This is a genomic window from Streptomyces hilarionis (assembly GCF_024539675.1).
GTDB classification, from domain to species: Bacteria; Actinomycetota; Actinomycetes; order Streptomycetales; family Streptomycetaceae; genus Streptomyces; species Streptomyces hilarionis.
On record NZ_JAHHIT010000036.1, the window covers coordinates 1 to 56,271 of the forward strand.

The 56,271-nt window shown below is 73.2% G+C and carries 55 protein-coding genes and 1 pseudogene (1 of these 56 only partly in view); 24 read left to right on the forward strand and 32 right to left on the reverse strand.

The features are described 5' to 3' along the window. Positions 1–136: 136 nt before the first annotated feature. From KMS84_RS05770 to KMS84_RS05805, 8 genes are all read right to left on the reverse strand, one after another. Positions 137–907, reverse strand: coding sequence for a transposase family protein (locus KMS84_RS05770; RefSeq protein ID WP_256914956.1), 771 nt, complete (start codon positions 905–907; stop codon positions 137–139). 40 nt (positions 908–947) lie between these two features. Continuing rightward, on the reverse strand, positions 948–1,556 hold the full coding sequence (locus KMS84_RS05775; RefSeq protein ID WP_256914957.1) for a GNAT family N-acetyltransferase: 609 nt from the start codon (positions 1,554–1,556) through the stop codon (positions 948–950). Continuing rightward, positions 1,553–2,725 (reverse strand): ThiF family adenylyltransferase, encoded by a 1,173-nt coding sequence (locus tag KMS84_RS05780; RefSeq protein WP_256914958.1) that lies wholly within the window; start codon positions 2,723–2,725, stop codon positions 1,553–1,555. The genes KMS84_RS05775 and KMS84_RS05780 overlap by 4 nt, the downstream gene beginning before the upstream one ends. Before the next feature lie 242 nt (positions 2,726–2,967). Next, positions 2,968–3,570 carry an Rv1733c family protein gene (locus KMS84_RS05785; RefSeq protein WP_256914959.1) on the reverse strand — a complete coding sequence of 201 codons (603 nt, stop codon included), beginning with the start codon at positions 3,568–3,570 and terminating at the stop codon, positions 2,968–2,970. A gap of 222 nt (positions 3,571–3,792) precedes the next feature. Continuing rightward, the gene (locus tag KMS84_RS05790) at positions 3,793–4,470 is read right to left on the reverse strand and encodes a CBS domain-containing protein (RefSeq protein ID WP_256914960.1); all 678 of its coding nucleotides are present in this window, start codon (positions 4,468–4,470) and stop codon (positions 3,793–3,795) included. A 24-nt stretch (positions 4,471–4,494) separates the two neighbouring features. After that, positions 4,495–4,950 (reverse strand): Crp/Fnr family transcriptional regulator, encoded by a 456-nt coding sequence (locus KMS84_RS05795; protein WP_256915023.1) that lies wholly within the window; start codon positions 4,948–4,950, stop codon positions 4,495–4,497. A gap of 479 nt (positions 4,951–5,429) precedes the next feature. Then, positions 5,430–6,068 (reverse strand): response regulator, encoded by a 639-nt coding sequence (locus KMS84_RS05800; protein ID WP_256914961.1) that lies wholly within the window; start codon positions 6,066–6,068, stop codon positions 5,430–5,432. Then, entirely contained in the window at positions 6,065–7,285 is a 1,221-nt protein-coding gene (locus KMS84_RS05805; RefSeq protein WP_256914962.1) for a sensor histidine kinase, read from the reverse strand. Before KMS84_RS05805 ends, KMS84_RS05800 begins: the two co-directional genes overlap by 4 nt. Positions 7,286–7,464: 179 nt before the next feature. Between KMS84_RS05805 and KMS84_RS05810 the strand changes: the two genes are divergently transcribed. Continuing rightward, on the forward strand, positions 7,465–8,553 hold the full coding sequence (locus KMS84_RS05810; RefSeq protein WP_256914963.1) for an ABC transporter permease: 1,089 nt from the start codon (positions 7,465–7,467) through the stop codon (positions 8,551–8,553). Then, positions 8,550–9,233, forward strand: coding sequence for an ABC transporter ATP-binding protein (locus KMS84_RS05815; RefSeq protein ID WP_256914964.1), 684 nt, complete (start codon positions 8,550–8,552; stop codon positions 9,231–9,233). Before KMS84_RS05810 ends, KMS84_RS05815 begins: the two co-directional genes overlap by 4 nt. Before the next feature lie 147 nt (positions 9,234–9,380). On the opposite strand, the gene KMS84_RS05820 is transcribed toward KMS84_RS05815, so the two are convergent. After that, positions 9,381–9,872: a pyridoxamine 5'-phosphate oxidase family protein gene (locus KMS84_RS05820; RefSeq protein ID WP_256914965.1), complete on the reverse strand. Its 492-nt coding sequence runs from the start codon at positions 9,870–9,872 to the stop codon at positions 9,381–9,383. A 439-nt stretch (positions 9,873–10,311) separates the two neighbouring features. Between KMS84_RS05820 and gap the strand changes: the two genes are divergently transcribed. From gap to KMS84_RS05840, 4 genes are all read left to right on the forward strand, one after another. Beyond that, the gene (gene gap / locus KMS84_RS05825) at positions 10,312–11,340 is read left to right on the forward strand and encodes a type I glyceraldehyde-3-phosphate dehydrogenase (protein ID WP_256914966.1); all 1,029 of its coding nucleotides are present in this window, start codon (positions 10,312–10,314) and stop codon (positions 11,338–11,340) included. 169 nt (positions 11,341–11,509) lie between these two features. Beyond that, on the forward strand, positions 11,510–12,430 hold the full coding sequence (locus tag KMS84_RS05830; protein ID WP_256914967.1) for a universal stress protein: 921 nt from the start codon (positions 11,510–11,512) through the stop codon (positions 12,428–12,430). Between the two features lie 460 nt (positions 12,431–12,890). Further along, a complete protein-coding gene (locus KMS84_RS05835; RefSeq protein ID WP_256914968.1) occupies positions 12,891–13,520 on the forward strand; it encodes a hypothetical protein in 630 nt (209 codons plus the stop codon). Positions 13,521–13,673: 153 nt separating this feature from the next. Continuing rightward, positions 13,674–14,579 (forward strand): universal stress protein, encoded by a 906-nt coding sequence (locus KMS84_RS05840; protein ID WP_256914969.1) that lies wholly within the window; start codon positions 13,674–13,676, stop codon positions 14,577–14,579. A gap of 734 nt (positions 14,580–15,313) precedes the next feature. On the opposite strand, the gene adhE is transcribed toward KMS84_RS05840, so the two are convergent. The 4 genes from adhE to ppdK form a co-directional block, all read right to left on the reverse strand. Further along, positions 15,314–17,968, reverse strand: coding sequence for a bifunctional acetaldehyde-CoA/alcohol dehydrogenase (gene adhE / locus KMS84_RS05845; RefSeq protein ID WP_256914970.1), 2,655 nt, complete (start codon positions 17,966–17,968; stop codon positions 15,314–15,316). Between the two features lie 201 nt (positions 17,969–18,169). Then, positions 18,170–18,829, reverse strand: coding sequence for a CBS domain-containing protein (locus tag KMS84_RS05850; protein WP_256914971.1), 660 nt, complete (start codon positions 18,827–18,829; stop codon positions 18,170–18,172). Between the two features lie 91 nt (positions 18,830–18,920). Further along, positions 18,921–19,295 carry a hypothetical protein gene (locus KMS84_RS05855; protein ID WP_256914972.1) on the reverse strand — a complete coding sequence of 125 codons (375 nt, stop codon included), beginning with the start codon at positions 19,293–19,295 and terminating at the stop codon, positions 18,921–18,923. A 142-nt stretch (positions 19,296–19,437) separates the two neighbouring features. Continuing rightward, positions 19,438–22,143, reverse strand: coding sequence for a pyruvate, phosphate dikinase (ppdK, locus tag KMS84_RS05860; protein WP_256914973.1), 2,706 nt, complete (start codon positions 22,141–22,143; stop codon positions 19,438–19,440). A gap of 486 nt (positions 22,144–22,629) precedes the next feature. Here ppdK and pflB point away from each other — a divergent pair, with 486 nt between their 5' ends. Beyond that, positions 22,630–24,888, forward strand: a complete 2,259-nt coding sequence (gene pflB / locus KMS84_RS05865) for a formate C-acetyltransferase (protein ID WP_256914974.1) — start codon at positions 22,630–22,632, stop codon at positions 24,886–24,888. After that, entirely contained in the window at positions 24,885–25,655 is a 771-nt protein-coding gene (gene pflA, locus KMS84_RS05870) for a pyruvate formate-lyase-activating protein (protein ID WP_256914975.1), read from the forward strand. The genes pflB and pflA overlap by 4 nt, the downstream gene beginning before the upstream one ends. Before the next feature lie 88 nt (positions 25,656–25,743). Here pflA and KMS84_RS05875 read toward each other — a convergent pair whose 3' ends face one another. The 3 genes from KMS84_RS05875 to KMS84_RS05885 form a co-directional block, all read right to left on the reverse strand. After that, entirely contained in the window at positions 25,744–26,574 is an 831-nt protein-coding gene (locus KMS84_RS05875; RefSeq protein WP_256914976.1) for an oxidoreductase, read from the reverse strand. 183 nt (positions 26,575–26,757) lie between these two features. Continuing rightward, positions 26,758–27,762 (reverse strand): NADP-dependent oxidoreductase, encoded by a 1,005-nt coding sequence (locus KMS84_RS05880; RefSeq protein ID WP_256915024.1) that lies wholly within the window; start codon positions 27,760–27,762, stop codon positions 26,758–26,760. A gap of 43 nt (positions 27,763–27,805) precedes the next feature. Next, on the reverse strand, positions 27,806–28,492 hold the full coding sequence (locus tag KMS84_RS05885) for an SDR family oxidoreductase (protein WP_256914977.1): 687 nt from the start codon (positions 28,490–28,492) through the stop codon (positions 27,806–27,808). 116 nt (positions 28,493–28,608) lie between these two features. Here KMS84_RS05885 and KMS84_RS05890 point away from each other — a divergent pair, with 116 nt between their 5' ends. Both KMS84_RS05890 and KMS84_RS05895 read left to right on the forward strand, forming a co-directional pair. Continuing rightward, positions 28,609–29,169, forward strand: coding sequence for a TetR/AcrR family transcriptional regulator (locus tag KMS84_RS05890; protein ID WP_256914978.1), 561 nt, complete (start codon positions 28,609–28,611; stop codon positions 29,167–29,169). 198 nt (positions 29,170–29,367) lie between these two features. Continuing rightward, positions 29,368–30,240, forward strand: coding sequence for a ribosome-inactivating family protein (locus tag KMS84_RS05895; RefSeq protein WP_256914979.1), 873 nt, complete (start codon positions 29,368–29,370; stop codon positions 30,238–30,240). A gap of 200 nt (positions 30,241–30,440) precedes the next feature. Here the strand turns inward: KMS84_RS05895 and KMS84_RS05900 are convergent, their stop codons facing one another. Next, a complete protein-coding gene (locus KMS84_RS05900) occupies positions 30,441–31,319 on the reverse strand; it encodes a helix-turn-helix transcriptional regulator (protein ID WP_256914980.1) in 879 nt (292 codons plus the stop codon). A 103-nt stretch (positions 31,320–31,422) separates the two neighbouring features. On the opposite strand from KMS84_RS05900, the gene KMS84_RS05905 reads away from it, so the two are divergent. Together KMS84_RS05905 and KMS84_RS05910 are read left to right on the forward strand one after the other, a co-directional pair. Beyond that, positions 31,423–32,118, forward strand: coding sequence for an SDR family NAD(P)-dependent oxidoreductase (locus KMS84_RS05905; RefSeq protein WP_256914981.1), 696 nt, complete (start codon positions 31,423–31,425; stop codon positions 32,116–32,118). Between the two features lie 134 nt (positions 32,119–32,252). Beyond that, the gene (locus KMS84_RS05910) at positions 32,253–32,729 is read left to right on the forward strand and encodes a tautomerase enzyme (RefSeq protein WP_256914982.1); all 477 of its coding nucleotides are present in this window, start codon (positions 32,253–32,255) and stop codon (positions 32,727–32,729) included. A gap of 69 nt (positions 32,730–32,798) precedes the next feature. On the opposite strand, the gene KMS84_RS05915 is transcribed toward KMS84_RS05910, so the two are convergent. After that, positions 32,799–33,386 carry a TetR/AcrR family transcriptional regulator gene (locus KMS84_RS05915; protein ID WP_256914983.1) on the reverse strand — a complete coding sequence of 196 codons (588 nt, stop codon included), beginning with the start codon at positions 33,384–33,386 and terminating at the stop codon, positions 32,799–32,801. Between the two features lie 81 nt (positions 33,387–33,467). Here KMS84_RS05915 and KMS84_RS05920 point away from each other — a divergent pair, with 81 nt between their 5' ends. Together KMS84_RS05920 and KMS84_RS05925 are read left to right on the forward strand one after the other, a co-directional pair. After that, positions 33,468–33,905: a tautomerase family protein gene (locus tag KMS84_RS05920; protein WP_256914984.1), complete on the forward strand. Its 438-nt coding sequence runs from the start codon at positions 33,468–33,470 to the stop codon at positions 33,903–33,905. Then, positions 33,898–34,929 (forward strand): zinc-dependent alcohol dehydrogenase, encoded by a 1,032-nt coding sequence (locus KMS84_RS05925; protein WP_256914985.1) that lies wholly within the window; start codon positions 33,898–33,900, stop codon positions 34,927–34,929. The genes KMS84_RS05920 and KMS84_RS05925 overlap by 8 nt, the downstream gene beginning before the upstream one ends. A gap of 133 nt (positions 34,930–35,062) precedes the next feature. On the opposite strand, the gene KMS84_RS05930 is transcribed toward KMS84_RS05925, so the two are convergent. Continuing rightward, positions 35,063–36,082 (reverse strand): terpene synthase family protein, encoded by a 1,020-nt coding sequence (locus KMS84_RS05930; RefSeq protein WP_256914986.1) that lies wholly within the window; start codon positions 36,080–36,082, stop codon positions 35,063–35,065. Positions 36,083–36,388: 306 nt separating this feature from the next. Continuing rightward, positions 36,389–37,357, reverse strand: coding sequence for an SDR family NAD(P)-dependent oxidoreductase (locus tag KMS84_RS05935; protein WP_256914987.1), 969 nt, complete (start codon positions 37,355–37,357; stop codon positions 36,389–36,391). 260 nt (positions 37,358–37,617) lie between these two features. On the opposite strand from KMS84_RS05935, the gene KMS84_RS05940 reads away from it, so the two are divergent. Both KMS84_RS05940 and KMS84_RS05945 read left to right on the forward strand, forming a co-directional pair. Then, on the forward strand, positions 37,618–38,142 hold the full coding sequence (locus tag KMS84_RS05940) for a hypothetical protein (RefSeq protein WP_256914988.1): 525 nt from the start codon (positions 37,618–37,620) through the stop codon (positions 38,140–38,142). A gap of 35 nt (positions 38,143–38,177) precedes the next feature. Further along, the gene (locus KMS84_RS05945) at positions 38,178–38,654 is read left to right on the forward strand and encodes a hypothetical protein (RefSeq protein WP_256914989.1); all 477 of its coding nucleotides are present in this window, start codon (positions 38,178–38,180) and stop codon (positions 38,652–38,654) included. Positions 38,655–38,855: 201 nt separating this feature from the next. Here the strand turns inward: KMS84_RS05945 and KMS84_RS05950 are convergent, their stop codons facing one another. From KMS84_RS05950 to KMS84_RS05960, 3 genes are read right to left on the reverse strand one after another with little or no spacing between them, the layout of a single operon-like run. Next, positions 38,856–39,521 carry an SDR family NAD(P)-dependent oxidoreductase gene (locus KMS84_RS05950; protein ID WP_256914990.1) on the reverse strand — a complete coding sequence of 222 codons (666 nt, stop codon included), beginning with the start codon at positions 39,519–39,521 and terminating at the stop codon, positions 38,856–38,858. 60 nt (positions 39,522–39,581) lie between these two features. Continuing rightward, positions 39,582–39,992, reverse strand: coding sequence for a (R)-mandelonitrile lyase (locus KMS84_RS05955; protein ID WP_256914991.1), 411 nt, complete (start codon positions 39,990–39,992; stop codon positions 39,582–39,584). A gap of 55 nt (positions 39,993–40,047) precedes the next feature. After that, positions 40,048–41,064 (reverse strand): zinc-dependent alcohol dehydrogenase family protein, encoded by a 1,017-nt coding sequence (locus tag KMS84_RS05960; protein WP_256914992.1) that lies wholly within the window; start codon positions 41,062–41,064, stop codon positions 40,048–40,050. Between the two features lie 213 nt (positions 41,065–41,277). On the opposite strand from KMS84_RS05960, the gene KMS84_RS05965 reads away from it, so the two are divergent. After that, entirely contained in the window at positions 41,278–42,159 is an 882-nt protein-coding gene (locus KMS84_RS05965) for a helix-turn-helix domain-containing protein (RefSeq protein ID WP_256914993.1), read from the forward strand. Positions 42,160–42,335: 176 nt separating this feature from the next. Here KMS84_RS05965 and KMS84_RS05970 read toward each other — a convergent pair. The 5 genes and pseudogenes from KMS84_RS05970 to KMS84_RS05990 form a co-directional block, all read right to left on the reverse strand. Next, positions 42,336–42,410 (reverse strand): annotated as a pseudogene (locus KMS84_RS05970) (VOC family protein); the annotation flags it as partial. A 337-nt stretch (positions 42,411–42,747) separates the two neighbouring features. After that, positions 42,748–43,317, reverse strand: a complete 570-nt coding sequence (locus KMS84_RS05975) for a rhodanese-like domain-containing protein (protein ID WP_256914994.1) — start codon at positions 43,315–43,317, stop codon at positions 42,748–42,750. Between the two features lie 27 nt (positions 43,318–43,344). Further along, complete coding sequence (locus KMS84_RS05980) at positions 43,345–44,085, reverse strand: sulfite exporter TauE/SafE family protein (protein ID WP_256914995.1); 741 nt, start codon at positions 44,083–44,085, stop codon at positions 43,345–43,347. Then, positions 44,082–44,531, reverse strand: a complete 450-nt coding sequence (locus KMS84_RS05985) for a rhodanese-like domain-containing protein (RefSeq protein WP_256914996.1) — start codon at positions 44,529–44,531, stop codon at positions 44,082–44,084. Before KMS84_RS05985 ends, KMS84_RS05980 begins: the two co-directional genes overlap by 4 nt. A 61-nt stretch (positions 44,532–44,592) precedes the next feature. Continuing rightward, on the reverse strand, positions 44,593–45,963 hold the full coding sequence (locus KMS84_RS05990; protein WP_256915026.1) for a rhodanese-like domain-containing protein: 1,371 nt from the start codon (positions 45,961–45,963) through the stop codon (positions 44,593–44,595). A 271-nt stretch (positions 45,964–46,234) separates the two neighbouring features. Between KMS84_RS05990 and KMS84_RS05995 the strand changes: the two genes are divergently transcribed. Next, positions 46,235–46,465 carry a metal-sensitive transcriptional regulator gene (locus KMS84_RS05995; RefSeq protein ID WP_256915027.1) on the forward strand — a complete coding sequence of 77 codons (231 nt, stop codon included), beginning with the start codon at positions 46,235–46,237 and terminating at the stop codon, positions 46,463–46,465. A gap of 305 nt (positions 46,466–46,770) precedes the next feature. Here the strand turns inward: KMS84_RS05995 and KMS84_RS06000 are convergent, their stop codons facing one another. Continuing rightward, positions 46,771–47,442, reverse strand: a complete 672-nt coding sequence (locus KMS84_RS06000) for a TetR/AcrR family transcriptional regulator (protein WP_256914997.1) — start codon at positions 47,440–47,442, stop codon at positions 46,771–46,773. 234 nt (positions 47,443–47,676) lie between these two features. Between KMS84_RS06000 and KMS84_RS06005 the strand changes: the two genes are divergently transcribed. Next, on the forward strand, positions 47,677–48,729 hold the full coding sequence (locus KMS84_RS06005; RefSeq protein WP_256914998.1) for a threonine/serine dehydratase: 1,053 nt from the start codon (positions 47,677–47,679) through the stop codon (positions 48,727–48,729). Between the two features lie 63 nt (positions 48,730–48,792). Here KMS84_RS06005 and KMS84_RS06010 read toward each other — a convergent pair whose 3' ends face one another. Next, positions 48,793–49,344, reverse strand: a complete 552-nt coding sequence (locus tag KMS84_RS06010; protein WP_256914999.1) for a snapalysin family zinc-dependent metalloprotease — start codon at positions 49,342–49,344, stop codon at positions 48,793–48,795. A gap of 229 nt (positions 49,345–49,573) precedes the next feature. Further along, complete coding sequence (locus KMS84_RS06015; RefSeq protein WP_256915000.1) at positions 49,574–50,452, reverse strand: alpha/beta fold hydrolase; 879 nt, start codon at positions 50,450–50,452, stop codon at positions 49,574–49,576. A gap of 122 nt (positions 50,453–50,574) precedes the next feature. Here KMS84_RS06015 and KMS84_RS06020 point away from each other — a divergent pair, with 122 nt between their 5' ends. The 5 genes from KMS84_RS06020 (at position 50,575) to KMS84_RS06040 (ending at position 56,222) form a co-directional block, all read left to right on the forward strand. Next, a complete protein-coding gene (locus KMS84_RS06020; protein WP_256915001.1) occupies positions 50,575–52,581 on the forward strand; it encodes an AfsR/SARP family transcriptional regulator in 2,007 nt (668 codons plus the stop codon). A 470-nt stretch (positions 52,582–53,051) separates the two neighbouring features. Further along, positions 53,052–53,963: an alpha/beta hydrolase gene (locus tag KMS84_RS06025; protein ID WP_256915002.1), complete on the forward strand. Its 912-nt coding sequence runs from the start codon at positions 53,052–53,054 to the stop codon at positions 53,961–53,963. 86 nt (positions 53,964–54,049) lie between these two features. Next, complete coding sequence (locus KMS84_RS06030) at positions 54,050–54,442, forward strand: nuclear transport factor 2 family protein (protein WP_256915003.1); 393 nt, start codon at positions 54,050–54,052, stop codon at positions 54,440–54,442. Between the two features lie 25 nt (positions 54,443–54,467). After that, positions 54,468–55,166, forward strand: a complete 699-nt coding sequence (locus KMS84_RS06035) for a type 1 glutamine amidotransferase domain-containing protein (protein WP_256915004.1) — start codon at positions 54,468–54,470, stop codon at positions 55,164–55,166. A gap of 186 nt (positions 55,167–55,352) precedes the next feature. Further along, on the forward strand, positions 55,353–56,222 hold the full coding sequence (locus tag KMS84_RS06040; protein ID WP_256915005.1) for a helix-turn-helix domain-containing protein: 870 nt from the start codon (positions 55,353–55,355) through the stop codon (positions 56,220–56,222). Positions 56,223–56,268: 46 nt separating this feature from the next. Here the strand turns inward: KMS84_RS06040 and KMS84_RS06045 are convergent, their stop codons facing one another. Then, positions 56,269–56,271, reverse strand: the 3' end of a protein-coding gene (locus KMS84_RS06045; RefSeq protein ID WP_256915006.1) for a helix-turn-helix domain-containing protein. Its footprint extends 864 nt past the window's final position; the window shows 3 of its 867 coding nt (coding positions 865–867); the start codon falls outside the window, past its right edge; its stop codon occupies positions 56,269–56,271.

Genomic DNA, 56,271 nt, shown 5'->3' on the forward strand with positions numbered 1-56,271 from the left:
TCGGGGTGATCCCGACAACGCGGCGAGCGTGCGTGCCAGGCGTCGCCGGGCAGACGGGACTTTCGAAACACGCCCTAAAGGGTGTTGCATAAGGCCGTGTTGGGGCAGGTCAGGGCCCGTGTTGGCAGTCCTCTGGTCATGATGCGAGCGCGAGGTTGTGTAGGTGGGCGACGGCCTGGACCGCGTGGTGGAGGCCGTCGCCGCGTTGCCGGCAGTCGCGGAGGATCTTGTAGTTCTTCATCCGGCCGATCACATGCTCCACCCGTGCACGCACCTTGCGGTGCGCCGCATTGTCGGCTTCCTCGCCCGGCAGCAAAGGCCGGTGCGGGCGTTTGCGGTGCGGCACGACCATTCCGCAGTTGAGGTAGGCGCCGTCGCCCAGGACGGTCACGCCCTGACAGCGGTCCTTCAGCCCTGAGGCCCGCCAGGCGTGCGCGTCCGCGGTGGTGCCCGGCACCGGGCGGGCGGCGGCGACCACCAGGCGGGTGTCGGCATCGACGATGACCTGCACGTTCGCGGAGAACCGATAGTTGCGTGACGAGGAGCCGACGTGCCGGTCGCGGACCGGGATCAGGGTGCCGTCCACGATCCACAACCGGTCTGCCACATCGCACTGGCGGGAGACGGGCTCGAGCGCCAGCAGCGGACCGAGCCGCTGGATCACACGGCACACCGTCGAGGAAGAGACACCGAACAGCGGGCCCAGTTGCCGCATGGTCAGGTTCGTGCGGTAGTAGACCGCCACCATCAGCACCCGATCGGCCAGCGGCAGCGACCACGGCCGGCCCCGCAGCGTGCCGTTGCCGCCCCGTTCCCGCACCACCTTCAACAGTCCCGAGAACTGCGTCATCCGCAGCCCCGTGAACGTCTCCACCCACACCCGCTCAGCACGTAAGACCCCAGCCATACAGAAGAGATGCCCAGCTCAGAGCCTTGTGCAACACCCTTTAGCGGACGCGGTCGAGTCCGTCCGCGCCGTCGAGGATGGCGAGTTCCCGGGGAGTGGCCTGGCGTTTCCAGTCGGGGGCCACGGTGGCGTAGGTGATGACGTCGTGCCAGCAGCCCTGCGTGCGGAAGAGCTGGCGGAGGGTGGCCTCCGGGCGGAGTCCGGCGGCGCGCATCACCGGGGGCATGAAGTGGTGGTCGCTGCGGTGGCCGGCCCAGATGCGGTGCAGGCCCAGGCGTCCGAAACCGTAGGCCATCAACAGGCGGCCCGCTTCGTGCCCGTGACCGCGCACCGCGGACCCGGGCAGCAGCACCAGGCTGGTGAGCATGGCGTTGCTGCCGTAGTCCTCGACGAGCAGCCCCATGGTGCCGACGAGGGCGTCGTCGTCCGGGGCGCACACGGCGAGGGTGTACCTGCGGCGCGGATGCGTGTGGGGCTGGGCCAGGGACCGGGCGAACGCGTCGTGGGCCTGGCCGGCGTCCATGCGGTCGATGCCGAGGAAGCGGGTGAGCACCCGGTGGGTCAGGATGCGCGTGAAAGGTTCATGGTCGTCGGCTCGCAGCTCCCGCAACCGCAGATGCTCGCCGCGCAGTTCGGGCACCCGGTTCACCGGTCGGCTCCCAGGGGTGATCGCCCGGCGCATTCGGCGGCCACCAGGGCCTGGAGGTCGACGGAGTGCCGGCCCGAGGACAGAGGTTCGCCGAGCAGGATGCGGCGCGCGGTGTCGGCGACCAGGGCCGCGCCCAGCATCACGCCGCTGGCCAGCTGGGGCCAGCCGGCCAGGGAGCGTCCCACACGGGTGAGGGCGTCGGTCATGGCGGGGCTCAGACGTCGCTCGTCGACGATGTCGAGCAGAAAGCGGATGGTCTGTTCCCGGTCCAGGCCGCGCACGTCGTCGGCGTCGACCGGGGCGGTGGTCCCGTGGAAGAGCGGGCGGTCCGGTTCCAGGTCGAAGCGCTCGATGTCGAGCAGGCCGCGGTCGTTGGTCTCCATCAGGACGGGAACCCGCCGCCGACGGGCGTGCTCGCGGGCGGCGACCTTCACCCACGGCGTGTCGCACTCCTCGATCAGGAGGTCCAGGCCGTCACCGTGCCCAGGGTCTCCGAAGAAGTCCTCGACGGTGTCCTCGGTGACGCCGTCCCGGAAGACCTCGACGTCCAGATAGGGGTCGAGCTCGTACATGCGGCGGGCGCACAGGATGCTCTTCTCCACCCCGAGCTCGTGAACGCCCGCTTCCAGGCGGTTCAGGTTCGACAGGCCGAGCCGGTCGAAGTCCGCCAGCCTGAAGGCGCCGCCCACCCCCTCCATGGCGCAGGCCAGCGCGGCGCTGCCGCCCACCGACAGCCCGATGACGCCCACCCGACGCCGGGACAACGCCCGCTGCTGGTCGCGGGTGATCTTGTCGCGGTTGCGGTCGGTGCGGACCAGACGGAACTCGTCCCGCGCCAGCACATGCACCAGGCGTCCCGACCACGGGTACCAGACCCATCGGCCGTAGTCGTGCGGCCGGCCGCCCATGGCCTCGGCGACGGCACGGAACCGGGAGCGGGCGCGGAAGGGATCCGCCGGCGCCAGACAGTGCAGGAGCTCCTCGACCTGGTCCTCGATGCGGTCGTGGACCTCGCGCACACAGGCCGATTCCCGCAACGCGGCCAGCGCAGCGGCGCCGGCGGGCCGTGCCGGGTCCAGGACCAGCGGGCGAAACGATTCCTTCGCCTCTCGCACGGAGGGCAGCACGCATTGGTCCGGCTCCAGGCCGGACTCCGTCAACTGAGTCACAGCGAGAAGCCAACCAGTCGCCGATCTTGTGAATCCGCACGTCACCCGCAGGGCGCACACTCGAATTGATCTTCTACTGCGCGCGCCCCCAGTGCCTCCGGGCCCCTCGAACGGCGTATCCGCGCCACCGGCTCGACCGCACGGCGGGCCGCCGCCCGGACCATGTGCGGCCCGGATCGCGACCACGACGGATCGGCGGTCGTCGCGTCAGCACTCGTGACGCCTCCCGAGGCTCGCGTCCGTCAGGGGCGGAAGCGCGCGGACCACCGGGGTTCCACCCGGACCCACTCGGCGTCCCACTGCGCGTACCTTCTGCGGTCCAGGACCCGACGCACACCGGCCCAGGCCGCGTAGGATCCGCCGGCCACGCCGAACGCCGCCATACCGCCCATGAGCCAGCCGTCGGCCGTCGCGTTCAGCGTGGTCGTGGGGGGACCGGTGACCGTTCCCTCGCGGTTCACCCACAGGCGCACCGCGGCGCCCCGGGCGGTTCCCGGGCTCACCAGGGCCGTGCCCGTGCGCACGACCCCGTCGGGGCCGGTCCAGCGAACCGGCGCCGGCCGCTTCGCCCAGTCGCCGCCGTCGGCCTTCCTCGTCAGGTGGGCGGTGACCTGGTGCCGGTCGGCTGCCTGGATCCGCACGGTGCGCAGCGACGCGTGATACGCCGTCAGTCCCGCGCCGACCGCGGCCGCGGGCATGCCGACGACGAGCACGAGCAGCAGAACACGGCGCAGCCAGCACTCGAACGTGTCGGACGCACGTCGCAGGCAGGCCGTGTCCGGGGGCGCGTCGTCGCCGCGCCCCGGCGGCGGCCCCGATGAAGAGGGCGAACCCTGTGCGCTCATGACCCGCCTCCCGCCATTCGCCGGTCGTCCCCCCCTGCTCCCACCGTCGAACGGCCGCGGGACCGGGGCCCAGGGCCGAACGTCCCTCTCGCGCCGGCTTTCGGCCCCTGTGGGGGGCGAGGCGGCGGAGGTCGGCCGGCCGTGACGCCACGCCCACGGCTCGCGCCCCGGCCGCGAGCTGACCCGGCTCCGGCCAGACGCGCAGAAGACCGGGCCCGGCCTTCAGCGGGCGTCGCCCGCGTCGGTCCCGGGGGCGGCGTCGCCGGTGAGCCGGGGTTCGACGTCCACGACTCCCTCCACGGCGCGCACGAGACGCACCGCGACCGGGATGAGCGAGGTGTCGCGGAGGTGTCCGCGGAGGGTGACGACCCCCTCGTGCACGTCCACGTGGACGGCGTGACTGACGGACGGGAAGAGGTAGGACACCACCGTGCGGCGCACCTCCTCCTCGATGTCGTCGTCCGACCGGAGGAAGACCTTCAGCAGGTCGGCGCGGCTCACGAGGCCCTGGAGCATGCCGAGGTCGTCGACCACCGGCAGGCGCTTGACGCGCCGCACGGCCATGATCCGTGCTGCCTGGGCCAGGGTGACGTCCGGGTGGACGGTGACCGCGGGGGTGCTCATGAGCTCGCCCGCCGTGGCAGCCCCGGCCTTGGCGACGTCCGACAGGCGCCGGCTCTGCTCCACGAGGCTCGGATCCTCGTCGCGGAACTCCTCCTTGGGCAGCAGGTCGGCCTCGGAGACGACCCCGATGACGCGGCCCTCGCCCTCCAGGACGGGCATGGCGCTGACCTTCCACTGCTCCATGGTCCGCACGATCTCCTTGAAGAGCGCGTCGCGTCCCACGGCCACGACCGTCTGCGTCATCACGTCACTCACGATGTGCGGGGTCTGCGGCACTTCCAAGCACCTCGTCTCGCCGGGTCAGGGAACCTCGCCCGCACCGTGGGGCGCGTACAGGTCGAGCAGCCGCACGCGTGCCGACCGGAGCCGGCGTGCGAGGACGCCGCAGACGTAGGTGCACATCTCGTGATCCAGCGCCGGATCCGCCGCGCACAGCTCACGGACCGCCGCGGCGTCGAACTCGTAGGCGCGCACCGGGCTGTCGGCCTGGGCCCCCAGATGCCATTGGTGGGGAGGGACGAGCCAGGACCAGCCCAGCATCCTTCCGGCGCCGAGGGTCTCGACGGTCGCCGCCTGCCGCCCGGGCACGCGCAGGTCGAGTGCGACCGTGCCCGTGTGGATGATCCAGAAGCGGTCGGCGCCGCCGCCCTCGTCGAAGATGCGCTCACCGGCCGCGAACGACACCTCGCGTGCGAGCGACATGAGCCGCTCGCGATGTTCCTTGGTCATCGCGCCGAGAACGCCGGGCCTCGTCACCACGCTGGCCGCCCCTTCCCCGCGACCCGAACCGGAGGAGGGCTTCCGTCCGGTCACGGACGTCTGCGCACGCGGACCGAGCGCAGGCCGCGGCGGTGGTCGGACCCGGAAGGCGTACCTCCCAAGCCGTCATGACTCTACGATCGCTCGAAACCGGCCCGGCGCAACCGGGCACGGACGGGCGGGAGCCGACGCGCGTGTCGCGCGTTCCTCGCGCAGTGCCCCCGACTGACCGGGAGCAGCAGGCAGTTGCGCACCGCGGCCACCGGCTGGACGCCGAGGCCGGCGGCTGTGGACCCGGGTCGCGGCTCTCGTCGCGGCGGCGGGCGCATCCGGTGACGCGGAGCACCTCGTGCAGGCGGGCTCGATCCTCCACGACCTCGCGCGGATCGAACACGAGGCGATGCAGACCCTCAGCAGGCTCCGGGCCCGGCGACGCCGGCGGCAGCGGCGCGCGTGCCCGCACGCCACCGTGCCGGTCAGCGGCGGATGAGGCCCAGGTCGGTCGCGGCGGCGACGGCGGCGGTCCGGGAGTCCACGCCGAGTTTGGCGTAGACGCGGGCCAGGTGGGACTTCACGGTGCCTTCGGTGAGGTGGAGGCGGCCGCCGACGGCCTGGTTGGAGAGGCCGGCGGCGACGAGGGTGAGCACCTCGGTCTCGCGCCGGGTCAGTGCCGTGCCGGGGGCGCGGAGCCGGTTCATCAACCGGTCGGCCACCGAGGGCGCCAGCGTGGTGCGCCCCGCGGCGGCGGTGCGTACGGCGGCGGCGAGGTCCTCGGGCGGGGCGTCCTTGAGGAGGTAGCCGGTGGCGCCGGCCTCGATGGCGGGCAGGGTGTCGGCGTCGGAGTCGTAGGTGGTGACGACCAGCACGCGGGGGGCTCCCGGCCGCGCGGTGATCCGGGCGGTGGCCTCCGCGCCGCCCATGCCCCTGCCGAACTGGAGGTCCATGAGGACGACGTCGATGTCGCCCTCGGCGGCGCGGCGGACGGCGTCCTCGGCCGTGGCGGCTTCGGCCGCGATGACGAGGCCGGGTTCGGTCTCCAGCACGGCGCGCAGTCCGGCCCGTACGACGGGGTGGTCGTCGGCCAGCAGCAGGCGGATGGGAGCTTCGTCGGTCACGGGCGGGCCTCGGGCTGGGAAGCGGACGGCGGGGTGCGGGGGAGCCGGGCGGTCAGGGCGGTGCCGTGGCCGGGGGCGGACGCGATGGTGAGGGCGCCGCCGAGGGCGTGGGCGCGGGCGCGCATGGCCGCCAGCCCGAAGCCGCCTGCCTCGGGGTCGGGGGCCGGCAGGCCGGCCGGGTCGAAGCCGCGTCCGTCGTCGGTGACGTCGAGGGTGACGTGGTCACCGAGGCAGGTGAGGGTGACGTCGGCGGTGGTGGCCTCGGCATGGCGCACGGTGTTGGACAGGGCGGACTGAGCGATGCGCAACAGCGCGACCTCGTGCGCGGTGCCGAGCGGGGCGACGTCGCCCGCGATGTGGAAGCGCGCGGCGAGCGGGTGCCGGGCGGAGGCGGTGGCGCACAGGCGTTCCAGGGCGTCGGTCAGGGTGGCGCCCTCCAGCGCGGGCGGGGTGAGGGCGGCGACGAAGCGGCGGGCCTCGGCGAGGTTGTCGACGGCGGCCTGCCGTGCCTGGCCCACATGGCGGGCCGCGTTCTGCGGCGCCCCGGGCAGTGCGCGTTCGGCGGCGCGCAGCAGGAGCTGGATGCTGGACAGGCCCTGGGCGAGGGTGTCGTGGATCTCCCGGGCCAGGCGGTCGCGTTCGGCGAGCACGCCGGCGGTGTGCTGGGCCGCGGCCAGGTCGGCGCGGGTGGCGGTGAGCTCCTCGATCAGAGCGCGGCGCTGTTCGCTCTCGCGGTACAGGGCCTGGTACCCCCACACCACGGCGACCGCCACGGCGGCGCCGAGCGCGGGGCCGATGACCATGGCGGGACTGAAGGAGTGCCGGTGGGCGGCGAAGCCCGCGACCGCGGCGGCGGCGGTGGCGGCCACGGCTGCCGACGCGGTGCGGCGGGACAGCAGATGAAGCTGGAGGAAGTACAGCGGGAAGGCCACCCACACCGCGTCGGCGGACAGGACGAGCAGCGCCAGCCAGCACAGGCCCACCCCGGCCAGCCATAGTGCGGCGCTCCGCCGTGAGCGGCGTACGGCGGGCAGCACGGGCCCGACCGCGTAGGCCAGGCCGCACGCCGCGGCCGCGGCGGCGACCGATCCGGCGTGGGCGCGGTCGTCGGTCAGGGCCCGGCCGGCGGCCAGGGCGAGCAGACCGATGATGAGCAGGTGCAGGCACCAGGCCAGGGACCGGGTGGTCGGGGTCGGGGTGCGGGCGGTGGTGTTCACAGTGCGTCCCAGGTTACGGACGCCGTAGTCCCGGGGCCTCCATCGAAAGTGACAACTCCTGTGCCGCCCTTCCGCCCGCGAGGTGCCGTCCTGCGCCGGATCCGCGCGCGGGGGGCCGGCGGCGAGGGTGGAGGCGTACCGCTCCCACCTCCCACCGTCGCAAAGGACAGGCCACGACCGTGTTTCTCGCCTGGAGGGACCTGAGGTTCGCCAAGGGGCGCTTCGCCCTGATGGGGACCGTCATCACGCTGATCACCCTGCTGGTCGGACTGCTGTCCGGGCTGACGGCCGGACTCGGCCGGCAGAACACCTCCGCGATCACGGGGCTGCCCGCGGACATGCTCGCCTTCCAGGCGCCCAGCGGCGGTCAGGACCTGTCGTTCTCCCGGTCCACCGTCACCTGGCGGCAGTGGCGGCAGTGGTCCGGGGCGCCGGGCGTCCAGAGCGCCGAGCCGCTGGGGATCGCCGTCACCATGGCCACGGCCGGGGACAAGAGCATCGGGGTCTCGGCCTTCGGGGTCGAGCCCGGCTCCCGCCTCGCCCCGCACGGCGACGCGATAGGCGACCGTGCGGTGGTGCTGTCCACCGAGGCCGCCGAGGACCTCGACGTCCGGGCAGGCGACTCCTTCACGCTGGCGGGCCGGCCGGCGACGGTGGCCGCCGTCGGGGGCGACGCCGCCTACAGCCACACTCCGGTGATCTGGACCGGTCTGGACATCTGGCAGAGGATCGCGCCGCCCACCGGCAGCGGGGAGGACCGGAGGGCCACCGTCATCGCGTTGCGTCTCGCCTCGACGACCGACACGGCGGCCGTCGACCGGCGGGCCGGCACCAGGACGGTCTCCACCGGGGACGCGCTGTCCGCGATCGGCTCCTACGCCTCCGAGAACGGCTCCCTCCAGCTGATGCGGGGCTTCCTGTTCGCCATCTCCGCCCTCGTCATCGGTGCCTTCTTCACCGTCTGGACCATGCAGCGCAGCGGCGACGTCGCCGTTCTCAAGGCCCTGGGCGCCTCCACCGCGGGCCTGCTCGCCGACGCCCTCGGCCAGGCCGTCCTCCTGCTCACCGGCGGGACCCTGCTCGGCACGGGCATCGCCGCAGCCGTCGGCGCCCTGCTGTCCGGCGGCACGGCGCCGTTCCTCCTCACCCCCGCCACCGTCCTGGTCCCGGCCGCCGTGATGATCCTCCTCGGCGCCCTCGGAGCCGCCCTGTCGATCCGCCGCATCACCTCCATCGACCCGCTGACGGCCCTGGGGAGCGCCCGATGAGCCTCAACCTGACCGGCATCACCCTCACCTACCCGGACGGCGACACCCGTCTCACCGCCCTCGACCACGTCACCCTCGACGTGCCCCGGGGCACGCTCACCGCCGTGATCGGCCCTTCCGGCTCGGGCAAGTCCAGTCTCCTGGCCGTCGCCGCCACCCTGATCACCCCCGACGCCGGCGTCGTCGCCATCGACGGCCGGACCACCACCGGGCTGACCCGGGGCGAACTCACCGAACTGCGCCGCCACACGATCGGCATCGTCTTCCAGCAGCCCCACCTGATCCCCTCCCTCACCGCCGCCGAACAGCTCCAGGTCGTGGCCCGGGCGGACGGGCGCAGCCCACGCACCGCCCGCGGCCGGGCGAGGGAGCTCCTCGACGCGGTCGGCCTGGCCGACCGGGCCGACCGCCGGCCCCACCAGCTCTCCGGCGGCCAACGCCAACGCGTCAACATCGCCCGCGCCCTGATGAACGACCCGGCCGTCCTCCTGGTCGACGAGCCGTGCAGCGCGCTCGACCACGCGCGCGGCGCCGCCGTCATCGACCTGATCACTCGGCTCACCCACGAGCAGGCGACCGCCACCGTCCTGGTCACGCACGACCCCGCCCACCTGACCGCCGCCGACCGCATCGCCGAAGTGCGCGACGGACGGCTCACCTCGGCGGCCGCGACGCCCTAGCCGGGCGGCCTCCGCGGGAGGCGCGCGTCCACCACGTCGCCGCGCTCTTGCCCCAGCGCACGACGGGCCGGTGCGTCCGGCCGCCGCCGCAGGGACGCCGCCGCGGACGTCCGTGGCGCGCTCCGCGCGAAGGGCGAGCGGCCGGCGTCAGGACGGCAGGGAGAAGGGCGGCCCGGACGGATGCGGGCCGGGCGGCCCGGACGGGACGAGCCTCAGCCCGGTGACGAGGTCGGGCCGGATCCGCACCGCGTGGTCCATCGTCTCCGTCCCCCAGGGGCGCAGCATCCGCTGATACCTCGCCACCTGGCGGGGATCGGTGATCAGCCGTGCGTAGCCGGTGACGATGACGCTCCACCCGAGCAGGGTGTCGGGATCGATGTCGTCCGCCTCGTACGCGACGACGACGCCCTGGGCGTCGTCCTGGCGGGTGTAACTGCTCAGGGCCGCGCTCTCATGGGTGCGGATGACGATGTCGCCGTCGTCCAGCACGTGGTTGACCGGACGGACGGTCGGCAGCGCGTGCCGGGTGAAGACGATCCTGCCCAAGGACACGCTGCCGAGCAGCCTCAGTGCCTCGGCGACGTCCAGTTCGATGCTGTGGCGCGGCCCGGCGGCGGGCAGGGCGCCCCCGACGGTCATGACGAGGTCGCGCGCCGGTGCGGCGCGCGCGGCAGGACGGTGGCCGGAGTGCCGGCGGCCGCGGGGGGTGCGGTGAACCGGCGGCCGGTGGGCCGGGATGACATGGGCGGTCCTCTGCCTTCCTGGGCCTGGGCGGTGACCGGTGACCTCGGTGCTGGAAGCGCCGGACGTTCGACGGACCGCGTACGGAGGGAACACCTCGATGGAACGTCGGGCGAGCGCCGGACAGTAGGGCCGATCGGCCCCCATCGCCCATCCGGTCGGCCTGTCTCCCCGTGCGCGTCCCCGCCCCGCGCGCGCACGGCGCGGACATGCCCGGGCGGGGCCGCGGGGCCGAACGTCCCGCCCCCTCGTCCCCGTACGGCTCAAGCCCCGGCCGGTCCGGCGCCCGCAGTCTGATGGCACGGACATCGGTGAACTTCCCGGGAGGGCGACGGACATGAGCGTGCGCGTGGGCATCAACGGCTTCGGCCGCATCGGACGCACCTACCTGCGCGGCGTGCTGGAGCGCGCGGAGGCCGGCAGCGGAACGCCGGTCGAGGTCGTCGCCGTCAACGACCTCACCTCGCCCGCGGCGCTGGCGCACCTGCTGGCGTACGACTCCACGTACGGGCGGCTGGGCCGTGCCGTGGAGCACGACGAGACATCCCTGACCGTGGGCGGCCACCGCGTCGCGGTGACCGCCGAGCGCGACCCCGCGGAGCTGGCCTGGGGCGACCTCGGTGTGGACGTCGTGATCGAGTCGACGGGACGCTTCCGCACCCGCGAACAGGCGGGCCGGCACCTGGCGGCCGGGGCCCGCAAGGTGCTGCTGTCGGTGCCCGGCAAGGACGTCGACGCCACGGTGGTCATGGGCGTCAACGAGGGCGCCTACGACCCGGACCGTCACCACGTGGTGTCCAACGCCTCCTGCACCACCAACTGCGTGGCCCCCATGGTGAAGGTGATCGACGACTCCTTCGGCCTGGTCAAGGGCCTGATGACGACCATCCACGGCTACACCAACGACCAGGTGGTCCTCGACGGCCCGCACAAGGACCTGCGGCGTGGCCGCAGCGCCGCCGTCAACATCATCCCCACATCCACCGGCGCGGCCCGCGCCGTCGGGCTGGTCCTGCCGGAGCTGGCCGGCACGCTGGACGGCATCGCCGTACGGGTCCCCGTCGAGGACGGTTCGCTGACCGACCTGAGCCTGGTCCTGGAGCGGCCGGCGAGCGTCGAGGAGATCAACGCCGCGTTCCGGGAGGCCGCCGACGGGCCGCTCAAGGGGATCCTGCGCGTCTCGGACGCCCCGATCGTCTCGCGCGACGTCGTCGGCGACCCGGCCTCCTGCGTCCTGGACGCCCCGCTGACGCAGGCCCACGGTGAGCTGGTGAAGGTCTTCGGCTGGTACGACAACGAGTGGGGCTACACCAACCGCCTGCTGGACCTCACCCAGTACGTCGCCGACCGCCTCCCGCGCGGCTGAGGACCGCGTTCTCCCGGGCCCTGGCGAGACCGCCGGGGCCCGGCCGCATGCCGACGGGCGTCCGGAAGGGAGAAGGGGGAGGGACTGTCGGCTGCCCGGCCGGGACCAGTGGTCCCTACCCGCGCGGCCGCACGGTACGCAGACTCGCAGCACCTGAAGGAGGTTTCCCATGCCCCGCACCCTCGCCGTCGGACTGGACGGCTCGCCGGAGAGCCTGGCCGCCGCGGACTGGGCCGCCCGTGAAGCACTCCTGCGTCGGCTGCCCCTGCGGTTGGTGAGCGCCTCGGAGTGGCAGGCCCCGGTTCACGCGCCCCTGGGCGGACTCGACGTGCCGCCGCTGCCGAGCGATCTGCCGCAAGCGGCCGCGCGGCGCCTCCTGGACGCAGCGCGAGCCCACCTCGCCGACCGGCACCCCGGTCTGCGGGTCGAGGCCGAAGACCTCCCCGGACCGCCCGTCCCGGCCCTGCTGAAGGCCGCGGAGGACTCCGAACTGCTGGTGCTGGGATCTCGCGGCCTGGGCAAGGTCGTCGGATACCTGCTCGGTTCCGTCTCGCTCGCGGTCCTGGCCGCGAGCGAACGGCCGGTGGTCCTCGTGCGGACGGCCGCAGCCGGCGGGCGTGACCGGCCCGCGGACCATCCGGCGGACGCCCGCCCCGACGCGACCGGTGCCCACGACGTCGTTCTCGGCCTGGACCTGGACCGGCCCGACGACGCGGTGATCGGCTTCGCGTTCGACGCGGCTTCGCGCCGCGCGGCAGGTCTGCGCGTCGTCCACGGCCGTGCGCTGCCGCCGTACTACTACGGCGGCGAGCTCATGCCCGGACTCGACGACGAACTGGCCGGGCAAGCGCGGCGCGACCTCCGCGAGGTGCTGCGGCCGTGGCAGGAGAGGTTTCCCGCCGTGGAGGTGAGCACACAGATCACGATCGGCAGCGCGGGCTCCCCCCTGGTTCACGCCTCCCACGACGCGGCACTGGTCGTGGTGGGCCGGAGGATCCGCCGGGCGGCGGTCGGCGCGCACATCGGGCCGGTGACCCAGGCGCTGCTGCACCACGCCGCCGCGCCGGTGGCGGTGGTCCCGCACGACTGACCCGCCCCCGGACAGGGGCGGGGGAACCCGAAACGGGCGGACGGCGCGTCATGACGCGCCGTCCGCCCGTCCGTTGTGGGGGCGGCTCCTACGGGTGACGCGCCGTCGCTGAGGCCGTGAACCCGGTCGGGCGGCGGCCTGGTCACGGTGTCGCGGCCGAAGTCGCCATCCCCTCAGGCCGGTTGATGACCCTGCCTCCCGTGCGGTGTCGCGCACCGCTCACACCGTCCGGACGGTGTGCCGGGCTTCGCCACGCCCATCCGGAACTCCCGCTCGCTCAAAGCCCCCTGGGAGGTGAGCCGTTCGGCGAGTCACCAGTCAGCCCGCGCCGAACGGCTCGCGCCCACAGGGCCGTTCAGCCCTCGGCCGTGGACCATCGGCACCGGGCGCGGACCGTCGCCGGGCGGGAGAGTCGGGGTGTCGGCGATTCGGACCGACCATCACCGAGGGGATCACCGCCATGGCCGTGCACCAGCACACGAATCCGAAGGCCGGCTTCCACCTGCCCTCCCTGCGCAAGAACCGCACGGCCTCCGCACCCGACTCCGACGTGACGGCACACAGCGGCACGGACACCGCACGGGCCTACGCCTTCGCCACCGCCCGCGTGCTGATGGGCTTCGTCTTCCTGTGGGCCTTCCTCGACAAGACGTTCGGCTTCGGCTACGCCACCCGGTCCGGCAAGGCCTGGATCGACGGCGCCTCGCCCACCAAGGGCTTCCTCGGCTCGGTCGCCGCCGGACCGATGGAGTCCACCTTCCACTCCTGGGCGGGAGCCGGCTGGGCGGACTGGCTGTTCATGCTCGGTCTGCTCGGCATCGGCCTCGCTCTGACCGCCGGAGTGGCCCTGCGCCCGACGGCCCTCGCGGGCACGGTGATGATGGCGCTGATGTGGATGGCCGAGTGGCCGCCCGCCCAGCACCTGTCGGACGGCTCCCCGAGCATGTCGACGAACCCGTTCGCCGACTACCACCTCGTCTACGCCGTGCTGATGGTCGTCCTCGCCGTGGTCTGCGCGGGCGACGCCCTGGGCCTGGGACGCCTGTGGGCCGGGCTCCCCGTCGTCCGCGACCACCAGTGGCTGCGCTGACAGCCGTCGACGCGGTGGGCCCGCCGACGGGCCCACCGCCGCGCAGCACGGCGGGGGCCGACCGGACCTGCGTCCGGGACCTGCGGTCCCTGCCCGTTCCGGCCGCCGGCCGGGATGCTCGAAGCAGGACACCCGACACAGGAGGTGGGCATCATGCCCGGCACGATCACCGTAGGACTCGACGGCTCGCTCGAGAGCCGGGCCGCCGCCGACTGGGCCGCCCGTGAGGCAGCGCTGCGGGGTCTCGCGGTACGGCTGGTGCACGTATGGCAGCCGGTGCCGGAGCCGATGGCACAGGCACCGCTCCTGGGCGCCGAGACCCACCAGCACTGGACCGAGCGGGTTCCCCGCGAAGCCGGCGAGGACGTGCGGCGGCGGCACCCCGGCGTGGAGGTGAGCACCGAACAGCGTGACGGGAACCCCGCCGACGTCCTGGTGGAGGCCGCCCGGGACGCGGAGCTGCTGGTCCTCGGCTCCCGTGCGCTCAGCGGCATCGGCGGCTTCCTCGTCGGATCCGTCGGCCAGTCCGTGGTCGCCCGCACCGAGGCGCCCGTGGTCCTGGTACGGGCCGGCGGACAGCCGGCCGACGAGCACCTCAAGGACGCCGCGGGCCTCCCGTCCGCCGTCACCGGCTTCCGGCCCGTCGTGGTGGGCCTGGACACCGGCAGTCCGGACGACCGGGTGATCTCCTTCGCCTTCGAGGAGGCGCGGCGCCGCGGGGCCGCCCTGACCGCCGTCCACGGCTGGAACCTGCCGTCGTACTACGCGAACAGCGTGGCGGGCGGGTACGACCCCCGCGAGGACATCGGCCGTGCGCAGGCCGGAGCGCTCTCCGAGGCCCTTCTGCCCTGGCGGGAGAAGTACCCGGACGTCGAGGTGGAGGAGATGTCCCGGTTCGGCACTCCGGCGAGCCACCTGATCGACGCCTCCCACGACGCCTCGCTCGTCGTCGTCGGCCGCCGGGTCCGCCGCAGCCCATTCGGCGTGCACATCGGGTCCGTCACCCACGCGGTCATGCACCACGCCACGGCCCCCGTCGCCGTCGTCGCCCACGACTGACGCGGCGGATCCGTCCCGTCGGGCACGGCCGGGCCGGCCTCCCCGTCACCGCGGCGGCCGCGCCCGACGACCGACGGGCGCGCGACCGCGAGAAGGCCGCCGGGCTGCGCCCCGGCGGCCTTCTCATCGCGCTCCCCTCTTCCCGAGGATCTGGGTGGCCGCGTCCAACGGCGTATGACGGGCCGTCGGTCGGCACCGCTGCGGACGCCCGGACGCGCGTGGTCCTGACGGTCAGGACCGGTCTGCGAAGGCGGAGCGCAGACCGGTGTCGCACAGCAGGCGCAGCACGCGCTCGTCGTCCGTGACCAGGCGCGGACGCCCGCCGCGGGCCGCGGCCCGGTTGCGGGCCCGGCACAGGGCAGCTGGACCTGGCGGCGGTTCCGCAGGTCACGGCCCGGCTCGACACGCTGCCCGACTTCTCCTGCGACCGCGTGCTCGACCTGCCCGCCGGCGCGCTCCGCGCGGGGGGTGGGGGCGGGTCGCGGCCCGACCTTCCGGACCAGCCGTCCGGTGCGGCGGTGCGGCGGTGCGGCGGTGCGGCGGTGCGCGGTGCGGCGGCGGGCGGGACGGACCGTCGGCCCCCTCGACCCGCGGGCCCCGGACGTGAGGACGTCCGGATCGAGGGGGGAGGGGGCCGACGGTCGGACCAGCTGCCGGGACAGGGGGGACCGTGGCATGCGCGCCGACGTCAGGGGCTCGGCCGCGCGCCGCTCGGGTCATGCCCGGCCCGCCCGTCAGCCGTGGTACGCGGCCCGCATGATCGCCTGCATGTCGTCCAGCATCGGCATGCGGGGGTTGGCGGGCGCGCACTGGTCCTCGTAGGCGTTCAGGGCCTGGCGGGGGAGGGCGTCCAGGAAGGTCGGTTCGTCGATGCCGAGGGCCTGGAACGTCGGTTCGATGCCGACCGCGTCCCGCAGGCGTTCCACGGCCCGGGCGAGCGATTCCACGCCCTCGGCCGGGGAGGTGGCGGCCAGGCCGAGGGTGCGCGCGATGTCCTGGAAGCGTTCGGGGGCGCGGTAGCTCTCGTACTTGGGCCAGCTGGTCGGCTTGGCCGGGACGGCGCCGTTGTAGCGGATGACGTGCGGCAGCAGGATCGCGTTGGTGCGGCCGTGCGCGATGTGGAAGGTGGCGCCGAGGGTGTGCGACATGGCGTGGACGATGCCGAGGAAGGCGTTGCCGAAGGCCATGCCCGCGATGGTGCCGGCGTTGTGCATCTTCTCCCGTGCCTCGGGCGACCCGTCGCGGTCGTTGACGGCCGCCTCGAGATGGCCGAAGACCAGGCGGATCGCGTGCAGGGCGAGGCCGTCGGTGAAGTCGTTGGCGTACACGGAGACGTACGCCTCGATGGCGTGGGTGAGGGCGTCGAAGCCGCTGTCGGCGGCGAGCGCGGGCGGCAGGGCGGTGGTGAGCAGCGGGTCGACGATGGCCACGCTGGGGGTGAGGGCGTAGTCGGCGAGCGGGTACTTCTTGCCGGTCGCCGGGTCGGAGATGACGGCGAACGGGGTGACTTCCGCGCCGGTGCCGGACGTGGTCGGCACGCACACGAGCCGGGCGAGCCTGCCGGGAGTCGGGAAGCGGAAGGCGCGCTTGCGGATGTCGGAGAACTTCTGCCGCATGTCCGTGAAGTCGATCTCGTTGCCCGAGGCGTGCTGCTCGTACAGCAGCCACATCACCTTGGCCGCGTCCATGGGGGAGCCGCCGCCGAGCGCGATGACGGTGTCGGGGCGGAAGTCGCCCATCAGGCGCGCTCCGTGCCGCACCGAGTCGATGCTGGGCTCGGGCTCCACGTCGTCGATGATCTGGAGGGTGACCGGCTCGGGGCGGCTCCGCAGGACGCGGCCGACCCGGTCGACGAAGCCGAGCCGGGTCATGGTGGCGTCGGTGACGACGGTGACGCGGTGGACGTCCGGCATGGCGGTCAGGTAGCGCAGGGCCTGCGGTTCGAAGTAGATCTTCGGAGGGACCTTGAACCACTGGAGGTTGTTGCGGCGGGTGGAGAGGCGCTTGACGTTCAGCAGCTGTGCGGCGGAGACGTTGTTCGACACCGAGGTGCTGCCCCAGGAGCCGCAGCCGAGCGTGAGCGAGGGCAGCAGGCTGTTGTAGACGCCGCCGATGGCGCCCTGCGAGGAGGGCGCGTTGACGATGATCCGCACGGTCTTCATGCGCATGCCGTACGCCTCCGCCAGCGCGGTGTCCTCGGTGTGGATGACGGCGCTGTGGCCCTGGCCGTGGAAGGCGACCATGTCGGCGGCCAGGTCGAAACCGTGGCGCTCGTCCCGGGCGCGGAGCACGGCCAGTACCGGGCACAGCTTCTCGCGGGTCAACGGCTCCTCCGGGCCCACGCGTTCGGCCTCGACGAGGATGACGGAGGTGTCCTGCGGCACGGCGAACCCCGCCTGCTCGGCGATCCACGCCGGGCTGCGGCCCACGGCCGCCGCGTTGACCTTCGGTTCGCAGCCGGCGCCCGAACCGCCGGAGGACGGGAAGAGGAACGACTCCAGCCGCGCCTTCTCCTGCGCGTCGGCGAGATACGCGTGCAGGGTGCGGAACTCGGCCACGGCCGCGTCGTAGATCTCGTCGTCCAGGATGACGGCCTGCTCGGAGGCGCAGATCATCCCGTTGTCGAACGACTTCGACAGCACCAGGTCGTTGACGGCCCGGCGCAGTTTCGCGCTGCGGTGCACGTAGGCGGGGACGTTGCCGGCGCCGACGCCCAGGGCGGGCTTCCCGGCCGAGTAGGCCGCCTTGACCATGGCGTTGCCGCCGGTGGCGAGGATCAGGGAGACGCCCGGGTGCCGCATCAGCATGCCGGTCGCCTCGACGGACGGCTGCTCGATCCACTGCACGCACTGCTCCGGCGCTCCCGCCGCGACGGCCGCGTCCCGCACGACGCGGGCGGCCTCGGCGCTGCACCGCTGGGCGGAGGGATGGAAGGCGAACACCACGGGGTTGCGGGTCTTCAGAGCCGTCAGCGCCTTGAAGAGCGTGGTGGAGGTCGGGTTGGTCACCGGGGTGACCGCGGCCACCACGCCCACCGGCTCGGCGATCTCGACCATGTCCTCGATGTCGTCCCGGGCGATGACGCCGACCGTCTTCATCGGGCCCATGCTGTGCGTGACGTGCTCGCACGCGAACATGTTCTTGGCGGCCTTGTCCTCGAAGACCCCGCGTCCCGTCTCGTCGACCGCGAGACGGGCCAGCGCGGTGTGGTGGTCGAGGGCGGCGACCGACGCCTTCTTGACGATGTGGTCGATCTGCTCCTGCGTGAAGGACTCGTAGTCGGCGAGCGCCTTCAGACCGGCCGTGACCAGACGGTCCACGGCGACCGCGGTGTCCGACGGGACCTCCGCGGCGGCCGTGCCCTCGGTCCGTGCGTCGTTTCGGGCCATGGTGGTCTGCCTCCTCGGTCGGGGACCGCCGTGCGGCACGGCGGCACGGGGCGGGCGCGGCTCCGTCGCCGGACCGCTTCCCGCGTCCACTCTCACCGGCGGCCGGGGGCGGTCGCAGGCGCCGACAGGGCCTGTTCCGGGACCGTCCGGCCCGGGGCGCGGGGCCCATCGGCCCCTCAGCCCCTCGGCGCGGCGGTCCGCTCACCGCTCCCGGGCGCCCCAGACGCCGGTGTCGCCGGGCGCCGGCGGTGCGCAGTCGTCGACGTCGAACGCGAGGGCGTTCATCACCCCGACGACGCCTTCCAGCCGCCAGACCGCGTGGACGGCCTCGGGGACCTGGCTGCGCAGCCGCACACGGCCGCCGAGGGAGACCACGCCGTCGCGGACGGAGACGCGGACGCTGGCCGGGTCCAGCCCCAGCCGGCCGGCGAGGACCTCCTCGGCCACCTGGCGCGCGATGTCCTCGTCCGTCCGCAGGAACACCCGCAGCAGGTCCCGGCGGGTCGCGATGCCGATGAGCCGGTCCTCCTCGTCGATGACGGGGAGCCGCTCGACGCCGCGGCGTTCCATCAGCCGGGCCGCTTCGGGGACGGTCTGCTCCGGATGCACGGTGACCGCCGGGGTCGTCATCAGGTCGTGCGCGGTGACGGGGCCGGTCGGATCCTTTCCCGACCGGCCTGCCTGTGCGCGCACCAGGTCGGTGCCGGACAGGACACCGATCACCTTGTCGTCGTCGTCGACCACGGGCAGACCGTTGATGTGGTGGTGGTCGAGCAGCCGGACGAGGTCCTTGAAGGGCGTCGTACGCCGGGCCTGCACGACGTCGCTGGTCATCACCTGACCGACGGTGTGGGATGTCATGGCGGGTCACTCCTCGACTCCTGCGGCGAGGCGACGGCGGGCAGCGGACCCGGGACGGGTCCGCTCGCCACGGGGCCGACGCGCCGCCTGCTCACTTCGGGCCCCCGCGCCACCAAGGCGGTACGGCCGTCCTGCGGGTCTCCCGCGCGCGGTGCGCGATGTGCTCCGCGCGCCCGCGCAGGCGGTCGTGGAGACGGTCGGCGAGTTCCCGGGCGCTCGCCTCGCGGGCGTGGACGACGACGAGGTCGCCGCCGACGCGGATCTCGGCGCCGGCCGACCAGGGCAGCCCGACATGGTGCGCCGCCGCTCTGACGACCCGCACCTCACCGCTGACGGGCGGGAATCCCGGCCGGGCCAGAGCGGCGCCGACCTTCTCCCGCAGGTACGCGAGCGACTCCTCGTCCACGTCACCGTCGGCACGCACCCGCACGGCGTCGGCGCGTGCGCCGATGTCCTCGGCAGTCATGGGTTCCACTCCCTGTGCTCGTCCCGTCGGCAGTGCCGTCCGGCTGACCTGCCGTCCTGCTGTCCGCTCCGCAGTGGCCTAAGGGCCGGGCGGCCCGGGCCGTGTGACGGAGTCACAGGGCCGCGGCGGCGGCCCTCGCCCGTCACCTGCTGTCGCTTCCGCCGCCTTCGTCGGTCGCCTCCAGCGCGGCCCGTCCCGCCTCCAGGCGGGCGACCGGCACGCGGAACGGCGAGCAGGAGACGTAGTCCAGTCCCGCCGCGTGGAAGAAGTGCACGGACGCGGGGTCGCCGCCGTGCTCGCCGCAGACGCCGATCTTCAGGTCGGGGCGCGCGGCCCGGCCCTCGTCGACCGCGATCCGCACCAGGCGTCCCACTCCGTCGCGGTCGAGGGTCTCGAACGGCGAGGCGCTGAAGATTCCCTTGTCGAGATAGGCGGAGAAGAACGCGGCCTCGACGTCGTCGCGGGAGAAGCCCCAGGTGGTCTGGGTGAGGTCGTTGGTGCCGAAGGAGAAGAACTCGGCCTCCTCGGCGATCCGGCCCGCCGTCAGCGCCGCCCTGGGCAGCTCGATCATGGTGCCGACGGGGCAGTGCACCGGGACGCCGGACTCCTGGGAGACCTCGGCGAGCACCCGCTCCACCTCCGCGCGTTCGATGCGCAGTTCCTCGACGGCGCCGACCAGCGGCACCATGATCTCCGCCCGCGGCGAGCCCCCGGCCCGCGTGCGCCGGACGACGGCTTCGGCGACGGCCCGGACCTGCATGGCGACCAGCCCGGGCACGACCAGGCCGAGCCGGACGCCGCGCAGCCCCAGCATCGGGTTCTCCTCGTGCATGCGGTTGACGGCGTCGAGCAGCTCGGCGTCGTGCGCGGCGGGCTCGGCGCCCTGTGCCCGGGCGGCGGCGACGCGCACGGCGAGGTCGGTGCGGTCGGGGAGGAACTCGTGCAGGGGCGGGTCGATGAGCCGGATGGTGACCGGCAGGCCGTCCATCGCCTCCAGGATGCCGGTGAAGTCCTCGCGCTGGAGCGGAAGCAGCGCGCTCAGCGCGGCCTCCCGTTCGGTCTCGTCGCGAGCCAGGATCATCGCCTCGACCAGGGTGCGGCGCTCGCCGAGGAACATGTGCTCGGTACGGCACAGTCCGACGCCCTGCGCGCCGAACCGTCGGGCCCGGGCGGCGTCCTCGGGCGTGTCGGCATTGGCCCGCACCTCCAGCCGTCGCGCGGCGTCGGCCCGGGCCAGGAGGCGGGCGACCGCGGCGACCGCGCCGGTCGCGGCCCCGTCGGCGGAGCCGTCCTCGAGGAAGCGGATGACCGCCGAGTCGGTGAGCGGCACCGTCCCGCTGTACACGGCTCCGGTGGAGCCGTCCACGGAGACGATCCTCCCCTCCTGGACGACGGTGCCGTCCGCGGCGGTGAAGCGGCGTTCCCCGATGTCGACGGCCAGCCCCTCGGCGCCGCACACGCAGACCTTGCCCATCCCCCGGGCGACCACGGCCGCGTGGCTGGTCTTGCCGCCGCGGCTGGTGAGGACGGCCTGGGCGGCGATCATGCCGGGCAGGTCGTCGGGGGTGGTCTCCTGGCGGACCAGGACCACCTTCTCGCCGGCCTTCGCGCGTCGCACCGCCTCCGCGGAGTCGAACACCGCCGCGCCGGCCGCGGCGCCGGGCGAGGCGGGCAGACCCCGGACGAGCGGCTCACCGGCGTGCGAGGTGTCGAACCGGGGGAACATCAACCGGGCCAGCTGCTCGCCGGACACCCGGGCGAGGGCCTCGTCCGGGGCGATGAGCCCTTCGTCCGCGAGTTGGGCGGCGATGGCGAAGGCGGCCTCGGCGGTGCGCTTGCCCACGCGCGTCTGGAGCATCCACAGGGTTCCGCGCTCGATGGTGAACTCGATGTCGCACAGGTCGCGGTAGTGCCGTTCCAGGGTCCGCAGGTGCGCGCTCAGCCGCGCGTGGGACTCGGGGTCCAGGCGCTCCAGTTCGGTCAGCGGCACCGTGTTGCGGATGCCGGCGACGACGTCCTCGCCCTGTGCGTCGGGCAGGTAGTCGCCGTACAGGCCGGGCCGGCCGGTGGCCGGGTCGCGGGTGAAGGCGACACCGCTGCCGGAGTCGGGGCCGAGGTTGCCGAACACCATGCGCTGCACGGTGACGGCCGTGCCCAGGTCGTCGGCGATGTGCTCACGCCGCCGGTACAGACGGGCGCGTTCACCGTTCCAGGACTGGAACACCGCCAGCACCGACCGGCGCAGCTGCTCGGCGGGCGACTGCGGGAAGTACTCGCCGCTCTCGCGGTGGACGAGCTCCTTGAACGTCTCGACCAGTTCGGCCAGGTCGTCAGCGGTCAGCCGCACGTCGTCCGGAACGCCGCGCGCCTCCTTCAGCTCGGCGAGGGCGCCCTCGAAGCACCCGGCGTCGACGCCCATCACCGTGCTGCCGAACATCTGCACGAGGCGGCGGTAGGAGTCCCAGGCGAAGCGCTCGTTGCCCGAAGCCTTGGCCAGACCGAGGACGGAGTCGTCGTTGAGCCCGATGTCGAGGATCGTCTCCATCATGCCGGGCATGGAGAACCGGGCGCCGGAGCGCACGGACAGCAGGAGCGGGTCGTCGGCCTGCCCGAGCAGCCGGCCCGCGGCGCTCTCGACGGCCGACAGGTGCGCGGAGACCGCCGACCACAGGCCCGCCGGTTCACTGCCGGTGTCCAGATAGGCGCGGCACGCCTCGGTGGTGAGGGTGAAGCCCGGGGGCACGGGCAGGCCCAGCCGGGTCATCTCGGCGAGGTTGGCTCCCTTGCCGCCGAGCAGGGCGGCCATGTCCCGGCGGCCCTCGGAGAAGTCGTACACGTACCGGCCCATGACGCGCGCTCCTCAGCTGCGGGGATTCGTCCTTCCAGCGTGGGCGGCGCCCGCGCCACCCGCGAGGTGCCGGGGGTCCTCCTCGGGAGGCCGACCGGCCCTGCGTCCGCACCGGTGGGGGCGATCCGCACGTGGCGAGGCCGCCGACGCGGCCGAGGGACGGACCCGTGCCCTGGCCCCGCACACGCTCCGCGGCGGCGTGCGCAGACGTCGACGGCCGTCGACGTCTGCCGGCTGTGCGGCCGTCCGGTCGGTTCCACACCGCGCCGCCGCCCGTTCCCGGCACAGGCGACAGACGACACGCGACAGGCGACAGGCGGCGGGCGGCCGCGGGCCGTGAAGCCGCCCCGTGGGGCGGCAGGGCCGAACGTCCCGTCCGGCCGGGGCCACCGGGGCCGCCGCGCTGCCCTGACCGGCACTCCTCGCCTCCCACGCGGGGGACGACGATCGGCAGTGAACGGAGACGTCCCGACGAGAGGACCTGTGATGACGGCGACGGTGACAGACGGCCCCCGGACCGCGGACGCCTGGCGGGGGTTCGCCGCAGGCGAGTGGTGCGAGCACGTCGACGTGCGGGACTTCGTCCAGGCCGCCTACACCCCCTACGAGGGCGACGGCTCCTTCCTGGCCGGGCCGACCGACCGCACCCGCGCGGTGTGGGCGAAGGTCAGCGCACTGTTCCCGGAGGAGCGCAGCCGGGGCGTCCTCGACGTGGACGCCGCCACCCCCTCCACGATCACCTCGCACGCGCCCGGCTACATCGACCGGGACCGCGAGCTGATCGTCGGCCTTCAGACCGACGCCCCGCTGAAGCGGGCGATCATGCCCAACGGCGGCATCCGCATGGTGGAGAACAGCCTGAAGGCGTACGGCTACGAGCCCGACCCCTGGGTCACCAAGGTCTTCGGCACCTACCGCAAGACCCACAACGACGGGGTCTTCGACGCCTACACCCCCGCGATGCGCACCGCCCGCAAGGTCGGCATCATCACCGGCCTGCCCGACGCCTACGGCCGTGGCCGCATCATCGGCGACTACCGCCGGGTCGCCCTCTACGGCACCGACCGACTCCTGGAGGCCAAGCGCGCCGAACGCGCCCTCCTGGACGCCGAGCCGTCCACCGCGGACGTCATCCGCGACCGGGAGGAACTCGCCGAGCAGATCAAGGCGTTGGGGGAGCTGACGGAGATGGCCGCCGCCTACGGCTGCGACGTCTCCCGTCCCGCCGCCACCGCCCACGAGGCCGTGCAGTGGCTCTACCTCGGCTACCTGGCCGCGGTGAAGGAGCAGAACGGCGCCGCCATGTCGCTGGGCCGCACCTCCACCTTCCTCGACGTCTACCTCCAGCGCGATCTCGACGAGGGCCTGATCGACGAGACGCGCGCCCAGGAGCTGATCGACGACTTTGTGATCAAGCTGCGGATCGTGCGGTTCCTGCGCACGCCCGAGTACGACGCCCTGTTCTCCGGCGACCCGACCTGGGTGACGGAGTCCATCGGCGGCATCGGCCTCGACGGCCGCACGCTGGTGACCCGCACCTCCTTCCGCTTCCTCCAGACGCTGTACAACCTCGGCCCGGCCCCCGAGCCGAACCTGACCGTCCTGTGGTCGCCCCGGCTGCCCGCCGGATTCAAGGAGTTCTGCGCCCAGGTGTCGATCGACACCAGCGCCGTCCAGTACGAGTCCGACGACCTGGTGCGCCCGCGCACCGGCGACGACACCGCCATCGCCTGCTGCGTCTCCGCCATGGCGGTGGGCCGGCAGATGCAGTTCTTCGGAGCCCGCGTCAACCTCGCCAAGGCCCTGCTCTACGCCGTCAACGGCGGCCGGGACGAGATGACCGGCGAGCAGGTCACGCCCGAGATGCCGGCGCTCATGGCCGAGTACCTCGACTACGAGGAGCTGTCCGCGGCGTACGACCGCGTCCTGGACTGGCTGGCCGGGACCTACGTCGACGCGCTCAACGTCATCCACTACATGCACGACAAGTACGCCTACGAGCGCCTCGAGATGGCTTTGCACGACCACCCCGTGCACCGCTTCATGGCCTGCGGCATCGCCGGCCTGTCGGTCGCCGTGGACAGCCTCTCGGCCGTCAAGCACGCCAGGGTGAAGGTGTTCCGGGACGCGACGGGGCTGGCCGTGGACTTCGCGACCGAGGGGGAGTTCCCGGCCTACGGCAACAACGACGACCGTGCCGACGCCCTCGCCGTCGACCTGGTCGAGTCGTTCATGGCGAAGGTGCGCCGGCACCCCGCCCACCGGGACGCCGAGCACACCCAGTCCGTGCTGACCATCACCTCGAACGTGGTCTACGGCAAGCACACCGGCAACACCCCCGACGGCCGCCGCGCCGGACAGCCCTTCGCGCCCGGCGCCAACCCGATGAACGGACGCGACCGGCACGGTGTCGTCGCCTCCGCGCTGTCGGTGGCGAAGCTGCCCTACGAGGCGGCCCGGGACGGGATCTCGCTGACGACGACGATCACCCCCGAGGGACTCGGTCACGCGCCCCAGGAGCGAGCCGGGCACCTGGTGGGCATCCTCGACGGCTACATGGCGGCCGGTGGCTTCCACATGAACGTCAACGTCCTGGACCGGGCCACCCTGGAAGACGCCATGGAACACCCGGAGAAGTACCCGGAACTGACGATCCGGGTCTCCGGCTACGCCGTGAACTTCGTCCGCCTGACCCGCGAGCAGCAGCTCGACGTGATCAGCCGCACCTTCCACGGTTCGCTGTGAGCACGGCGCACACCGTGCAGGCAGACCCGTCGCCCGGCCCGGTCACCGGCCGGATCCACTCCTGGGACCTGTCCACCGGCGTGGACGGTCCCGGGACCCGGTTCGTCCTCTTCGTCAGCGGCTGTCCGCTGCGCTGCCTGTACTGCGCCAACCCCGACACCTGGCGCCTGCGCGACGGTCGCACGGCGACGGTGGACGAGGTGATGACCGAGATCGAGAAGTACCGGCCGTTCCTCGCCATCGCCGGCGGAGGAGTCACCGTCACCGGAGGGGAGGCGCTGCTCCAGCCGGCCTTCACCGGCGCCCTGTTGCGCCGCTGCAAGGAAGCGGGACTGCACACCGCGCTCGACACCTCGGGATTCCTCGGCGCCCGCGCCGGCGACGACCTCCTCGCGGACACCGACCTGGTGCTGCTGGACATCAAGTCCTTCGACATCGGCGCCTACCACCGGCTGACCGGCGGTGACCTCGCCCCCACCCTCGCCTTCGCGACCCGGCTGAACCGGCTCGGCGTGCCCCTGTGGATCCGGTACGTCCTGGTGCCCGGATGGACCGACGACCTGCGAGCCGTGGACGGACTGGCCGAGTTCGTCGCCGGCCTGGACACGGTCGACCGCGTGGACGTCCTGCCGTTCCACAAGCTCGGCGCGGCCAAGTACGAGGCTCTGGGCATCCCGTTCCCGCTGAAGGACACCCCGACCCCGGACGCGGCTCTCACCGAGCGGGTCCGCGAACGGTTCCGCGCACACGGCAAGCCGGCCTACTGAATCCTCGGAGGCGGGCGTCTGTCGGAAGGCTCGTCGACACCTGTTCGTCCCGGCGGTCGGCCGGCCCGCCGGCGCCGGTCCCGCGGCCTCAGCCCGCCGGTCTGTCGCCCGCCAGTTCGTTGAACGTGCGGATCTGCCGGTCGAAGATCCGCGCGGGCACGACGCGGCGCAGCAGGCTGAGACGCTTCGCGAACGGGCCGGCGGTGTACCGCAGTCTCGGCCTGCGGGCAGTGGCGGCGGCGACGATCGCCCGGGCGACGACGGTGGGGGAGTCGCCCCCCTTGACGGCCTCCGCGACCACCCGGTCGGTGACGCGCCGTTGTCGTGCGTAGGCAGGCAGCGGTGTGTCGGGCTGCACGATGTTCCCCTCGAACGCGGTGTTCGTTCCGCCGGGTTCGACGAGGAGGACGCGGACGCCGTGCTCGCGGACTTCGTGGTCGAGGGACTCGGAGTAGCCCTCGATCGCGTGCTTGGACGCGACGTAGACGGCCATGTAGGGCTGCGGGATGAATCCGTAGATCGACGACAGGTTGACGATGCGGCCGCTGCGCCGGGCCCGCATGTGCGGCAGGACGGCCTTCGTCATGCGCAGGACGCCGAAGACGTTGATGTCGAAGACGTGCTGGTCCTGCGGCAGGGAGCTTTCCTCGGCGGCGCCCGTCGAGCCGATGCCCGCGTTGTTGACCAGGACGTCGATCCGGCCGAACCGTTCGACGACCTGCCGGACGAGCGCGGTGACCGACGCGTCGCTGGTCACGTCGAGGTCGAGGAAGGTCACGCCGTCGCGCGGGGTGACCTTCGAGGCGTCGCGGCTGGTCCCGACCACGTCGAAGCCGGCTTCGGCCAGCGCGAGGGCTGCCGCTTGTCCGATGCCGGAGGAGGCGCCTGTCACGAGTGCCACCGGTCGTCGTCCGTTCATGGTGAGCTCCTGGGGGTCCGGTCGTTTCCTGGGGCGCGGACCGGCAGGGGGCGCGGTTCGTCGCCGGGGGAGGGGAGAGCGCCGTGGCGCTCCGGCGGGTGTGAGGGGGCGGAGGAGCCGCGCGGTGGCCCGGCGGGCGTCGGGGTCGTGCCCGGGGGCCGCGCGCAGCCACGAGCGGCGCCGTCACGTCATCCGGACGACGACCTTCCCCGCCTTCGCGCGCCCCCGCGCGACGTGGTCCATCGCCTCCGGGGTCGCATCGAAGGGGAAGACACGGTCGACGACGGGACGGATCCGGCCGGCGTCGACGAGCGCGGTGATCTCGCGCAGCTGGTCCCCGCTCGCCTTCATGAACAGGAACTCGTAGGTCACGCGACGGCGCCGGGCACTGCGCCGGACGGGGAAGCTCAGGGCGCTCATGGCCGTCCGGAGCACCGGGCCGGCCCCCAGTTCCCTGGCGAAGGCCGCGTCGGGAGGGCCCGCGATGCTGATGACCTTCCCGCCGGGCCTGAGCACCTGGAGGGACCTCTTGAGGGTCTCGCCGCCGACCGGGTCGAGGACGACGTCGTAGTCGTGCAGCAGCGTCTCGAAGACCTGCTTCCTGTAGTCGACGACGGTGTCCGCGCCCAGGCTCGCGACCAGGTCGACGTTGGCGGTGCCGGTGGTCGCGGCCACGTGCGCGCCCAGGTGCCTCGCCAGCTGGACGGCCACGGTGCCCACGCCGCCCGAGCCCGCGTGGACGAGGACCTTCTGCCCCGGCCGGACGTGGGCGCGCTGGACCAGCGCCTGCCAGGCGGTCAGGGCGACCAGGGGGAGGGAGGCGGCCTCCTCCATGGTGAGCGTCGCCGGTTTGGGGGCCACGTCGTCCTGGTGCACGGCGATGAACTCGGCGAACGTGCCGATCCGGTCCTTGCCGGGCCGTGCGTAGACCTCGTCGCCCGCCGAGAAGCCCGTCACGGCGGAACCCGTCTCGACCACGACCCCGGCCAGGTCGTTGCCCAGGACGAAGGGCACCCGGTACGGCAGGATCGCCTTGAAGTCCCCGGCCAGGATCTTGACGTCCAGGGGGTTGACGCTCGCGGCGTGGATCCGCACCAGGACGTCGTGCGGACCGGCGTGCGGGCGCGGCGTCCGCGCGGCGCGCGGGCCCGCCTTGTCGCCGTAGCGCTCGACGGTGAAGGCCCTCATCGTCGTCGCCATGTCGTCTCCATGTCCTTCGTCGGATGCGCGCTCATGCCGCGTTCGGCGCCAGGGCGAGGCCCTGCTTGACGGACCGGGTGAGGTCGTCGGCGAGGATCTCGGGCAGGCCCCGCTCGATGCCGTCCAGGGCCTGGGCGGCGACGTCGGCGGGGTCGGTCTTCTGCTCCGCGGGAATCACCCTGGCCATGTCCGTGTCCATGTAGCCGACGTGCAGTGCCGAGACGGTGATGCCGCGGGGCGCCAGTTCCTCGCGGGCGGCGTCGGTCAGCGCCCAGGCGGCGGCCTTGGCCGCCGCGTAGGCTCCGAGGCCGGCCGGGTGCAGCCAGGACAGCACGGACAGGACGTTGAGCACCGCGCCGCCGCCGTTGCCCTCGATGACCGGGGTGAACGCCCGGGTCACGGCGAGCGGCCCGAAGAAGTTGGTCTCCATCTCCAGCCGCACCGCGTCGGGGTCTCCGGCGAGCAGGGGCGTGCCGGTGGAGATCCCCGCGTTGTTGACCAGGAGCGTCGCGTCGGACGCGACGCGCGCCGCGGCCCGGATCGACTCCTCGTCGGTCACGTCCAGCAGAAGCGGGGTGACCCCGGCCAGGTCCACGCTCTCGGGACGGCGCGCCGCCGCGTAGACCTTGGCGCCGCGCTCGACGAGCTGGGTGGCCAGTCGGCGTCCCAGTCCCCGGTTTGCCCCGGTGACCACGGCGACCGCGTTGTCGAGTTCCATGTCCGCTCCTTGCGCTGACGGCCGTCCGGGAGTCGGACGGCCTGATAAATGATGACCGTAATCTAATACGGGAGTCTAGAATAGATGGCGACTGACATCCAACTGGGAGGTGGCCGATGGGTCGCGTGTCACAGACGCAGGCGCAGGAGAACCGGCAGCGGGTCGTGGAGACCGCCTCCCGGCTGTTCCGTGAGCAGGGCACGCAGGTCAGCGTCGCGGACCTGATGAAGGCCGCCGGCCTCACGCACGGCGGCTTCTACAAGCAGTTCGCCTCCAAGGAGGCGCTCGTCGACGAGGCCACCGCACACGCCTTCGCCGAACTCGCCCGGCTCCACACGGCCGGGATCGAACGGCACGCCGGGCAACGCGAGGCCGCCCAGCGGGAGATGATCGAGAGCTACCTCTCCGTGGAGCACCGCGACAACGCGGCGGGCGGCTGTCCCGTCGCCGGCCTCGCCTCGGACATGGCGCGCGCGAACGGCGATCGTGAGGCGCACCGGGTCTACGCGGAGGGCGTGCGCGCCTTCGCCGACGCCCTCGCCACCGACGGTGAGGACGGCGTCACGCGACTGTGCACGATGCTCGGAGCCCTCGTCCTGGCCCGCGCCGTCAAGGACTCCCCGCTCTCGGAGGAGATCCTCACCACGGCACGCACGGCCCTGACGGCGGGCGACTGACCCGGGAGGCATGGGCCTGCTCCGACGCCCCGCAGGCCGGAGTCCGGGCGGCGGCGCGGGAGGGCGCCTTCGGTCGAGGCACCTGTGCGTTCTGGGACACATGACGATGCGCAGCCGGACAACTCCGCCGGCCCGAGGGCTCCTAGCCTCATGCCTCGACAGGACTGACCACCCTTGACCCGGAGACACGAGGACACCGTGCTGAAACGACTTTGCTCCGCCCTGCTGACCCTTGCCGTCTCGATGGGCCTGGTGACGGCGCTGAGCGGCACCGCGTCCGCGACCAACTACCAGGTGATCGACTGGCACGTCTCGAACATCACCAGCGGGGGGAACACCCACCACCAGAACTACTGGAACCTGATCGACGCGATCCACCGCTACACCTACGGTGAGGCGACCGGCGTCAACAGCGTCACCGAGACCACCACCGAGCGGGGCCGCCTGATCCAGGTGCGCGTCCTCGACACCGGCAACGTCCATCTCGCGTCGGTCTACCTGTGGGCCAACGACCTCTACGTCGCCGGCTTCTACGCCCCGCAGACCAACTCCCACTGGGCCTTCCAGGACCGGATCAACGAGTTCCAGACGGCGCTGGGGGTGACGGTCCCCGCCAATCGCCGGATCGCCAGCGGCAACTACAACGACATCCCGGGCGGCAACACCCGCGGATCACTGGCGCCCAACCCCGAAAACATCTACACCGCGATGCGCGACCTCGGCCGCGCGGCCGCGTACAACGAGACGACGGGACGCGCGGTGCTGATGGCGACCCAGATCTTCTCCGAGGCCGCGCGCTTCGGCGTCGTCTTCGACGTCGTCCGGGGCAACATCCAGAACCCCAACCGGAACCGGCCGCTGAACTACGACGGCGGGGATCGCGGGCCCATCCTCGCCGCCAACGTGGAGAACCAGTGGGGGGCCATCAGCAGGTTCATCCGCAACGCGCGCGCCAACCCGTCCGGCCAGAGCATCTACGTCATGGGGCACGCCGTCACCACCATCGCGGCGCTGCTGTACTACGTCGGCTTCGTCGAGGCCAACGGGGCCATCATGCACGGCAGTTCCTGAGCCCGCCCCCTGATGCGACGCCGGTCCCGCCCGCTTCGTGCGGCGCCGGCGAAGGCATCCGGGACGATCCGCGACCTCCTGGTCGTCACCTCATCCGAGGCGCCCGCACTCGCCGAAGCGCGAGACCTCGCGGGCGCCTCGACCGTGCCGGTCCACCGCCGACGACGATTCACCGCGTCGGCCACGACACGGCCCGATCGTCACGGCGTGGAGAACAGTCCGGGCCCCGGAGGCGAGGAGTCGTCGGCGCGGACGCCGTTCGTGACCCGCAAAAACTCCAGCTTCTCCGCATCGACGGATCCGGCCGCCACGGTGTAGACGACGAGGCGGACGTCGCAGCCCGGAACGGTGAGCACGTCGCAGTCGCACGTCACCTCGCCCACCTGGGGGTGCACGACGGTCTTGCGGGCCGAGACGTGCGGACCGACCGCACCCTCGTCCCACAGCCGGCCGAACTCCGCACTGGTGGAACGCAGTTCCTCGACGAGACCGGCCAGCCCACGGTCGCGCGGGTAGGTGACGAGTGCCGAGCGCAGGTCGGCCACGAGGGCCGGTCCCAGGGCGTCGCCGTCCTGGAGGACGGGCCAGGCGGCGAGCCCTGAGGGGCCCACCGAGAAGACCGCCCGCGTCAGGTTCCGCTCGGCGTGTGTCCGTGCGCCGGGGTCGCCCAGCAGCGCGGCCCATGCGGGCGTCCAGGACAGCAGGGTCCAGTCGGCGCTGAACACACCCACGGGGAACTCCCCGAGTCGGGCCAGCATCCGTTGGACCCCTGCCGGCACGTGGGTGGAGACCATTCCCTCCTGGGGAGGAAGGAGGCCGGCCAGCCGGTACGCGTGATCGCGTTCCATGGGCTGTAGTTGGAGGGCCCTGGCCAGACTCGCGACGACCTGCGCCGAGGGGCTCGTGGCGCGCCCCTGCTCCAGACGCACCACGTAGTCGACCGACAACCCCGCGAGTTCGGCCAGTTCCTCGCGTCGCAACCCCACCGCGCGCCGTCCGGGCCGCGAGGGCCGACCGACGTCGAGAGGGGAGAGCCGGTCGCGCCAGCGGCGCAATGCCGTGCCAAGGGTCTCGTCCACCCGACCATTGTGTCCGCCGGACGGCCGTCGTGCCTGGTACTGGCCGTCCTACCGTCGCGGAGGGCACTGGTCGCACCCTCGTCGCGGGCCGAGAGTGAGGGGCATGACCACCACATTCATCACCGGAGCCAACAAGTCCCTCGGGTACGAGACCGCCCGCCGTCTGATCGAGGCAGGCCACACCGTCGTCGTCGGCGCTCGCGACCCGGAGCGCGGCCGGGCGGCCGCCGACGCACTCGGCGCCCGCTTCGTCCGGATCGACGTCACCGACGACGCGTCCGTGGCCGCGGCCGCCGCCGACGTGCGGGCCCGCGAGGGCGGCATCGACGTCCTGATCAACAACGCCGGCGTCCTCGGGACGCACCACCCCGCCGACGAGATCACGGCCGCTGACGCCAACGAGGTGTTCGACGTCAACGTCGTGGGGATCGTCCGCGTCACGCACGCGTTCCTGCCTCTGCTGCGCACGTCGGCGAACCCGGTCATCGTCAACGTCTCGAGCGGCATGGGGTCGTTCGGGGCCACGCACGATCCCGAGCGCGTCGAGAGCCGCCACGCCGCGCCGCTCTACACCGCGTCGAAGGCTGCCGTGACCATGCTGACCACGCAGTACGCGAAGTCTTGGCCGGACGTGAAGGTGAACGCGGCCGACCCGGGCTACACCGCGACCGACTTCAACGGGCACAGCGGCCCGCAGACGGTGACCGAGGGGACCGACGCGATCGTCGCCCTCGCCACCCTCGGGGCGGACGGACCGACCGGGACCTTCCGTGACCGGCACGGCGACATGCCCTGGTAGGCGGTCCCCGCACGCGGGCAGCGCCCGGCGGGCGCGGCACCCGGGGTCCCCTGGCCCGCGACCCTTCTATGACGGTCGTTATAGCCGCGTGTACGCTGGGACTGCTCTATAACGACTGTCATAGGAGGATCCTCGTGACGATCATCACCGTGAACACCCCGACGGGACGTCTGGGCCGGGAGCGGCGCCGCGTGCTGGCCCAGACCCTGACGGACGCCGTCCTCGTGCCCGAGGTGGGGCGGTTCGCCCCGGCCGCGCGGGTCGGATTCCAGGTGCATTTCGTCGAGCGCGAGCCCGACATGATGGCCATCGGCGGCCGGCTCCTCGCGGACGTCGGCGCGGACGCCGACGTCATGGTGATCGACGTGACGGTGATGGACGGAGACTGGCGGCAGGAGGTCAGGACCGCCGTCATCGAGCGCGTCCTCGCCGCGGTCGCCGACGCCTGCGACCTGCCGCGCCCGTCGCCGACCTGGTGGGTCACCTTCCGCGTCGTCGACGAGGGCAGCTGGGGCTCCAACGGCGGCGTGCTGTCGATTCTTCCGCTTCTCGACAGCGGTGTGTTCACCGAGGAGAAGGCCGGGGCGATCCGCGCCGCACTCGACGCGTGACCTCGGACAGGTGTGTCCGTCTCCCGGTTCCCGGCGCCGCCGGACTCCGGTGTCGCCGGACCCGGTGGGTCAGTTCTCGGTGGCGGCGGCGGCGATGAGGGCCTCGAGCTGTGCGGCCGTGTGATCGAGGGGCCGGGTGCTGCGCTGGGCGCGGCACATGGCCACCGTGCCCTCGACGGCCGCGACGACGAGCGTCGCGAGCTGCGCGGCCTGCTCGTCGTCGGCGCCGTGCTCCCGGAGGGAGGCGGCGAGCAGGCCCTCCCACTGGGTGAAGACCTCGGCCGCGGCCGCCAGGGCCGGTGGGATCCCGTCGGCGGGGGGTTCCTCGATGGCCACCGCCAGGACGGGGCAGCCCGCGTGGAAGTCGCTCTCGACGACGATGTCGCGCCACAGGGTGAGGAACGCCCGCAGCCCTGCGGCGGGGCCCGCCTCCAACTCCTTGCGCAGGCTGCGGGCCACCCACTCGCCCGTGAACCGGACGGCCTCCGTGGCCAGTTGCTGCTTGCCCTCGGGGAAGTAGTGGTACGTCGAGCCGAGCGGCGCCTCGGCGTGCTTGGCCATCTCCCGGATGCTCGTCGCGCTCAGACCGCGCCGGCTGATCATGTCGGCGGCGCCGGCCACGATCCGCTCGCGCGACGGCGTGCTGCTCTTGGGCACCTGTGCACTTCCCCTCTGGCTATAACGGCCGTCATAGTCTACCGTGACCGGCGAATATAACGAGTGTCATAGGAGTCGATCATGCCCATGATCCAGTTGACGGCGCCGACCGGCGCGCTCACGCAGGAGGGCCGCGCCACGGTGCAGCGCGATCTCGCGGCCGTCCTGCTGCGCTGGGAGGGCGCGCCCGACACGGCCTTCTTCCGCGCCCAGGCGTGGAGCTACGTCGTCGAGGTGCCCGTAGGCGCCCAGGTGACCGCCGAGGACGACGAGCCCCGCTTCCTCGTGGAGGTGACGGTGCCGCAGGGGGCCCTGTCCGAGCGCCGCAAGGCCGGACTCGTGGAGGACGCGACGCACACGGTCCTGGCCGCGGCCGGCCTCGCGCCGTCCGAAGCGCTGCGCGTCTGGGTGCTCGTGCACGAACAACCGGACGGGACGTGGGGCGCCGGCGGCTCCGTGGTCCGGTACGCCGACCTGGTCGCCCTGGCGAAGCAGGGCCAGGAGCAGGCCGATGCGTGAGCTGACGTACGTGGCCCGACGCACGGTCGAGTGGCGCGAGGCCCCGGACCCCACGGTGCGCTCCGCCGGCGAGGCGATCGTCGCGCCGGTCGCCGCCACCTCCTGCGACGTGGACTCCGCGATCCTGGCGGGCCACGGCTTCATCGACCCGCCGTTCGCCCTCGGGCACGAGTGCGTGGCCCGCGTGGTCGACGCGGGCGACGGCGTCACCACCGTGACCCCCGGCGACCTGGTCGTCGTGCCCTGGTCGATCAGCTGCGGCGCCTGTTCCCCCTGCCGCCGCGGGCTCACCGCACACTGCTCCGCGGTTCCGCACATGGCGATGTACGGCGCCCCGATCGGCGGCAGTTGGGGCGGACTGTTCTCCGACCTCGTCCGCGTCCCGTACGCCGACGCCATGCTCGTCCCGCTGCCCGCCGGTCTGGACCCGGTCGCGATGGCCTCGGCGAGCGACAACTGGTCCCTGTCCTGGCGTCTGGTCGCACCCCACCTCGAGGCCCGTCCCGGCGCCCGGGTCCTGGTCGTCGCCCGCGGCAGCATCGGCCTCTACGTCTGCGACATCGCCCGCGCCCTGGGCGCCTCGGACGTTCTGTACGTCGACCCCGACGCGGAGCACCGCAAGCTCGCCGAAAGCTTCGGGGCCCGTACCGCCGAGGCGATCGGCTCGGCGACCCGGCCCGGATTCGACATCGCCGTCGAGGCAACCGGCCGCGTCGACCAACTCGCCCTCGCCGTGCGGTCCCTGGCTCCCGAAGGCGTCTGCGAGTCCGCAGGCAACCACTTCCGCCCCGGCGAACTGCCCCTGCTCGACATGTACCTCACCGGCGTCACCCTGCGCATCGCCCGCGACAACGTCCGCGCCCACATCCCCGACGCACTCGACCTCGCCGCCTCAGGCGCCGTCGACCCCGCCCGCGTCGTCTCCCACGTCCTCGACTGGGAGCAACTCCCCGAGGCGCTGCCCGAGAAGCACCTCAAGCCCGTCTTCGTCCGCGACAGCGCCCCGGCCGGGCCCGCCCGCTGACCACGCCCGCAGCCCGCAGCCCGCAGCCCGCAGCCCGCAGGCCGCCGGCCCGTCGGCCCGTCGGCCGACGAGGACGCGATCCGGTCCCGGAACCGCGGACCCTCGGCGCCGCGGTCTGCCAGGGAACGAGCGGTCAGACGAGCGGACGGCTGTGCAGCACCCGGTCGAGGTATCCGGGCCCCGACGCCGGCACGACCTGCGCAGCGGCGCGGTAGCGCTGTGTCCCGGTCTGCCAGGCGTGGTAGCCGCTCATCCAGTCGGTCATCAGCCGGACATAGCCCTCGACCGCGGCCCGTTGCCCCGAGGGAAGGGCCAGCTGGGCGCAGACGGCGGGCACTTGTGCCGCCAGGGTCCCGAACCGCGCGACGAGCGCGTCCACTTCCGTGCGGGCGGCGGCGAGGGCCGCGGAGCGGGTGAGGCGCCGGGATCTTTCGAGGACGAGGACGACGTTGTCGACGTCGCCGCGGGCCTCCTCCTTCTCCAGCGAGTACACGTCGTTGCACATCAGGGTGACGTCGATGGCGGCCCGGCGCATGATGCGCAGCTGGGGGCTGTGGAACGCCGCCGCCGGGACGGCGATCCCGGCTGCGCGTTCGCCGAGCGACAGGGGCAGGTCGGTGGCGGCGATGCCGCGCCGGACCTGGAGGTAGGAGTCCAGGTCGGCGGGGGTGCCGCGGAGGCGGCCGGCCGCCTCGTGGGCGTGCGCGGCGAAGTAGTACTCCCATTCGTGTGCGGTACGCGCGATCCAGGCGGGGTGCGCGCCGTCGGCGGTGCGGGCCCTGATGTCGGCGAACGCCGCCGTGCACGGGTCCGCGCCCGCCGGCGGCGGGGCGCCGTGCGCGACGTCGATCAGCCGCTGGCACACCCGGGCGGTCTCGGCGGGATCCCGGCCGAGAGGGCCGTCGAACTGGTCGTCGAAGACGAAGAAGAAGCCCATCGCGTCCGCGCACAGGTCCAGCGCCGCGCCCCGGGCGTGGGGGAAGCCGAGCGCGGCCAGGCGGGGCATGTCCCAGGAGGTGTACCAGGCCTGGGACCGCTCGTCGCCGACCAGGCCGAAGCGGCGCACCCAGTCGAGGTTGTGGCGGCGGGCGCCGTCGAGGTCGGGGCTGACGGCGGCCACCGGAGGGAGGTCGAAGTCGATGTCCTGGGGCACGGGGCCTCCCGTGGTCGTGGTGGTGAGACTGGTCGTGATCGGGCGACCTCCGCGCCTGCCCCGGCCGCCGCCACTGGCGCTCCGGGCGAGCGGTGAAAGGTTTCGCCAAGTAGGGGGGTCGGCATCGAGGCGGCGCCGGCCGGCCCCTCGACCCTGCCGGCCCCTCGACCCCGTCGGCCCGCCGACCCTCGTCGACTCCCGTGGGCCCGTCGCCCGTCGCCCGTCGACCCCCGCCCGCCGTGCATCGGTGCCGGCCGCTGCATCCGCACCCGATCACCCCGAGGGACGTCCATCCGTGGTGGTCCGTCAATCCAGGGCGGCCGGAGTCTTGAGGTCGAGGGCGAGCGGCTCGCTGCTCCCGACGCCGAGCCTGGCGAGGGAGTAGGCCATCGACTCGCCGACACTCGACGGCGTGCGGAACGCCTCGGTCGCGCGGATCCGCGGCACGAGGGCCCGGACCGTCTCGGGTGTGGGGTCCGCCTCCAGGACCACGCCGTCGGTGGCGCCGAGGAAGATCCGGCCCACCCGGCGTCCGGCCGCGTGCAGGAGCTCGCCACTGCACGGCGCCGTCTCGTGGGCCAGAACGGCGACCACGGACGCGACATGCCGGACGGGGAACAGACCGGTGAGCAGCGCGGTCATCTGTTCGTCGTCCCGGACCGCCTCCAGGGACATCCGGGTGGCGGCCACGGGCACGACGGCGTTCACCTTGATGCCGACGGCGGCCCCCTCGGCCGCCGACGCCGTGGTCAGGCCGAGCACGGCGCCCTTGCCCGCGGCGTACACGCTGAGTCCGCTGTCGCCGAACAGGGCGTCGGAGCACGTGTTGACGATCCGGCCGTACCCGGCCGCCGCCATGTGCGGCCAGACCGCACGCAGCATGTTCAGCGTCCCGCCCACGTGGGTGGCGAGCACCCGGCGGCACTCCTCGTCGGTGAGCTCCGACAACGGGCGCAGGACGGCGATCCCCGCGTTGTTGAGCAGGACGTCCAGCCGCCCCCACCGTCGCATGGCGGCTGCGACCAGTCCCGCGGCGCCGTCCGTGGTGCCGACGTCGTGCACGTCGGCCACCGCATGACCGCCCGCGGCCCGGATCTCCTCGGCCACGGCGTGGGCGGGCGACGGCGACGTCCCGCGTCCGTCGGTCCCGGTCCCCACGTCGTTGACGACGACCTTCGCCCCTCGCGTCGCGAGGAGTGCGGCGTACTCCCTGCCCAGCCCGCGGCCCGCGCCGGTCACCACGGCCACCCGGTCATCGAAACGGATCTCGTCCACCCCGCACGCCCCTCCCCGCCGAGTCGTCGGAGCGGCTGCGCCCCCGACAACCGCCCACCCTGCCCGCGAGGCGCCCATCCGGAAAGGGAGCGCGCGCGGCGACCCGACGCAGCCGCACGCGTCACCGCCGCCCCGGCACACCCCGAATGCTCCGTCGCGCGCCGTTGTTGCCGCGCGGACTCCGTCTGGCGGTTCGTAGAGCCACAGGGATACCGTCGACGGATGCGGCCGCACGCGATGGAATCCCTCCCGGTGGCCCCGTGAGTGGTTGGTGGGACTACCTGGAGGAACGCACTCGCCGGGCGGTCGACGCCGACGTGCTGCGCGATCGCATGATCACAGCGGTCAAGTCCGTGAGGGATGCCCTTCGCCCTCTGGGGGTGAGCCTGCACGAGGCGGAGCAGGTGGTCCACGCGCGGTACGCGGCCCTCGGCGATCAGGTGCGGCGCAGGCCTCCCGACCCTCTCGACGTCCCTTCACTCGCCTCTCGCGCTGCGGCCCTCCCGGGTCGCGTGGCCGCTGTCGAGGCACTCTGGGACGGCGATACCGTCCACGACTGGTTCGTGCTGCTGGTCGTGGTCCTGGACGACCCGGACGGCGAAGGCCACCTGGCCACCGTGTACCACCGTCCTGGCGGCCCCCCTCCAGCCCTCGCCGCCGCAGAGGCCGGCCGGGCCCTGGCCGCCCACCTCAAGGCGCCGTTCCACTTCCCCTCCCCGAACGTCCCCGACGACGAAGCCCCTCGCTGGCGAACGGTTCGGCCCCGCCCGCAGGACCGTGAATGAGTGCGTCAGGTCGAGGTGTCGGGCAGTATCGCGGGGTGGCCGATCTGGTGTGGGACGACGTGAGGTCCTTCTTCGACCCTGACTTGATGGGGTCGTTGCCGGACATGCGTGTCTCGGATGCTTCGGTGCAGGACTGGCAGGCGGTCCTCGATCTTGTCGCGGAGAAGGGCTGGAAGTGCCAGTACTCCGAGGGAGAGACGTTGCTGCCGGTGCCCCGGGCGGAGGCCGTGCTGGCCCGCCGAGCGGACGCCGAGTGCCCGAACCTGCGGGTCTGGCCCACTGCCGATGTGCTGGCGATCTTCCGGTTCTCTGCCGACGACGAGGTCGACTTCGACGTCGACCTGCGGGAGTTGCAGGGCCAGGATCGACTCGATGTGTTCTGCGGCTTCCTGCGAGAGATCGGAAGGCGGCTCGACAAGCCCGTCCTGATGGACCCGGAAGGCCACTATGGCCATCCAGTGCTCGGCTTCGATGTGGAGACCGACCGTGTCGTGCTTCTCGTAGACCCCTAGTCCGGGTGGCCGAGCCGGTCGGCCGCGGTTCGTAATTCGTGGTTCGTGGTTCGTAGGAGGTTCCGTGGCGGGGCATCGCGCCCCATCGGCTCGGCGTGGTGCCGGCACTTCGGTCGCCTTCGCCGTAGAGCGCGGCTGCCGGAACCGCACGGAACCGACGGCGGTGAACTGCCCTGGCGATGAAGGGCGTTCAGGTTTCCGTCATGCGGGCATCGGCTCGGCGTAGTGCCGGAAGGCGCCGCGCTCGGTGTGGATGGCGTACAGCTGCTCGGCGAGCGCGTCGGGACTGGTGCGCTCGGCGTCCGGGTGGATGACGCCGGGGACGATCAGCTGGGCCGTGTGGATGTTCTGCGGTGCGAGAGTCCGGTGGAGCATCGCGGCGTACGCGCTCTCGGCGGCGAAGGCGACCGAGGTGCCGGCCCGCTCGGAGTGGGGGCGCACGGCGCTGGCGCCGTTGACGAACAGCAGCGTGCCCCGGCCCAGCTCCCGCATCCCCGGGAGCACGGCGTGCACACAGGTCACCGGGCCCGTGACGGAGAAGGCGAGCGGGTCCTCCAGGTCGGCCGCGGTGGTGTCGAGGACCGGCTTCATGAAGTCGGCGCGGGGCGCCGGACTGAACTGGAGGATCTCGACCGGCCCCAGGTCCTCGGCCGCCGCGCGCAGGGCGGCGGTCAGGGACGTGGGGTCGAGGACGTCGGCGGTGAAGCCGCGGGCCCGGACGCCGTCGCCGTCCAACTCGGTCGTGAGAGCGTCGAGGCGGTCGGCGTCGCGGGAGAGGAGCGCGACGCGGTGACCGGCGGCGCCGAAGCGACGGGCGGATGCCAGCCCCAGTCCGGGGCCGGCGCCGACGAGAGCGAAGGTGGTCACGTTGGGGCCTTTCGCAGGAGAGCGTGGACGAGGAGGGGGCGGCGGGACGGGGCTCCGGGGTCAGTCGGTTGCCGGGGCGGCGTGGTACTCGTCGTCGGTGACGGGGGCCAGCCAGTGCACGACCGCGTGGTCGTCGTCGCCCTCGTTGATGGCCAGGTGGACCATCAGGCGGTTCGGGGCGGCGCCGTGCCAGTGCTCCTCGTCCGCCTCGAACAGGACGCGGTCGCCCGGCCGGATGACCTCGACCGGGCCGCCCCGGCGCCCGCACAGGCCGACGCCCTCGGTGACGAAGACGGTCTGGCCCAGCGGGTGGCGGTGCCAGTGCGTGCGGGCGCCGGGCATGAAGTGCACCAGGGCGGCGGTGACCCGGGAGGGGGCGGGAGCGGCGGCGACGGCGTCGATGTAGACGTCGCCGGTGAACCAGTCGGCCGGCCCCTTGACGGTGTCGATCGAGCTACGGGTGATCTGCACGGAAGCTCCCTAAACGGGTGGCGGGGCAATGGTACGAGTGGAGGGGAGGGGTGGGTCAGGGTTTGAGGAGGGTCTTGATGGCGCGTCGCTCGTCCATCGCGCGATAGCCCTCGGCGACCTGCTCCAGGGGGAGGGTCAGGTCGAAGACCTTGCCCGGGTCGATCCGGCCCTCCAGCACGCGGTGGATCAGGTCGGGCATATAGCCGCGCACCGGGGCGGGTCCGCCGCGCAGGCCGACGTGGGAGAAGAACAGCTCCTGACCGTCGACGGCGACCTCGTGGGGAACGCCGACGAAGCCGACGTTGCCGCCGGGCCGGGCCGAGTGCAGGGCCTGGCTCATCGCCTGGGCGGTGCCGACGCACTCCAGCACGGAGTCGGCGCCGATGCCGCCGGTCAGCTCCTTGATCCGGGCGACACCCTCCTCGCCGCGCTCGGTGACGATGTCGGTGGCGCCGAACTCGCGCGCGAGCTTCTGCCGGGGCTCGTGGCGCGACATGACGATGACGCGCTCCGCCCCCATCTCCCTGGCCGCGATCACCGAGCACAGCCCCACCGCGCCGTCGCCGACGACCACCGCGGTCGCGCCGGGCCTCACCTCGGCGGCGTCCGCCGCCCACCAGCCGGTGCCCATCACGTCCGACACGGCCAGCAGACCCGGCCAGAGCTCCTCGCCCGGCACCTCGTCGGTGGCGACCAGGGTGCCCTGAGCGTTGGGGATGCGCACGTACTCGGCCTGGCAGGTCGACATGAACTCGCGGTTCAGGCAGTTCGACTGGAAGCCGTTGCGGCAGTTCGCGCAGGTGTTGTCCGAGGTCGCGAAGGAGCCGACGACGAACTGGCCCGGCTTCACCGAGGTGACCTCGGAGCCGACCTCCTCCACGAAGCCGACGTACTCGTGCCCCATGGGATGCGCCTGTTCGGTCGGCTCCGCGCCCCGGTAGGGCCACAGGTCCGAGCCGCACACACAGGTCACGGCCGTACGGATGACGGCGTCGGTGGGATGGAGGATCCTCGCGTCCTCCACGGTCTCGAAGCGGATGTCACCGGGGGCGTGGATCATTGCTCCGCGCATGAGAGGGATTCCTTAGCTTGCCGAGGCGTGCGGCCCCGGATGCCGGGGCCGCACGCCGAGTGCAGGGCCAGGTGCACGACCCGGTCGCGACGACCGGGCGGAGAGCACCACGTCCTCCAGGTAACCCGCTCTCCGGCTCCGCAGCGAGACATCGCCAAGGGGTGTACAGGCAGTACATCCCTGGGGACGCGGACGGGACGTACCGTCGACAGCGTGGACAACCAAGCAGAGGTCCGCGAGTTCCTGACCTCGCGGCGAGCGAAGATCACCCCGGAGCTGGCCGGCCTGCCCGCCGGGAACCGCCGACGGGTGCCCGGCCTGCGCCGCAGCGAGGTCGCCGCGCTCGCCGACCTGAGCGTGGAGTACTACGCCAAACTGGAGCGCGGCCACCTCGCCGGCGCCTCACCGGCCGTCCTCGAAGCCGTCGCCCGCGCCCTCCGGCTCGACGACGCCGAGCGCGCTCACCTCCTGAACCTGGCGCGGGCCGCCGACGGCTCCGATGTCCTCGCCCGGCCCCGTCGACGCACGGGACGGGCCTGGACCGCCCGGCGGAGCCTGCGATGGGTCCTGGACGCGGTCACCGCCGGCCCGGCCTTCGTCCGCAACGGCCGCATGGACGTCCTCGCCGCCAACCAGCTGGCCCGCGCCTTCTCCGACGACGTCTACGCCACGGTCGGCAACCAGGCCAACCTGGCCCGCTTCCAGTTCCTCGACCCCGCCTCGCGCCGCTTCTACCCCGACTGGGACCTCGCCGCCGACATCGCCGTCGCCATTCTGCGCACCGAGGCGGGCCGCAACCCCCACGACAAGGACCTCCACGACCTCGTCGGCGAGCTGTCCACCCGCAGCGACGCGTTCCGCACCCGCTGGGGCGCCCACAACGTCCGTCACCACGGCACCGGCACCAAACGCTTCCACCACCACGCCGTCGGCGACCTCACGCTCGCGTACGAGGGTTTGGACATGGCCGCCGAGCCCGGCCTCACCCTCACCGTCTACACCGCCGAACCCGGCTCCCCCTCCGAGGAGGGCCTGCGCCTGCTCGCTTCCTGGGCGGCCATGCGTCAGCCCCTCGCACCGCACTCCGACGACTGACGTCGCGCGTCTGAGCGGCGGACTTCCGCGGCGCCTGCCCGGCATGGGGGAGAGCCGTCCCGCATGTGCCGGGCGGGCCCACCGTGGATGCGTCTTCCGGCCGTCCCACCCGAACTGCTCAGTCGGCTCTCGCGACGATGCAGAAAGGGTGCCCGACCGGATCGGTGAGGACGCGGCTGGTAGAACGCCGCCAACGCCAGTGGATCCGGGCAGTCGAGGGTTATCGCGCTCAACTTCATCTGCAAGGGCATGACGCCTCCGGGTCGTCAGGTCCGATCGGGATCGTCGGCTCCGACGATTTCCTCGACCTGGGCGAGCTGCTCGTCGTCGCACTCCAGCCAGCCCCTGATCCGGACGAACACCCCCACGACGACCGCCCCTCGGACGTCGAACGATAGGCGCGGTCGGATCGATCGGGCAAAGCGCTTTACGGACCTCCAGGCGGTGATCAGATCCGTTGGTGCGTTGGTGCGTTGGTGCGTTGGTGCGTAGGTGGGACGGGTCCACGACGTCGACGGCCAGGACGCCTCGGACCCGTGCCGGCCGCAGCCGCTCGTCGACGGTTGCGACCGCTTCGGTGCAGCGGGCTCAGCCCTGGCGCAGGGCGGTGATGGTGGTGTCCAGGGCGGCCCGGTCGGTGCGGTTGTAGGGCAGCTTCCCGAGCAGGGAGGCCATGGCGCAGGTGTTGGAGAGCGCGGAGTAGACCAGGCCCGCGGCGGCGGCGGCGGAGAGCAGCTCGAAGGCGGGGTGGGCCAGCGCGCCCAGGATCAGGCCGAGCAGGATGATGCTGCCCGCGGTGAGGCGCACCTGGCGGTCCATGGCCCAGCGGGGGCGGGCGGTGGCGGCCGGGCGGTGCAGGTCGCCCCCGGAGGTGGCCCAGGCGGTGGTGCCCCCGTCCAGGGTGGCGGCGGGGATGCCGTGGCGGGCCAGCAGTTCGCAGGCGCCCCGTGAGCGGTTCCCGGAGGCGCAGACCACGAGCAGCTCGCCGCGGCCGGCGGCTTCGCGCAGCGCGGGCAGGGCCCGGTCGAGGTCGTCGAGGGGGAGGTTGTGGGCGTCGGGGAGGTGTCCGGTGGCGTACTCGCCGGGGGTGCGGACGTCGATGACGGTCAGGGTGTGGAGGCGCTCGCGGGCGGTGGTGGCGTCGAGGGTGGTGAACACGGGGAGTTCTCCTGCTTTCGCTGGGGGTCAGATGAGGGTGTCGAGGAGCATGAAGGCGGCCACGGCGAGCAGGACGTGGGCGAACAGCCGTTGCAGCCGCTGGGCGGGGAGTTTGGCGGCGAGACGTTTGCCGTCCCAGGCGCCGAGGACGGCCGTCCCCGCGAAGGGGGCGAGGACGGTCCAGTCGAGGCCGTCGGCGGTGTGGGCGCGGGTGAGCAGGGCGGCCAGGGAGTTGACGGTGATGACCAGGAGGCTGGTGCCGACGGCGGCCTTCATCCGCAGGCCCAGCACACTGAGCAGCGCGGGTACGGCGAGGAAGCCGCCGCCGACGCCGAGCAGCCCGGTGAGGGCGCCGAGCCCGGCGCCGGCCCCGGCGGCCTTCACCGGCCCGGCGCTCTGCCGGGGCGGGGGGCCGGGGCGCAGCATGCGCCAGGCGGCGAGGGCGGCGATCACCGAGAACGCGGCGGTCAGGACCGGTGCGGGGATCTCGCCGGCCGTCGCGCCGCCGAGCAGGGCGGGTGGGATGCCGGCGGCGGCGAACAGCAGGCCGGGCCCCCAGCGGACGTTGCCGTCGCGGGCGTGGGCGAGCAGGCCGGTCAGGGACGTGACGACCACGATGATCAGGCTGGCGGTGGTGGCCGCGACCGGGCTGAAGCCGAGCAGGTAGATCATGGCGGGCACGGCCAGCACACTGCCGCCGCCGCCCAGCCCGCCGAGGACCAGCCCGACCACCGCGCCGGCGGTGAGCGCCAGGATGAGGGTGCTCATGCGACGGTGCCCGGCCTGCCGCGATCGTCCTCGACCGGCAGGCCGCGACGGGCCCACTGCTCCATGCCGCCGATCACGTCGGCCGCTTCGAAGCCCTGCTTCGACAGTAGACGGGCGGCCTCCTGGGAACGGCGGCCCGAGCGGCAGATCGTCACCAGGCGCATGCCGGGTCGCGCGCCGGGAACGTCGGCGCCGGCGGCCAGCCGGGACAGCGGCAGGTGGTGGGCGCCGGGCACGTGTCCGGCCTGCCACTCGGTGGCCTCACGGACGTCCAGCAGGAGCACCGTCCCTTCCCGGAGGGCTCGTCGGGCCTCGGCCGCCGTCACGCGGCCGGGCCCGGGCCGGGAGGGCGTCGCGCGGCGGCGTCCGAGACGGGAGAGCGGTATGCGCCAGGCGCCGGGACGGGGGAGCGTCACGCGGCCGGGGCCGCGGCGGGAGAAGAGCATCAGAGTGTTCCTTCGCATGCCCTGAGGCGGCGGGCGGGCCCGCAGCCAGGGTCTTCGTTCGTCACGGCCGGGGCAGGGTCACGGTCAGGCCCGCAGCGGCGGCGCGGTCGAAGCCAGCGTCCACGGCGACCACGTCCCGCCCGGCCGCGTCCAGCAGGGACGCCGCGATCGCGGCGCGCATGCCGCCCGCGCAGTGCACCCACACCGTCCCGGCCGGCACGTCACCGATCCGCTGCGGCAGTTGGTGCACGGGGATGTGCACCGAGCCCTCGATCCAGCCGCCGGCGCGCTCGGAGTCGCGGCGCACGTCCAGCACCACCGGTCCGCGTCCCGCCTCGCGCTCGGCGGCCAGGTCCCGGAAGACCGCTCGGCGGAAGTAGGCGGGCGCTTCGCCGTCGCGCACCCACCGCTCGGGCGTTCCGGTGGCGGCGGCCGCGGGCCGGTCGACACCGACGCGGACCAGTTCGCGCTGCGCCCGGGCCAGTTGCTCGGGACCGTCGGCCAGCAACGTGACCGGCTTGCCCCACGGCATCAGCCAGGGCAGGTAGGTGGCGAGCTTGCCGTCGGCCTCGAAGTTGAACGAGCCCGCCACGTGCCCCTCGGCGAACGCCACCCGGTGGCGCAGGTCGACGACCCACTCGCCGGCCGCCAGCCGTGCGGCGATCTCGTCGCCGTCCGCGACGGCGGGCGCGGTGAGGTCGACCGGCGCGGGGCCCGCGGCGTTGGCAGGGCCCATGTGCGTGTAGTAGGCGGGGACGTCCTCCAGACCGGCCAGCAGTTCGGCGACGAACGTGTCGACGTCCTTGGTCAGCGCGTCGTTGACGCTCTTCTCCCGGCCGATGGTGCCGGAGTCGCCCCCGGCCTCGCCGGAGGAGCAGAAGCTGCCGAAGCCGTGCGTGGGCAGCACCGCGGCGGCATCGGGCAGCTCGGCCGCGAGCCGGCGGGCCGAGGCGTGCTGGGCCCGGGCCAGTTGCTCGGTCAGGCGTGGCTCGACCAGATCGGGCCGGCCCACCGTGCCGATGAGCAGCGAACCGCCGGTGAACGCCACCGCGGCGACGCCGTCCTCCTCGAGCACGTAGGCCGTGTGGTGCGGCGTGTGACCGGGCGTGGCCACGGCCCGCAGGCTCAGACCGGAGTCGATGCCCACGACGTCGCCGTCGCGGACCGGCACGCGGGCGAACGACACGCGTGCGTCGGCCGGTACCAGATAGGCGGCTCCGGTCACCCGGGCCAGCTCCAGCCCGCCGGTCACGTAGTCGTTGTGCAGGTGCGTCTCCACCACGTGCGTGATGCGCACCCCGCGCCGTGCGGCGGCGGCGATCACCTGGTCGATGTCGCGCGGCGGATCCACTGCCACCGCCGCGTGCGCGCCTCCGGCCAGGTAGTGCCGGTTGCCCAGCCCCTCGATCTCGATCGTGTCGACGAAGAACACGAGTGTCGTCACATCCTCACTTCGTAGATACCCCCCCGGGTATTGATTCCACCGTAGCAAATTACCCCGGGGGGTATAGTGGGAGCCGAGGTGGCCCTCCTCACGCGGGAGGACCGGCGAACGCATCAAGGGCGTATCGGCCGTCGGCCCCCGGACGAAGGAGCTGTACATGACGTCACGCACACCGCAGGCCGCCACGGAGAAGGCCGCCACGGACGAGCCCACCGAGGCCTCCGCGACGACCGGTCACGACGAGGCCGCCGTCCGCGCCGTGCTCAACCGGCTGCGCCGGGCCCAGGGGCAGCTCGCCGGGGTGATCGCCATGGTCGAAGAGGGCCGAGACTGCCGCGACGTGGTCACGCAGCTCGCCGCCGTCAGCCGCGCCCTGGACCGGGCGGGCTTCAAGATCATCGCGACCAACATGCGCGAGTGCCTCACCTCGCCCGACGGCGGCGACCTCAACGAGGAGCAACTGGAGAAGCTCTTCCTCGCCCTCGCGTGACCACGACGTATCGACCCGCGCATGAACGCCTGAAGCCGGCGCCTCCCGAGGTGCGCCCGCGCCGGGTCCGCCTGCGCCGGTCCGTCTGCGGGTGACTCGCTGGGGCGGGGCGGATCTCGTCGCCCTGGCGCCGAAGCCGTCGGCCGGTGCGCCACCGCCGCGGACGTCCCGGGGGCGGGCCGGCCGGCCTCGCTCCCGGCGCACCGGTCCCTCGGGGGTCCGCCCTCATCTTTCCGGGCTCGGCCGACCGGTCGGCCCGCAGAGCGCCGCCCCGCGGCTGCGCCGCCCTACCGCTCCTCGGCCGTCTACCCGGGGGGTGCGCCGGGGGTCGCGGCCGTCCGGGCCGGATCGGCGGCGCGGATGAGCTGGCGGAGCGCGCCGAAGTAGACCTCGTGGTCGGCCAGGGCGGGCAGGACCGAGCCGAGCTGGCCGGTCAGCGTCGGGAACTCCTCCGGGTCGAGCGCGGCCAGCGCCTGCCGGGTGACGGCCTGCACGGCCTTGGGGTCGCGGTGGTCGACGAAGCTCGCGCTGCCCAGGGTCAGCAGGTACAGCCGCCGGTAGGCGACCACTGCCTCGTTCGGCGTCATGCCGGCCGCTAGGGAGTCGGAGAGCTGCGGCTCCACCAGGCGCTTGAGCAGCTGGGGGCCGAGCCAGGGCCGGGCGCCGCGCAGGGCGACCAGGCCCGGATGGTCCGTCAGCAGCGCGTACAGGGCGGTGAACCGCGCCTCGGTCGTGCTCGCCCAGTCGGTGCCCGGCGGGATGTCCGGCAGGCGGGCGGCGAGGTGGTCGGTGACCAGGTCCAGCAGGCCGGCGAGGTCGGTGCAGCGGCGCTGGAGGGACGCGACGGAGATGTTCAGCGCGGACGCGAGGGTGCGGAAGCTGAGCGCGGTGGGCCCGTCGTGATCCACGATCGACAGGGCCTGCTCAGCGATCCGTTCCGGCGTGGCTCGGTCCAGGGAAGCGGATTGCCTCGGCATGTGAGTCAGTGTACGGTACAGCGTACCGTCTCGCTCCTCGTCGAGGGCGCCGACGCGGCCGTCCGGGTGCCGGCCCTTCCGGACACCGCGTCGTGCGCCGCCGCACCGCTTGAGCCGGACCGCCATCGCCGTCTTCGTCCTTCGCCGTCTTCCGTCTTCGTCTTCTTCCTCGGCCCGACCGCCACCGGCCGGTTCATCGCCGGGTCGTGACCACCTCATCTCAGGAGCAGCGACGTGCACGAGCTCACGTACGACGACGTCAAGGCCGCCACCGACCGGATCGCCGGACGCGTCCGCCCCGTCACCCTGGCCCCGGTCGATCCGGGTGCGATCCGCACCGCCCGGCGCGACCGTCCGGACGACGGGCCCGAGCAGTCCTGCGAGGTGTGGCTGGCCATGGAGTTCATGCAGCACACCGGCTCGTTCAAGGCCCGTGGCGCGCAGAACTTCCTCCAGGCTCACCGCGACGCCGGCACCCTGCCGGACGCCGGGGTCACCATCGCGTCGGGCGGCAACGCCGGTCTGGCGTGCGCCTGGGCCGCCCGGCAGCAGGACGTCCCGGCCACCGTGTTCCTCCCCACGACCGCCCCGGCGGTGAAGGTCGCCGCACTCCGTGGCCACGGCGCCGAGGTCCGGCTGGTGGGCTCGGAGTACGCCGAGGCGCTCGCCGCGTGCGAGGAGTTCGCCGCCACCGGCGCCCTGGAGAGCCACGCCTACGACCACCCGCTGATCGCCGCCGGGGCCGGCACCCTCCTGGAGGAGATCCACCGGCAGATCCCGGGCCTGGACACCGTGGTGGTCGCCGTCGGCGGCGGCGGCCTGTTCGCCGGGGTGGCCACCGCCGCCCGGCACCACGGCATCCGTACCGTGGCGGTCGAGCCGGAGAACTGCCGCGCGCTGCACGCCGCGATCAGGGCCGGGCACGTGGTCGACGTCCCGGTGGACTCGATCGCCGCCGACTCGCTCGGCGCCCGTCGCACCTCCGCCATGGCCCTCGCCGCCGCCCGGCAGGACGGCGTGCGCTCGGTGCTGGTGCCGGACGACGAGATCGTCGGCGCCCGCCAGGCGCTGTGGGACCATCGCAAGCTGGCCGTCGAGCACGGAGCGGCTACCGCCCTGGCCGCGCTCACGTCATTCGACCCGCAAGATCCGGACGGCGACGTGCCGAACCACCCCGCCGCGGCGAGCACCGGCTACCGGCCCGCACCCGGCGAGAAGATCGCCGTGGTGCTGTGCGGGAGCAACACCGACCCGGCCGACCTGGTCCACCGCGCCACCGAACACTGACCAGCGGCCCGACGACGCGCGGCGCGGACGGCAGCGGGGCCGGAGTCCCGACGTCGCCTCGTCCTACCGCACGGCCGGGCTCGACCCCCACCAAGGGACCCGGTCGCCGACGTCGTTGGCGGCGAAGAAGTCCCTGACGGCGGCTTTCTCCGCGGCGTCGGGCTGCGTGTCGACGCAGTCCGATCCTCCCCAGGCGCCCGACATCACCTTGGAGCACGGGCTGCCCGGGCCGAGATCGGGCAACGACAGGATGTGGCCCAGCTCGTGGACGACGATGCGGGAGGGCTTGTACAGCTGGGCGTCCCCGACCTCGAGGTACACCCAACCCCGTCCCGCGCCCTTGATGTTGACGTGGGACTGGACCCCCTTGGCCGTCTTGTACTCCATGACCCGCAGCGCCGCCGGAGTGTCCTGTTCGACGAACTTGATCGACGGGACGGCGGTGTTCCAGATCTCGATCGCCTCGCGCGCCGCGTCCGTGTAGGAACCGGCCAGCATGAGGTCGATCGGAATGACCTCGGGAGCGGGGTCGGCCGCGCCCGCCGGAGTACCGACACCCAGCAGGGCGCCGGACGCCAGGACCGCCGTCGACAACAGGCTCACTGTTCGGGCCATGAACTGTGCCTCCATTCGATCGTGCAAGGAGGCTAGAGGCGCGGCGGTCGGCCCTCAACGCGACTTCAGGACGGTTGCTCCGGCTGATGGCCGGTAATCGAGTCCCGGCGACGGTGGCCGCCGATGCCGGCCGGGCCGCCCTGAGTCTTCTCGCCCTCCTTCTCGAATCCGTGCGGGGACGCGGCCCTTGGACGATGCCGCGCCGGCCCCGGGCGCACCGACGGGGAGGTCAGCGGGCCAGCAGGTCGCGGAGGGCCGCCGCGATCTCGTCGGGTGACTCCTCGGCCATGAAGTGCCCCGCCCGGGTCAGCCGGTGGTCCAGGTCCGGCGCCCACGCCTTCCACACCCCGGCCGCGTCGTAGCCCAGTCGCGCGCCCCAGTCCTGCTGGACGACCGTCACGGGCATGGCCAGTTGCGATCCGGCGTCCAGGTCCGCCTGGTCGTGTGCGACGTCGATGCCCGCCGAGGCCCGGTAGTCCGCGACGATCGACGTCACTGCCGAGGCGCTCGCCCGCAGGTACGCGGCCCGCACCTCCTCGGGGAGGGCGGTCGGGTCGTCGGCCCAGGAGTCGAGGAACGAGCCGAAGAACGCGTCCGCGCTGCCCGCGATCATCGCCTCCGGCAGGCCCGGCGGCTGTGCCATCAGGAAGAGGTGGTAGCCGACCGCCGCAGAGACGCCGTGCAGGACGTTCCACATGTCGAGCGTCGGCACGATGTCGAGGATGCCGAGGTGCGTGATGACTTCCGGATGGTCGAGCCCCGCCCGGAAGGCGACCAGGGCGCCCCGGTCGTGGCCGACGAGTGCGAAGCGCTCGTGGCCGAGCGCAGCCGCCAGGGACACGATGTCAGCGGCCATGGTGCGCTTGGCGTACACAGCCGGGCCGGTGGCCGCCGGCTTGTCACTGGCGCCGTAACCCCGCAGGTCGGGGCAGATGACGGTGTGCTCGCCGGCCAGCCGCTCGGCGACGTGCCGCCACATCAGATGGGTCTGGGGAAAACCGTGCAACAGCACGAGCGGGCTGCCCACGCCTGCGACGGCGGCGGCCAGCTCCACACCGTCCGCACCGGGCAGGCGGACGTGGTCGAAGCCGGGAATGGTGAGCGTCACGAGGGAACGTCCTTTCGGGTCGGGAACGCGACAGGGCCAGCGTGCGCGACGCCGATCAGCAGCCGATCAGCAGCCGATCCGTGCGGTTGGGCGCGGTGGGCCCCGGCACGGAGGATGGGGGCATGCGAATCGACGTGCTGGGTGCGATGCGGGCTCTGCGTGACGACGGCAGCCCGGCTGACCTGGGCGGACCGCGCCATCGTGAGGTCCTCGGCAGGCTCGTCGCCGCCGAGGGACGGATGGTCACCACCGACACCCTCGTCGACGACCTGTGGACCGAACCGCCGGCCCGCGCCGTGGGCGCTCTGCGCACGTTCGTCGCCGCCCTGCGCCGCGCCCTCGAACCCGACCGGCCGCCCCGCACTCCGCCGCGCGTCATCGTCACCGAAGGCCCCGGCTACGCACTGCGCCTGCCGCGCGAGGACGTGGACGTCCACCGGTTCCAGGACGCCCTGTCCCGAGCCCGCCGCGACCCCGAGGCGGTGACCGACCTCGGCGCGGCACTCGACACCTGGCGCGGGACCGCCTACGCCGACGTCACCGGCTCCGCATGGGCGCAGCGCGAGCGGACCCGGCTCGAGGAGCTGAGGCTCGAGGGAGTGGAACTGCGCGCCCGCATCCTCCTCGACGCGGGGGGAGGACACGACCTCGTCGCCGCACTGGGCGCCCACGTCGCCGAACACCCGTGGCGCGAGCCGGCCTGGGGTCTGCTCGCCCGCGCGCTGCATCGCGCGGGCCGCCGGGCCGACGCCCTGGCCACCCTCCGCCGCGCCCGCACGATGCTCGTCGGCCAGCTCGGACTCGACCCCGGCCCCGGCCTCCGGCGACTGGAGACGGACATCCTCCAAGAGGCCGGCCCTCCCGAAGCAGCACCGACCACCTGGACCGGCCACGGTGTCCGGCTCGGCCCGCGCACCACTGTCGATCTGGCCCGCACCCTCGCCCTGGCGGGCGGCGACGCCCTCGTCCACTCGCGGCGCGACCGCCTCGCCGCCGTCCAGGCGGCGGAACGCACCGGGGACATCGCCCTGACCGCCCGGATCATCGGCGCCTACGACGTGCCCGCCCTCTGGAGCCGGGCCGACGACCCCGAGCAGTCCCGCGCCGTCGTCGCGGCCGCCGAGCGCACGCTCGCCGCGCTCGGCTCGGACGGCCCCGCCGACCTGGTCGCCCGCCTCCTGGCCACGATCGCCACCGAGAGCCGGAGCGCCGATCAGTCCGAGACCGAGCTGCGGCGCGCTCGGCAGGCGGCGGGCCGAGCCGAGGAGCTGGCACGGGACCTGGCCGATCCCGCCCTGCTGGCCTTCGCCCTCAACGGGGTGTTCCTCCAGTCCTTCACCCGCCCCGGCCTCGCGGCGGCGCGAGAGCGGACCGGCGCCGAGATCCTCGACCTGGCCACCCGCCACGAGCTGCCGAACTTCGCCGTACTCGGTCGACTCGTCCGCCTGCAATCCGCCTCGGCCTTCGGCGACCTCGACGCCGCGGCCTCGCACGCCGACGCGGCCGACCAGCTCGCCGCCACCACCGAGGCGTCCCTCGTCCGCGTCCTCACCGGGTGGTTCAGGGCCCGGGCCACGGCCGCCCGCAGCACCGAACCCGGCGGACCGGCCCCCGCAACGGCCGCGGCGCACTACCGCGTTGCCGACGACGCCCTGCGGACGGCCGGCATGCCAGGGCTGCACCGCGGGCTGTTCCCGCTCGCTCTCCTCGGCCTGCGCCTGCTGCACGACCGGCCGGCGCCCACCGACCCGCACCTCGACTGGGGCCCGTACCGACCCTGGGCGCGCCCCCTCGTGCTCCTCGCCCAGGACCGGACCGAGGAGGCCCGAACAGCCCTCGTCGCGGTGCCCGCACCACCGCGCGACCACATGCAGGAGGCGATGTGGTGCCTGACGGCCCGCGCCGCGGTCCGACTCGACGAGCGCGGAATCGCCGCGCGGGCTGCGGCCGTCCTGCACGATGCCCGCGAGGAACACGCCGGCGCCGCCTGCGGAATGCTGACCCTGGGCCCGGTGGCCCGCTACCTGGAAGAGGCGCGAGCCTGCGCGGGAGCGGGCCGAGCCACCCGGACTCCTCCCGCGGCGCCGTCGCGGTCCGCGTCACGCGGCAACTCACCCGGGAGAGCATGAGGTGTGACGGCCGGCGCCCGAGGCCCGGCACCCGAAGGGCTGGCTGTACCCCGCACAGGCGGGTGCGGAGGCGGCGAAACACCGGGCGCGGAAGCGGGGTTCGCGGCCGGGCGGCGGTCGGGCGGCGGTCGGAGTGCTGGGCGAGGAGTTCGCCGGTGAGCCGTTCCCCCTCGCGGTCGTGCTCCTCGTCGTGGTCGCGTCGCTGTCGGGCGAGGTCGCGGACGTGGCCGACGAGCACCGGCCGGTGCCGCCTGAAGGCGAGACCACCGGACGGGGCGTGCCGCGGGCTCCGCGGAACGCGACCGAGGAAAGCAATCGTGGAATGAGCAGGAAAAGCCGTCTGCCCGGTCATTCATTTCCAGGGGACAATTCCCTCCCCCCATTGCATGTGGACTTCACTCCGGCGCCGTCGAATCATGGTGTGCGGACCGCCGGTCGGCGGACCGGGGGCGAAAAAGGGGACAGGCGCCATGGTCGAGACCGTTTCATTCAAGAACAAGGCAGTGGACATCGCGGGACACCTTCACCTGCCGGACGCCTTCGACGAGGAAAAGAAATACCCGGCCCTCGTCGGAATTCACCCCGCGGGCGGCGTGAAGGAACAGACCATCGGCGAGTACGCGAGGCGGCTGGCCGCCCATGGATTCGTCAGCGTGGTCTACGACTCCTCCTACCAGGGAGAGAGCGGCGGCGAACCGCGTCTGCTGGAGGACCCGACGGCCAGAGTGGAGGACGCCCGCTGCGCGGCGGACTTCCTCACCACCCTGCCGTACGTCGACACCGAGCGGATGGGCGTCTTCGGCATCTGCGCCGGCGGCGGCTACGCGATCAGCGTGGCCCAGACGGAACGCCGCTTCAAGGCGGTCGCCACCGTCAGCGCGGCGCCGATGGGCGAGGGCTCCCGGGGCTTCCTGGGGCACCTGTCTCCGGTCGCCGAGCAGATCAGGACCCTCGAGACGGTGGCCCAGCAGCGCACCGCGGAGGCGAGGGGAGCGGAACCCGCCTACGCCCCGTTCGTCCCGGAGACGCTGGAGGAGATCGGCGACGACACCCCGGACCTCCTGCGTGAGGGATACGACTACTACCGGACCCCGCGCGGCCGGCACCCCCGTTCGCAGGGTCGTTTCCTGCTGACCGGCATGGACAGGATGTACGCCTTCTCGGCGTTCGACCAGATCCCCGAACTGCTGACCCAGCCGCTGCTCCTCATCGCGGGGAGCAGGGCGGACACCAAGGTGTTCAGCGACCAGGCGTACGAGCTCTCCAACGGTCCGAAGGAACTTTTCGTCGTCGACGGCGCGACGCACATCGCCCTGTACGACGTCCCCGACTACGTGGATCAGGCCATCACCAAGATGGTGGAGTTCTTCGCCGTTCTGTAGTCCGCCGGCCCCTCCCTTCCTGCCTCATCCGCCCCCAGGCGATCGCCACCGGCCCCACCCCGCCCCGCCCCCGCAAGGAGTGCGCCATGTCCGATTCCCCGAGCCTCGCCCTCGTCCGCCGGATCTACGAGTCCCGTATGGCACCCGAGGTCACCGAGGAGGCGATGGCCGCGGACTTCGTCTGGGACATCACCCCCGGGTTCCCGAACAGCGGCGTCTACCGCGGCTGGGACAGCGTGGCCGAGGACTTCTTCGGCAGGACGATGCCGAACTACGAGTCCTTCGGCGCGGTGCCCGAGGAGTTCTACGCGGACGAGGCGGGCCACGTCTTCGTCTACGGCCACTACCACGCCGAGACCAAGGCCGGAAAGAAGGCCGACGTCCGGTTCGTCCACCTGTGGACCGTCCGGGACGGTCAGGCCGTGCAGATGCGGCAGACCGCGGACAGCCACGTCCTCCAGGAAGCCCTCAAGGGCTGACTCACCCACCCGTCAGGAGCTCCCCATGGCGAAGATCCTCTTCGTGATCACCGCGTCCGACCACTGGACGCTGGCCGACGGCACCCGCCAGCCGGCCGGTTTCTGGGCCGAGGAGGCCCTCGGCCCGTACGCCGTCTTCAAGGAGGCCGGGTACGAGATCGCGGCCGCGACCCCCGGCGGTGTTCCGCCGACTGCCGACGTCCTCAGCCTCACCGCCGAGTTCAACGGCGGCGAGGAAGGCGCCGAGCGCATGCGCACGGCACTGCGGGAGGCGACCGAGCTGGCGCACCCGATGCGCGTCGAGGACGTGAACATCGACGACTACGCCGCCGTGTTCTACCCCGGCGGCTGGGGCCCGATGGAGGACCTGCCCGACGACGCCGCCTCCGGCAGACTGCTCACCGAGTGGCTCGCCTCCGGCAAGCCGGTGTCCCTGGTCTGCCACGGCCCCGCGGCACTGCTGGCCACCATCGGCCCTGACGGCTCGTCCCCCTTTGCGGGCTACCGCCTGACGGGGCTGTCCAACGCCGAGGAAAAGCAGAACGGTCTCGCGGACCGCGCGAAGTGGCTGCTCCAGGACCGCCTCGTGGGCGATCTCAAGGCCGACTACCGCGAGGCCGACCCGTTCACCCCGCACGTCCAGGTCGACCGCACTCTCTACACCGGCCAGAACCCCTACTCGGCCACGCCCCTCGCCCGGGAACTGGTCAAGGCCCTCGGCTGACGATCCTTCCGCCACAGGCTCGGCGCCCCTGTGGCGGGTGGCGGCCGCACCGCAGGACCGCGGGACCGCACAGGACCGCGGGACCGCACAGGACCCCGGGGGATCATCACCCCCACCGCGCCGGTCAGCCAGGGGAAGGATCTGTCCCCCTCACAGGATGCGCCGCCCTGTGCGAGGCTGAAGGTCATGAAGCGCAACCCGCATCTGAACGAGCTGGGTGAGTTCCTCAAGGCCCGCCGCGCCGAGCTCACCCCCTCCGATGTCGGTCTGCGCGGCGGGCAACGGCGGCGGGTGAAGGGGCTGCGGCGTGAGGAGGTGGCGCTCCTCGCCGCGATCAGCACCGAGTACTACACGCGCATCGAGCAAGGCCGGCTCCAGGCCTCGGCGCCCCTCCTCGACGAGATCGCCCAGGTGCTCCGTCTGAACGACGCCCAGCGCACCTACCTCTTCGACCTCGCGGCGAAGGAGCGGGTGCGCCCGGCCGCGTACCGCGAACGCCAGCGGGTGGACCCGCAGCTACAGCGCATGCTCGACGACCTGACGACCTCCCCCGCCTTCGTCATCGGCCGGTGCACCGACATCCTCGGCTGGAACCGGCTCGCCGCCGCCCTGTGGACCGATTTCGGGCGCTACCCCGAGCAGGAGCGGGTGTTCGTCCGGCTGCTGTTCACCGAACCCTGGATGCGCGAGCTGTACGTCGACTGGGAGGAGGTCACCCGGCTGGCCATCGCCCAGCTGCGCATGGAGAGCGCGCGCTACCCCGACGACCAGCCGCTCACCGCACTCGTCGAGGAACTCTCCGCCCGCGACGCGCAGTTCCGGCAGTGGTGGACCGAGCACGACGTCGCCATGCGGGGCAGCGGCGTCAAGAAGCTGCGCCACCCGGTCGTGGGCGAGCTGACGCTCGACTGGAACACGCTCACCTGCGGCACCGACCCCGACCAGCACATCATCGTGTGGAACGCCGAACCCGGGACCACGTCCCACGACGGGCTGCGCCTCCTCGCCTCCTGGACCGCCCACCGCACGCCGACGGAATCCGACGCGGCCACCTGAGCCCGCTCTCCCACGCCCCCACCAGGGCCGGCCCTCGGTGCCCGCCTCA

Bases quoted from the DNA above. Each gene is read 5' to 3' on its own strand.
- KMS84_RS05770 (WP_256914956.1), bottom strand. From the start codon at position 907: ATGGCTGGGGTCTTACGTGCTGAGCGGGTGTGGGTGGAGACGTTCACG.
- KMS84_RS05785 (WP_256914959.1), bottom strand. From the start codon at position 3,570: ATGAGCGCACAGGGTTCGCCCTCTTCATCGGGGCCGCCGCCGGGGCGC.
- KMS84_RS05815 (WP_256914964.1), top strand. From the start codon at position 8,550: ATGAGCCTCAACCTGACCGGCATCACCCTCACCTACCCGGACGGCGAC.
- KMS84_RS05820 (WP_256914965.1), bottom strand. From the start codon at position 9,872: ATGACCGTCGGGGGCGCCCTGCCCGCCGCCGGGCCGCGCCACAGCATC.
- gap (WP_256914966.1), top strand. From the start codon at position 10,312: ATGAGCGTGCGCGTGGGCATCAACGGCTTCGGCCGCATCGGACGCACC.
- KMS84_RS05830 (WP_256914967.1), top strand. From the start codon at position 11,510: ATGCCCCGCACCCTCGCCGTCGGACTGGACGGCTCGCCGGAGAGCCTG.
- KMS84_RS05835 (WP_256914968.1), top strand. From the start codon at position 12,891: ATGGCCGTGCACCAGCACACGAATCCGAAGGCCGGCTTCCACCTGCCC.
- KMS84_RS05840 (WP_256914969.1), top strand. From the start codon at position 13,674: ATGCCCGGCACGATCACCGTAGGACTCGACGGCTCGCTCGAGAGCCGG.
- adhE (WP_256914970.1), bottom strand. From the start codon at position 17,968: ATGGCCCGAAACGACGCACGGACCGAGGGCACGGCCGCCGCGGAGGTC.
- KMS84_RS05850 (WP_256914971.1), bottom strand. From the start codon at position 18,829: ATGACATCCCACACCGTCGGTCAGGTGATGACCAGCGACGTCGTGCAG.
- KMS84_RS05855 (WP_256914972.1), bottom strand. From the start codon at position 19,295: ATGACTGCCGAGGACATCGGCGCACGCGCCGACGCCGTGCGGGTGCGT.
- ppdK (WP_256914973.1), bottom strand. From the start codon at position 22,143: ATGGGCCGGTACGTGTACGACTTCTCCGAGGGCCGCCGGGACATGGCC.
- pflB (WP_256914974.1), top strand. From the start codon at position 22,630: ATGACGGCGACGGTGACAGACGGCCCCCGGACCGCGGACGCCTGGCGG.
- KMS84_RS05875 (WP_256914976.1), bottom strand. From the start codon at position 26,574: ATGAACGGACGACGACCGGTGGCACTCGTGACAGGCGCCTCCTCCGGC.
- KMS84_RS05880 (WP_256915024.1), bottom strand. From the start codon at position 27,762: ATGAGGGCCTTCACCGTCGAGCGCTACGGCGACAAGGCGGGCCCGCGC.
- KMS84_RS05885 (WP_256914977.1), bottom strand. From the start codon at position 28,492: ATGGAACTCGACAACGCGGTCGCCGTGGTCACCGGGGCAAACCGGGGA.
- KMS84_RS05890 (WP_256914978.1), top strand. From the start codon at position 28,609: ATGGGTCGCGTGTCACAGACGCAGGCGCAGGAGAACCGGCAGCGGGTC.
- KMS84_RS05905 (WP_256914981.1), top strand. From the start codon at position 31,423: ATGACCACCACATTCATCACCGGAGCCAACAAGTCCCTCGGGTACGAG.
- KMS84_RS05920 (WP_256914984.1), top strand. From the start codon at position 33,468: ATGCCCATGATCCAGTTGACGGCGCCGACCGGCGCGCTCACGCAGGAG.
- KMS84_RS05925 (WP_256914985.1), top strand. From the start codon at position 33,898: ATGCGTGAGCTGACGTACGTGGCCCGACGCACGGTCGAGTGGCGCGAG.
- KMS84_RS05960 (WP_256914992.1), bottom strand. From the start codon at position 41,064: ATGCGCGGAGCAATGATCCACGCCCCCGGTGACATCCGCTTCGAGACC.
- KMS84_RS05980 (WP_256914995.1), bottom strand. From the start codon at position 44,085: ATGAGCACCCTCATCCTGGCGCTCACCGCCGGCGCGGTGGTCGGGCTG.
- KMS84_RS05985 (WP_256914996.1), bottom strand. From the start codon at position 44,531: ATGCTCTTCTCCCGCCGCGGCCCCGGCCGCGTGACGCTCCCCCGTCCC.
- KMS84_RS06000 (WP_256914997.1), bottom strand. From the start codon at position 47,442: ATGCCGAGGCAATCCGCTTCCCTGGACCGAGCCACGCCGGAACGGATC.
- KMS84_RS06010 (WP_256914999.1), bottom strand. From the start codon at position 49,344: ATGGCCCGAACAGTGAGCCTGTTGTCGACGGCGGTCCTGGCGTCCGGC.
- KMS84_RS06020 (WP_256915001.1), top strand. From the start codon at position 50,575: ATGCGAATCGACGTGCTGGGTGCGATGCGGGCTCTGCGTGACGACGGC.
- KMS84_RS06025 (WP_256915002.1), top strand. From the start codon at position 53,052: ATGGTCGAGACCGTTTCATTCAAGAACAAGGCAGTGGACATCGCGGGA.
- KMS84_RS06030 (WP_256915003.1), top strand. From the start codon at position 54,050: ATGTCCGATTCCCCGAGCCTCGCCCTCGTCCGCCGGATCTACGAGTCC.
- KMS84_RS06035 (WP_256915004.1), top strand. From the start codon at position 54,468: ATGGCGAAGATCCTCTTCGTGATCACCGCGTCCGACCACTGGACGCTG.
- KMS84_RS06040 (WP_256915005.1), top strand. From the start codon at position 55,353: ATGAAGCGCAACCCGCATCTGAACGAGCTGGGTGAGTTCCTCAAGGCC.